The following is a 57,671-nucleotide window of genomic DNA, read 5'->3' on the forward strand; positions in this document are numbered from 1 at the left end:
CACCACAAAAGATGAACATCCGATGTTATTCCACAATTAATCAAAGATATGTCTACGGATACCAAACTAAATCGCTTTGATTTAGTTACTAATGTAGACAAGCAACTTCAAAACAAATTTGAAACGTATTTATCTGAACACTTTCCCGATCATCAATTGTTAGCTGAAGAAAAAGATAATGATACGATTCAGCCATACGAGGGTCATTTATGGATTATGGATCCAATTGATGGTACGGCAAATTTAGTTAAGCAACAAGAAGATTATTGTATTATCATTGCATATTTCGTTGATGGGGAACCTAAACTGTCGTACATATATGATTATCCTCATGATAAATTGTACAAGGCTGTAGCGGGTAATGGGGCATATATTAATGGTTAGCCATTATTGCCACCTCGTGAATTACAATTATGTGATGCAATCATTTCTTTTGGAACACAATATATAAATGATGATACAAGTAAAGCATTATATAATGCGTCATTTAGCGTGAGAAATATTGGATCATGTGGATTAGATTCAGTCAGAGTCATTAAAGGGCAATTTGGCGCACATATGAATACAAACCCTAAACCGTGGGATATAGCAGCACAATTTTTATTTGCAAAAGAATTAAATCTGGAAATGACACAATTAAATGGCGAACCGTTAGACTTTGCTAAGAGTGGTCCTTTCATTATTAGTAACCGTGGTTGTTATAAAGCTATTTTGGCTATTTTCAATCGAGATGGTGGCTATCATATTTAACACTCATAATCGCTAGTTTAAGAAAAGTTAGTTCTTAAGACGTATAGCAAGTTAATCATTTTAATATATAATTATAATATTAATTCATAAAAAAGAATAGGAGTGGTAGGATGCGTAGAACGCATAAACGAATGAGCCTGCCCGTAAAAATAGTTACATGGTTTATAGGGATATTGTTTGTACTAGCAATTGTAGCGACAATTTTTGTGGTGGCTAGTATTTTTATCACGAGTGGTAAGATTCATAATCCATTAAATAGACAACATTCAGAATTGAGATCAAAGAATATAAGTTTATCTAACGGTGACCCATTTACCATTGCATTATTTGGTGTTGACTCAGATGCACAACGTAAAAGTCAAAATGATGGTGAAAGAAGTGACACAATCATGCTTCTTTCTATTAATCCGAAGAAACAAACAACAGAAATCGTCAGTGTGCCCCGAGATACACAAGCTGACATTGTAGGGAAAGGTACAACAGAGAAAATCAATCATGCTTATGCTTATGGTGGGCCGACGATGGCTGTTAAATCATTAGAGAAACTAATGAATGTCCCTATCGATCATTATGCGACGGTTGATATGGATGGCTTACATGATATGATTGATGCTTTAGGTGGCGTCGATGTTACGAGTAATGATACTTTCACTACGAAAGGAACAAACTTTGTAAAAGGACAATCTACACACGTAGATGGTGATACTGCAATGGCCTTTATACGTAGTCGTAAAGAAGAGGGCGCTGGTGGAGATTTCGGTCGTCAAGAACGACAACAATTGATCCTTCAAGCGATGGCTAATAAGATGACAAGTGCGTCAGCATTGACACATTTCCCATCATTAATGAATCAAATCCAGAAAAATGTAAAAACAGATTTAACGTTAAATGACATGAACGATATTAGAAAAAATTATAAAAATGCCAATGCAACAGTGAACCGTCATCAATTAGAAGGGCAAGGTGGCATTCAAGATGATGGCCTTTGGTACTTTATACCAAATGATGACTCAAAACAGAATGCTACAGATGTGTTAAATAATAACTTGTAAGCATAATGAGCGGGACAAAAGTTAAAATAAATGCGTTGTCCCACTCCTTTACTTTTGCCATTCAAGTAAACCTATACTTATAGAGGTAGGCGATCAAACTCAAAAGCGTTTGGTCCTACCTCTTTTTATATACTCTAAAAAATTAAAATATAATAAATCTTTAAAAATTAATTTTGTAATAGTGGAATGTATTATTAATATTTAATTCTTTTAAAATTGCAAAAATTTATGAAACGCTTAACATTTAATGAAATAAGTAATACAATTAATATAATTCTATGTTCAATATATGTGGGGTATTGGAATGGAATGGTTACGTCGTTAAAGTCATTTTACGGAAAATTTTAATATAGATGGGGTGGAGAGTATGCAAGAACATTTAATCGTCACGCTTGATGGCACAGATTATCTTGTAGAACCAGGAACAAGTTTGCTCGAGTTTATAAAATCTCGTGATACTTTCGTACCTTCAATTTGTTATAACGAGTCAATGGGACCAATCCAAACATGTGATACATGTATGGTCGAAATTGACGGCAAAATTGAACGTGCGTGTAGCACTGTTGTAGATCGACCTATGACAGTTAATACTCAAAATAGCGATGTGAAAGCGAGTCAAAAAGAAGCTTTAGATCGTATTTTAGAAAAACACATGTTGTATTGTACAGTATGTGATTATAACAATGGTGACTGTGAAATACATAATGCCATGGATGCATGGGGGTTAGAGGAGCAGTCATACGAATATAAGACGAAGCCATATGAAAAAGACTATGGTCCATTTTATCGATATGACCCAGATCAATGTATTCTCTGTGGTCGATGTGTCGAAGCATGTCAGGATATCGAAGTAAATGAAACCATCTCAATCGACTGGAATCGTGAACATCCTAGAGTTATCTGGGATAATGATGTTCCAATTAATGAGTCATCATGTGTATCATGTGGTCAATGTGCAACTGTTTGTCCTTGTAATGCCATGATGGAAGTTAACATGGAGGGCAATGCTGGTTATATGACAGATACTGAACCAGGTTCATTAGCAGCAATGATTGATTTAACTAAGAAAGCTGAACCAGGTGATGGTCTATTATTCGCAGTATCAGATTCTGAAGCGGAAATGCGTAAAGAACGTATTAAGAAAACGAAAACGGTTTGTACATATTGTGGCGTAGGTTGCTCATTTGATGTATGGACTAAAGATAGAGAAGTGCTTAAAGTTCAACCATCACACGATTCACCAGCAAACAAAATTGCTACATGTGTGAAAGGTAAATTCTCTTGGGGTCATATTAATTCAGACCAACGTTTAACAAAACCACTTGTGAGAAAAGACGGCGAGTTCCATGAAGTTGAATGGGATGAAGCATTGGATGTAATTGAAGCTAATTTCAAACGTATTAAAGATGAATACGGTGGCGATCACCTAGCATTTATCGCATCTTCTAAAGGAACAAATGAAGAGTCATATTTAATGCAAAAACTTTCAAGACAAGTTTTCGGTTCTAACAATGTTGATAACTGTTCAAGATATTGTCAAGCTCCAGCTACAAAAGGCCTATTTAGAACAGTTGGTCATGGTGGGGACTCAGGCTCAATTGAAGATCTAGAAAAAGCAGCAATGACAGTTTTAATCGGTACCAATACTGCTGAAGCACACCCAGTTATTGCTTCAAGAATGAAACGTGCACAAAAATTATTCGGACAAAAAATGCATGTATTCGATATTAGAAAACATGAAATGGCAGAGCGTGCGGATGCCTTCTATCAACCGAAACCTGGTACGGATTTAGTATGGCTTGGTGCGGCTACGAAATACATCATTGATCATGATTTACATGATAAAGATTTCTTAAATGAATGGGTAGATAATTATGATGAATATTACAAATCATTAGAATTATTTACGATGGATTTTGCGGAAGAAGCAACTGGTATTCCAAAAGAACAAATCATTAGTTTTGCTGAAGAGGCTGCAAAAGCTGAATCAATGTCAATTTGTTGGGCAATGGGTGTTACGCAACAAGATATTGGTAGTGATACAAGTACAGCCATTTCTAACTTATTACTTGTCACAGGTAACTACAGAAAACCAGGTTCAGGTGCGTATCCGTTACGTGGTCACAATAACGTACAAGGTGCAAGTGACATGGGCAGTATGCCTGACCAATTCCCAGGCTATCAAAAAGTGGCTGACGATGAAGTTAGAGCGAAATTTGAAAAAGAATATGGTGTTGCATTAAACCCAACACCTGGACGTGACAATCACCAAATGATGGAAGGTATCCATAATGGAGATATTCAATCATTATACTTATACGGTGAAGATACAGGTATTGTAGATTCTAATATTAATTTTGTTCAATCAGCTTTGGAAAAAGTAGACTTCCTAGTAGTTCAAGATGAATTTTTAACATTTACAGCAACTTATGCAGACGTTGTCTTACCAGCAAGTCCATCATTAGAAAAAGATGGTACGTTCACAAATACAGAACGTCGTATTCAACGTATTAACAAAGCATTACAACCATTAGGTGAGTCTAAACCAGACTGGGAAATCTTCCAATTAATTGCGCAACGTATGGGTGCGGATTGGAATTATAAACATCCAAGTGAAATCATGGATGAAATCGCGCGATTAACACCATCTTATTCAGGTGTAAGCTATGATCGATTACAAGGTTTCAACAGTCTTCAATGGCCAGTAGCACCAGACGGTACAGATGAACCAACGTTATATATGAATGGATTTAATTTTGAAAATGGTCGTGCTAAATTATTCCCATTAACATTTGATAATTTCTTTAAAGAAGACGAAGTGTATGACCTACATGTGAATAACGGTCGTTTACTTGAACATTTCCATGAAGGTAATATGACATATCAAACTGAAATGATTAAATATAAAATGCCTAATGCATTTGTTGAAATTTCACCAGAACTAGCAAAAGAACGTGATATTCATGAAGGTGCAGAACTACGATTGATTTCTGAAACTGGGGAAGCAACATTGATTGCCACAATCACCGATCGAGTTAAAGGTAAAGAAATTTATATTCCTTTAAATAATGATGCTATGTCAAATGGTGATTTAGGTGCTATCAATAAATTAACGAACAGTGATGTCGATCAATATACAGACACACCATCATATAAACGAACAAGTTGTCGTATGGAAGTATTGACACGTAAAGGTAAGTCACCATTAAATCCAACTAACTTCCGTGTCGATAAGCAACGTAATCCGCAATATAGTGTCCAAGTACAGAAAAAATGGGAACGTCCTGATTATGTTTTCCCAGGAAATGTGGTGGATAAATAATGGCTGAAAGAATAACAAAAATTAAACGTTTAGAGAAGTCTGAAGCGCAAATTAAACTTGAAAGTATTAATGAAGTCACAGATGCTATTGCTGAAAATAAAGATAGTATTTTAAAAGCAATTCGTATAGTGAAAGCTTTAGATGAGGCGAAAATTCTTGATTTAATGAATGGCGGCATTAGAGGTCGTCAAGTGATCATTAATAAATTTATGACCGAGCTTAATAAAGACTTATACGCAGGTTTAATTACAAATTTAGCACCAATGGTCTTTATGTTAGGTGAGCTCAATGTACAAGAATTAAGCCAATTCTTAAATAAACTGAATAAAGGCTTACATGTTGCAAATCAAGCTAATCCTAATGCTAAAACGAGTATTCGTAGTCTGATGGGTGTCCTTAAAGACGATGATATGAATCGTAGCTTAACATATATGCTTAACTTACTGAAAGGTATGTCAAGAGACGAGAAATAATGTAATTAAAATAATAAGTAGGGAGTGAGACGATGAATTCAGTCTCACTCCTTACTTCGTTTCTTTAAATAAATTTATAAGTACTTTCAACTTAAATTATGGTAAGGTGGACTATATATTAATAAAAAGGGGTGAGAACAATTCATCCAAACGCAATTAAAATTATGACAGTGATTTCTAATGTGTTCATTATTTTAGGAATTATTTTTTTAGTGATGATGCAAATGGTGCTAGCAATTTCAATGTTTGCTGTATCACTGGCAATTAGTTTGGTTATCTTCAATGTGTTATTCAGAGACCGAACTGGCATGAAGATTGTCATCAACATATCGTTTGCGATTGTCTTAATTGTTATTATCATTACTTACTTATATTTATCTTAATTAGCTATATAAAGGATTGTCACTGACATGAAACAATTATCCCATTTACGTTTGCCAATCATATTGTTAGGCACTATCATCATTATTTTCATTGTTTTATTAATTATTAATCACTCGGATTTGTTGAAAAATGATCGTCATTATAGCTTTCAAGAAGCATTACAGAAACAAACAGATGCAAGTGTGTTAAATACAGTTGAAAGCAATGGTCAATTTGTGAATGCGAATAACCAAGACATAGAGAAGGCGATGCGCATATCACGAGATGATAATAACTTTAAATACATGGATATTTCTCAGCAAGTTCCAATGTCGAAACGAGAAGTAAATCAGATGCTAAAAGGATACGGTATTCTTGAAAATCAAGCCGATGCTTTTATAGAGGCGCAAGATAAATATAAAGTGAATATCATCTACTTAATAAGCCATGCACGTGTTGAAACAGCGAATGGTGAATCTAAACTTGCTAGTGGTATCAAAGATGGCAAGACACGCTATTATAATTTTTTTGGTGTGGGTGCCTTCGATGAAAATGCGATACATACAGGTAAAAGCTACGCAAAAGAAGCAGCATGGACGACACCACGCAAAGCCATACTAGGTGGTGCCAAATTTATTCGTGCGAACTATTTTGATAATGACCAAATTACGCTCTATCAAATGCGATGGAATCCTAAGAATCCAGGTCAGCATCAGTATGCGAGCGATATCTTATGGGCAGATCATATCGCAACATTTATGCAATCATATTATGATGAATTTGGTATTAAAAAAGATGATATTCGCAAAAACTTCTATACCTCTTGATTAGGTTAACAATTGCAGGATGTTACATTTCCAACTGCAATGATAAAGCATAGTTATGATAAAATTTAGTAGAATTTAATACTGAGGTGTAAATAAATGAAAATTGCAATAATTGGTGCAGGAATAGGTGGTTTAACCGCTGGTGCACTACTTTCAGAAAAAGGACATGACGTTTCTATCTTTGAAAGACAACCAAGCATTAGTGAAGTTGGCGCAGGGATAGGCATTGGTGATAATGTCATTAAGAAATTAGGAAAACATGACTTAGCTAAAGGCATCAAAAATGCGGGTCTAAACTTATCAGCGATGAATGTCCTTGATGACAAAGGAAACAGTTTATCTACTGTAAAATTAAAAGAAAACACATTAAATGTTACTTTAGCACGACAAACATTAATAGAACTCATAGAGTCTTATGTCAATCCTCAATGTATTTATACTGATCATGATGTCATTAAAGTTGATAATGTTGATCAACAAGTGCTAGTTCACTTCTCTAACCATGCAAGTCAGCGTTTTGATTTATGTATAGGTGCAGATGGCATTCATTCTGTTGTTAGACAAGCCGTTCATCCGAATGCCAAGTTACTTTATCAAGGGTATACGTGTTTTCGTGGCTTAGTGGATGATGCGAATCTACAAAATACAGATACAGCTAATGAATATTGGGGAAAACGTGGTCGCGTAGGTATTGTCCCACTTATCAATAATCAAGCGTATTGGTTTATCACAATTAATGCGTCTGAAAAGGATTCAAAATATCAATCATTTGAAAAACCACATCTTCAAGCATATTTCAATAATTATCCAGAACCCGTACGCCATATTTTAGATAAACAGAGCGAAACAGGTATTCTGAAACATGATTTATATGATATGAAACCAATCAAATCATTTGTAAACCAACGCATACTATTGTTAGGAGATGCAGCACATGCAACAACACCTAATATGGGGCAAGGTGCAGGGCAAGCAATGGAGGATGCAATTGTATTAGCCAATTGCTTAGCTGAATACGATTTGGACAAAGCGTTAAAACGCTATGATAAGTTAAGGGTTAAACATACTACTAAAGTCATTAAACGTTCAAGAAAGATTGGTAAAATAGCTCAAAAAGATAACACATTAGCCATCTCATTACGCAATAGTGTAATGAAGCGAACACCTAAACGTTTATTAAGTAGACAAACTAAATTCTTATACAAAGCGAAAAGTAAATAAAAAATAAGACGGATACTGAAGTCATTATACATGCTTAAGTGAGTACGAATACACTTAGCCATGACCTTTCAGTTTCCGTCTTTTTTCATATTTTAGATTACTTATTAACTATAAATTGAGGTGTGTCGCCACTTAATTTTTTGATTGTATCATTTGCAACGATTTTAGACATCATATCTCTAGCTTCGAATGTTGCATTACCAATGTGTGGTGTGATAACGACATTATCAAGTGATTTTAATCCGTCCGTAATGTCAGGTTCAAATTCATAAACATCTAATGCAGCGCCCTCGATTTCTTTTTCTTCTAAAGCTTTTACTAAAGCTTCTTCGTTTACAATAGGGCCACGACCTGCATTAATTAAATAGGCTGTTGACTTCATTCGTTTGAATTGCTCAGTATCAATCATATGATGTAAATCTGGATTATAGGCAGCATTAATCGTGATGAAGTCTGCATTTTCAAGTAATGTATTTAAATCTACGTATTTCGCGCCAATTTCGCGTTCTTTTTCTTTCTTTTGATGTGGACCAGTATATAAGATATCCATATCAAAAGCTTTCGCGCGTTTAGCTACTGCACTACCAATTTCTCCTAGACCAATAATACCAATTGTTTTACCTGATACTTCACGACCTCTGAAGAATAAAGGTGCCCAACCGTCAAAACCTTTAGTACGAGATAATTTATCACCTTCTACTATACGACGTGCAACGGCTAAAACAAGGCCAAATGTTAATTCAGCAGTTGATGCAGTTGATGCTTTAGGTGTATTTGTAACATCAATATCTTTTTCACGTGCGTATTTAATATCGATGTTATTAAATCCAGCACCATAGTTTGCAATGATTTTTAAGTTCGTTGCGCTATCAATTACTTCTTGATCCACATTCGTTGAAAGGATACTTATCAGTGCAGTAGCATCTTTGACGCCTTCTTTTAGCGTTTCCTTGTCAATGATGCCCTCACCCTCATACATTTCAACTTCAAAGTGTTCTTTAAGTAAATTTAATCCTACTTCAGGAATTGCGCCAGCGATATAAACTTTTTCCATGATACTCACTCCTTAACATTGTTTTCTCCTTAAGTATAATAAAAGAAGAAAACGTATACAAATGTAATTCATTTCATTTTATTGAATTATTTTGAGGCCAATTACAGAGAAAAGTATTAAGAAAATGAAGAATATACGGCTAAAATGTGTTGATTCTCTATAAAATATCATTCCTACAATAGCGCCTCCAGCAGTACCAATACCTGTCCAGATAGCGTAAGCAGTTCCCATTGGAATGGTTGCCATTGCCAGTTTTAAAGTACTAAAACTAAAAATGAATGTCACTGCCATCAAAATAATATAAATTTTTTGTTTTGAACGTGCAAATTGATTTAACCAAATGACACCAAGTACCTCTAGTAATCCCGCAATGAGTAAATATAGCCATGACATATTACATACCTCCTTGAGGCGTGTCGTTCGTTGATAATTTGAGGCCTATAATTCCTATTAATAATAGTAGTAACAAGCCCAGTTTCGTAATCGTAAATGGTTGACCAAAGAAAAGCATGTCAGCAATCACTGTACCAGCAGCTCCTATGCCTACAAACACCGCATAAACGGTACCAACAGGTAGATGTCGAGAAGCGGAAATCATTAAATAGAAGCTTAATCCAATAAAGATTAAAGTGAATAGCCAAGTAACGAAATTATGCGCATTACTTAATCCTATTACCCAAACCACTTCAATCAGACCAGCAAAAATGACTTTAAGCCATTGCATAACCTAACACTCCTTACCTATAAAAGACTAATATGCTCATTCTCTCAAATCGTTGATTTAAATTCAATTTGAGAAACTTAAAAAAGCGTATGCTGTTAATGTTTAATTAACGAGGCATACGCTTTTAACTGATCATTATATATAGAAATTATGATAAGTGGATATAGTTATAAGCACTTGCTTGGCTTGCTGAAATGGTACGCGTATCTTTGACAAATGGTCCGCCAGAATAATTCATTTCTGAAACAGTTATAGAACCATCACTATTTACGCTCTCCACGTAAGCAACATGGCCATAAGTACCTTCAGATGTTTGTAGAATTGCGCCTTTTTCAGGTGTTTGATTTACCGTATAGCCAGCTGCTGAAGCTGCACTAGCCCAATTATTCGCATTTCCCCAAGTACTCCCAATGTTGCCACCAACTCTGTCATAAACATACCACGTACATTGGCCAGCTGTATATAAATTACCTGATGTTGAAGAAGTTGTTTGTGTTGATGACGTCGTCGTTGTTGAAGAACTACTAGATGACGTACTTCCGTCAGTTATTGAAGATGAAGTAGTGCTTTGATTATAGTTAAATGATTGTTGGTTAAATTGAGGTTGTTGATAACCGCCACCGAATTGATTGTGTTGTGGTGCTGGATTGTGATTATATTCCGCAGCATCCGCATGGTTAGCATTTAATCCTAATGCTGATACACCAATGCCTGCTGTTAAAGTTGAAATTGTAATGATTTTTTTCATAGTAAAAAGTCCTCCCAAAATATGATATTCAACAATAGGTTTAGTTAGCGATATGTTGAATAGACTTCGATTTGATTTTTTAGTCGCTCCCAACGACAAATCATACTTTAACAGATTCCAAACGCGTTATGTGCATTGTTACGTTTTCGTAAATGAAATACAAAAACCTTGAACAACTCCGTAATAAAGGGGTGCTCAAGGTTACGTAATGTAATAATGCTTGGAATATGCATGTATACTACATTATTCTTATATTTTGATAATGTTAATATATGATTTATGTTACAGGCATTTGTAACATTAGTTGTTACGCTATTTATTTAAAGAAACGAATTGATAATGGAACAACATACGCTTTTCCACTAAAATATTTCACACAAGCAACGATGTGGAATACGAAATATAAAATAGAAAGCACAAATAGCAAGATAGAAAGAATAAAGATTAATATTGTTACGATAATGATAACCGCTTCATTATTAACGGCATATATGAAGAATAAGGGAACAATACAAATTCCAATGACAGCACTCCAAATGAAATATGAAATGAGCATGTTAAAGTAATTTTTTCCAGCTTTATCAACTAATTGTGATTCATTACGTTTAATAGCCCAAATAATAATCGGACCAATAATAGAAGTGAAAAAGCCTAATAAGAAGACTAACATTGCCATTAAACGCGCATCTTGCTCATTATCCCTCTGAATCGGAGAGTTGTGTGATTGATTTTCATATTCTGACATAATAATACTCCTTTCAACTTATAATCATGTATCACTATTAATATAACAAAGTTACTTTAAAATGATTAGTTAATTTTAAAATTAATTTAAATTAATTTAGTGTGTTTAATTTTTAAAAAATAGGATATAGTTTAGCGTTGTATAAAATTAAGTACTAATTTTTTTAGTAATGATTCATATGAATGATTTGGCAGTAGCTGACTGAATAAAAATGATGATGGCTTTAGTTTATTTTTATTCTAGCCAACTTTGCCCGGGAGCGGGACTTGGAAACAGACAGTTATTTTGGACTGTCTTTTCAAGGTTATATAGAAATCTAGTGAAGCGATGTAGATTTCTAACCTGCTCCCTTTATTTTTAATCAAAATGAGAGACAATAAGATAGTTTGAAAGGAAGTTATAATTATGAAAATAGCAATAGTAGGATCAGGTAATGGTGCAGTAACAGCGGCAGTAGATATGGTAAATCAAGGCCATGATGTGAAATTATACTGTCGAAATTCATCTATTAAAAAGTTTGATCATGCATTAGAAAAGGGTGGCTTTGATTTTAACAATGAAGGTGACGAATCATTTGTACCGTTTACTGAAATCAGTGATGACATTGAATATGTCTTGAAAGACGCTGAACTTGTTCAAGTGATTATTCCTTCATCTTATATTGAATACTATGCGGAAATAATGGCTGAGCACGTGACGAATGATCAACTGATCTTCTTTAATATTGCAGCAGCGATGGCTTCAATCCGTTTTATTAATGTACTTGAAGATAGACATATCGAGGTTCAGCCTAAGTTTGCTGAAGCAAATACGCTAACGTACGGTACGCGTGTAGACTTTGAAGCAGCACGAGTAGATTTATCACTCAATGTACGTAAGGTGTTCTTCTCTACTTATAATAAGAAAGAACTTAGTGACAGCTTTGAAAAAGTGAGTCAAGTTTATCCATACCTCGTTAAAGAAGAAAACTTATGGAAGACAAATTTAGAAAACGGAAATCCAGAAGTACATCCTGGGCCAACATTATTAAATGTAGGTCGAATCGATTATGCAGATTCATTTGCCTTGTATAAGGAAGGAATCACGAAACACACTGTCAGATTATTACATGCGATTGAATTAGAACGTTTAACGTTAGGTCGTAAATTAGGGTTTGAACTTTTAACAGCGAAAGAGGCACGTATACAAAGAGGATATTTAGAGCGTAAAGATGAAGATGAACCATTAAATCGACTCTTTAATACGAGTCCTGTTTTCTCTCAAATTCCTGGACCTAATTCAGTTCAAAATCGTTACTTAACAGAAGATATCGCATATGGCTTAGTGCTATGGTCAAGTCTAGGACGAGCAATCGATGTTGAGACACCCAATATCGATGCAGTTATCATGATTGCGTCTACAATTTTAGAACGTGACTTTTTCGAAGAAGGTCTTAAAGTTGAAGAACTTGGTTTAGAAAAACTCGGTTTAGAATAATGAAAAGTTGAATAAACGATGTATACATGCATATTTAATATTTAAGTAATCATTCAAATAAACATCTAGCTGTGAAAAGAGGTCATTAATCTAATAGAAACGAGGAATGTGTATGAAAAGACAGCCATCGTTCTGGGAAGCAATATCTACAATCGTCGTTATGGTTCTTGTCGTAACAATCGGATTTATAAAATTTAATATTCCAATTCAAGTGCTATTACTTATATCTTCTGCCTATGCTGCTTTTATTGCTTGGCGTGTAGGATTAAAGTGGGAAGATTTGGAAGAAGGTATTACTCGAAGGCTAACAACGGCTATGCCTGCAATATTTATTATCTTAGCTGTAGGCATTATTGTTGGTAGTTGGATGTATTCTGGAACTGTACCAGCTTTAATTTATTACGGTTTGAAATTTTTAAATCCACATTATTTTTTAGTTTCTGCATTTATCATTTCAGCAATTTGTAGTTTAGCCACAGGGACAGCATGGGGCTCTGCGTCTACTGCGGGTATTGCTTTGATATCTATTGCACATCAGCTGAATATCGACTTAGGTATGGTAGCAGGTGCTATTATTGCAGGTGCAGTTTTTGGTGATAAAATGTCACCATTATCAGATACGACCAACTTGGCTGCCTTAGTCACTAAGGTGAATATCTTTTCTCACATTAGGGCAATGATGTGGACGACCATACCAGCATCAATGATAGGGTTAATCGTATGGTTCTTTGCGGGAATAAATTCAAAAGGTGCAGTCAATACAAAGCAAATACATCAATTATTAAATGAACTTGATGGTATATATCATATTAATATATGGGTGTGGATACCGTTGTTAGTTATCATTATTTGCTTAGTGTGTCGAGTATCCACAGTACCCTCTATGTTAGCATCTAGTTTGAGTGCTGTTATTGTAGGTACATTAAATCATCACTTTAATATGGTTGATGGATTTAAAGCTATGTTTAACGGTTTTACACCTGCAATGACTGGTCATACCAACCTCTCTAACAATGCGACGTCGTTATTAGAACAAGGTGGCATGATGAGTATGACAGAAATACTTGTTACAATTTTCTGTGGCTATGCTTTCGCAGGTATTGTAGAGACATCAGGATGTTTAGATGTCATGTTAAATACAGTATCTAAAGGTGTAAAATCAGTGGGTACGTTAATTTTAATAACAGTGGTATGTTGCTTAATGTTAGTTTTTGCTGCTGGTGTAGCATCTATAGTCATTATCATGGTGGGTGTCTTAATGAAAGATATGTTTGTCGAAATGGATTTGGATAAAACTAATTTATCAAGAACATTAGAAGATTCTAGTACGATGGTATTGCCGTTAATACCTTGGGGAACTTCAGGAATTTATTACACACAACAATTGGGTGTATCCGTAGATCAATTCTTTATTTGGACAGTGCCGTGTTACTTATGTGCAATTCTAGCTATTGTTTATGGATTTTCAGGACTTGGTATTCGTAAATTAAACAACAAAAGTTATGTAAAAAATTCGTAAAAATATGTTTAATCATTTGTCAAAAGGATATATTCAAGTATGTTAAAACATTACATAGATATTTTTGTAGCGATGATATCTAATGCATTAAAGTTTTAACTGTAAATATCCTCAAAATATTTCATAGTAGTGGGTTCAATTTTTGTAGCGAGAATTGGATCCATGAACGATGACAAACGAATTTATTATTAGCACCATTATAGTAAAAGATATAACAAAGCAAGAAAGAATGAATTTGTTGGACATACATTAAGATTGGAAAGTATGAAGTGTTACTTTCCAATCTTTTTTAATACGCTCAATTATATATCCAACAGGTCACAATATTATTAAACTTGTGCACATTAAAAAGGTCAGTAAATGTATTTTAAGAAATTCATTTACTGACCTTAATTTATTCGTTTCACATAAAATTAGTGAATGTAGTTGTATGCAGCAGCTTGGCTAGCTGAGATAGTACGTGAAGTAACAACACCAGCACCGTGACCGTAGTTCATTTCTGATACAGTAACTGAACCGTCACTACCAACGCTTTCAACATATGCTACGTGACCGTAAGCACCTTGAGAAGTTTGTAAAATAGCACCAGCTGATGGTGAATTGTTTACAGTGTAACCTGATGCAGCTGCAGCGCTTGCCCAGTTATTAGCATTGCCCCAAGTAGAACCGATTTTACCGCCTACTCTATCAAATACATAGTATGTACATTGACCAGCAGTGTATAAGTTACTACCTGAACTTGAAGCTCTTGAAATTGACACACCATTTGATTGTGATGATGGCGCAGTAGTTGTAGTTACTTTAATGTTACGATCTGAAGTTGAGTAGCTTGCACCTAAACCACCAGTTTGTTGTGTGTTTGAACTATATGATTGTGTGTTATTACCGTAGTAATTGTAGTTATAGTTGTTATAGTTATTGTAATTATTGTAGTTATAAGAATAGTTGTAGTTTGAATAATTTGATTGACTAGAGTGATTTACTTGATTTGGGCTCCAGTTACCTTTCCAAGTGTAATGATAGTTACCTTGTTGGTCGATAGTGTAAGAGTAGCTGTATGAAGTTGGATCATTTGGATTGTAGCCTTGTTCAGCTGCATGTGCCTCATGACCATGTCCAGCGATAGCGATTGTTGCAACTCCTGCAGTAGCGATTGTAGCTGTAGCGATTTTTTTCATTGTAAAATTTCCTCCTGAGAATTAAATTAATATTTTATATTTAATAGTCATTTGATGACCCTTAAGTCCAGTTTTTAATAAGTTTCTTAACGACAAGACATACTTTATCAGAAAAAAATCATTTTGTGTGCGTTGTTATCATTTTGTAATTTTTTGCTAATAAATAGTGTTGAGATAAATACAATAAGTAATTTTTTGTAATATTAAAAAACGCTGTTATAGCAACGTTTTAAAAAATATATGAAAAAGATACTCATTTCTCTGTAACATTTTTGTAAAGTAACAGCAAAAATAAATTTGATATAAAATTAATAGAATTCATTATTTTTGTATTGTTTTTACAATAAGTATCTGAATCATCTTTTAATTTAATTGTATTATTACTCTCTTGCAGGCGTGTTAAAGGAATTTATAATGTTTGATATTATAAAAATCATTTAGGATATAAAAATCGTTATATAAGATAATAAAATGATATAATTGGTTAAAAGTTTGCTACTGATAATACCGAAATAAAACATACAATTATATATGAAGATAGACATTCGATTAAATGCGTTAAATTAGAGAAACGTTAATGATGCAGCAATAGTTATTAGAGTTATGGGGGATAATTTATTATTTCTGTTTATGTCATGTCTTTATATATTATAAAGTGAGAGGACGTACGTATGATTGATAACTTTTCGGTAAAACTTTTAAAAGATATAAAGATAAGTAAGCAAAAGGAATCGAATATTAAATTAATCTATTGGCTGAAAGGGTCAGGACGAGTAAATTTAAATTTAGAGAGATTTCAGATGCAAGAAAGAGATTTATTATTTGTGATGCTTAATGATATTTACTCGATTGAAAGCGAAGATGGTGCGATCGTCGCAAACATTGAAATAGCATTCAAAGATTATTTGAAGTTTGCTGATGATTATATTAAGTCAAATGGCTATAAATTTTCTTCTATAGAAAGAAGACAAATAGAACCATTTATTCTAAATATACTGGAATTTGAAAGTAGACAACCGCACAAATTACAAATCAAAGATAAGCTTGTTAAACATTTATGTGTAGAATTAGGATATTTGCAAAGAAAACAACGTGTTCATTACAAATTAGAAAATGCTTTAGTTGATAAGGTACATGAGTATGTTATTGAACATCACAGTACTAAGATTAGTCGTCAGGACATGGCGAATGCACTTAATATGTCAGCTAAAGAATTAAGTAAAGTTATCAAATATCACACACCTTATCGTAATATAACGCAATATATAAATGATGTTAGATTAAAATTATGTTTAATAGACATCTTAATAAGTAATCATTTGATTCAAGACATTGCGTTCAAGCATGGGTTCAATCATCTCCCGCATTTTATCGCTTTATTTAATAAAAGGTATGGTAACACACCTGGTCAAATTCGAACTAAAAATCAGTCACATCAATACCAATCATTGAATCAATCAGAAATACCGTTTGATGAAACAACCCAGTTATTAATTGCTGAAGCCAAAGCGCATTACAGTTAAAATAACCTATCAGAAGTAATCAATCACTGTTATGATTGTGTATTTATTAGTACGACCTACTGATTCACAAAATATAAAGATGATGTTGTTTTATTGAAAGAGTCATGTAAATGTCTATCTTTGAAAAGGTTGGGTAGGAATAGTGGTATATCATTGCTATGTTCAAAGTAATCTTAATCATTTTATACGGTTAAGCGATTTGCCGTAGATGCTTTCGATAGCCCAATCTAAAGATTGTGTCATGAGGTGATAGGTATGATGGATAAGCATAAGTTAGAAACATTATTGTTTTATCTGGTTTTTATGAAGGCGGTAGGTGAGGTGCTAAAGTACAGCTACCAATTAAAGTTTGAACAATTAAAAACATTAAATGAAGTCATTAATTATTATCATGTTCATCATCAAGGTATTTATATAGATGAATTAATTACGTATCAATCTATTTCAAAAAGACAACTAAGACATCATTTAGAGCACTTATACCATTTGGGATGGATTATTAAATTGCGTGATAATAATGATCAAAGACGCTTATTATTTCTCCCATCAACAAACTGTCAGGATAAACTCAATACGATGTTTTCTGAAATTAATGAAATGGTAAAATTGAAAAACTTTGCATGTATAATAGAAAGTACCCATTACAATTCATTGAAATATGTCATCACTATTTTTGATGCACGATATAAAGTCCAAATGTTAGCGAAGGAATTTAATCTGAGTTTAGATGAACTGATTTTACTAGGAGCGTTCATTTCGAATCGGCAAGTCATTTCATTAAAAGAGATTCAATCTATGTCTTATCGATACTTAATATGTATAAACGCAGTTATTAATGAACTTTATCATAAAGGGTATTTAGAGAAATATCGTAATTCAATAGATGAACGTATTGTAAACGTAAAATTTATTGAATCACGAGCATATGAAACCTATCAAATATTTGTTAAATGTTACAATAAATTCCAAGAGGAAATGAGATTGATTTAATAAACATAATAGGTAAGGAGAATGAATGCATGATTTTAGATAATGTGAATCCCGATGATTTGTTCCCAACAGAGTCTAAAGGGCCTTCTGTACTAGGGATAATTGAGTATAACGTTCAAGGACAAAGTGAGTTTGAAGGTGCGTTTATTGCTACCTCTGAAAGATTAATTATGAATGTAGATATGAATGGACAATTCTATTATAGAAATATTCCATACAATGAAATAGAAGCAATTGAATTTGATGGTAAAGACTTAGTGTTTACTTTTAACATTGGGAAAGTACCAATGAAACAAATTCAAACAAAAGAGATTCAACCGTTTGTTGATTATGTGAATGCTAAAATTAAATAACGATAAAATGGCAGTATTAGAGAATTAAGGGATAGAACAACAGTTATTAACCATTTTTTCAGTTAGTTTAAGTCTTTAATGTATAGAAAGAACGAAATAAAAATTAATATAACAAAGCGACATTGCAAATATATCGTAGCTGACTGAACTGAGACAACGATTTAAAGAAGCTGTGTTCAGCGCGAATCATCCTTGTTAGGAGTGGGACAATGAATTCAAAAAGAATTCTGTCGCACTCCTTTTTTATATTCTATTAAATAGCAATTAAGACAAATTGATTATGTGTAATTTAATTGATGGAACGTGTTATTGATATATAATATCATTTTAATTTCATAAAAATATTGAAATATTATACTTAAATGTTATAAAATAAATTTTATAGCATAAGAAATGTTTGGTAAGTAATAAATAGTAGACATGAACCTTGTAGCAACAAGACGTACATCAGAGGAGTGGTTTAGGATATGAGACAAATTAAAGACATCAATGATTTAGTTAACGCAACATTTCAAGTTAAAAAGTTCTTCAAAGACACTAAAAAGAAATATAATTTAAATTATGAAGAGGTTTATATTTTAAATTATATTGCAAGAAGTAAAACAAATGAAATAACTTCGAAGGAAATTGCAACGTATTCAGAGTTTAAACCTTATTACTTAACTAAAGCATTACAAAAGTTAAAAGATTTACAGTTACTTTCAAAAAAGCGTAGCATACAAGATGAAAGAATAGTTATTGTTTATGTAACAGATGAACAACGAGACAAGATTAATAAACTGATTGCTGAATTAGAAAAGTACATCAAGTAATTCATGTTTATTCATGAGAAGACTTAAGCATTGAGATATTCAATCTCTCTGACTTAAGTCTTTTTATATTGCTATCTGAACGTGGTTAACTTTCATTTTAAAATGTTGAGTGATAAACTAGGTTTAAATAACAATGACAATGAACAGGTGATATAATTGATCAATTCAGTTCTGATTAACACAGATATTCAAAGAAAATGGATACAAAAGTTTCAATCGATTGAAGAAACTTTTAAAAAAAGAGCAGCAGAAAATGATAAACAATCGAGATTCCCATTTGAAAATATTGAATGGTTAGTGCAAGAAGGATATAGCATACTTACGTTACCCGTTGAATATGGTGGTGAAGGCGCGACTATTGAAGATATGGTTGTGTTACAAACATATTTAGGAGCAATTGATGGTGCAACGGCGTTATCAATCGGTTGGCATTTAAGTGTCATAGGACAAATATATGAACAATCAATGTGGAATCAAGATATGCTGGATCGTTTTGCTAAAGAAATTAAAAAGGGTGCTTTAGTCAATAGAGCAGTAAGTGAAGCGGATACAGGTAGCCCTACTCGTGGTGGCAGACCTGCAACGCATGCAGTTAAGCAAGATGAAGGCTACCTATTAAATGGTGTTAAAACGTTCACATCAATGAGCAAAGCGTTGACACACTATATTGTCGCAGCTTATGTCGATGACTTGCAAGAAGTAGGATTTTTCTTAGTGCCTAGAGCCACTAATGGCTTAGAAATTGCCGATAATTGGAATATGGTAGGTATGAGAGCAACAGAAAGTCACGACTTAGTATTGAATGATGTGTGGGTACCAAATGACTTTTTTGTTGAGTCAAAACGAAAACCGCAACCAAATGGATGGATATTACACATTCCTAGCACTTATTTAGGCATTGCTCAGGCGGCACGAGATTATGCAATCAATTTCGCAACAACGTATGGCCCAAATAGTATAGAAGGTACAATTAGTCATTTGCCAACTGTACAACAAAATATTGGTAAAATGGAGTCGCTATTATTATCAGCTCGACATTTCTTATGGAGTACTGCTAAAGGCTATAATCATCCAGAAAATCAACCTAAGTTATGGAATGAAACATCTGCGAGTAAAGTACTAGTAATGAATCAAGGGTTAGAAGTAGTTGATTTAGCGATGAGAATCGTTGGCGCGAAGAGTCTTGAAATGGAACGACCATTGCAACGTTATTACCGTGATATGAGAGCTGGATTACACAATCCACCTATGGAGGATGCCGCTTATACTAACATAGCTAAATCTGTGTGCAATTTATTTTAAATAGTGTAAACAAGGTAAGGATAAGTGGACGGGCAAAAATAATATGATGACGTAGTAGCTTATTGAATAGAGAAGATGCTTAAATCAAGCTTTTCTCAGTAGTGATGAGCTTTGCGGGGGAGTGGAACAATAATTTCAAAAAATTGTGTTCCACTCTTTTTTGATTTTACAAATAATTTAAAATTTTATTGTAAAACATCGCATTGTAGGATATAATTTTGTTGAAATTGATAATCGTTTTCAACAGGAGGATGTTATGAAGAAATTAATTTTACCATTACTTGTTCTAATCATCGTTTTAGCTGCATGTGGTAATAACGGTGGTTCGGGTAAATCTGATTCAAAAGAAGAAACAAAATCATATAAATTAGATAGTGGAAAGACGATAGATATTCCTAAAGATCCTAAACGTATTGCTGTCGTTGCACCTACATTTGCAGGTGGTTTACATAAATTAGGCGCGAACATTGTTGCGGTTAACAATCAAGTTGATCAAAGCCCAATTTTAAAAGAGAAATTTAAAGATACAACAAAAATTGGTAAAGCTGACGTTGAAAAAGTGGCTAAGCAAAAACCAGATTTAATTATTGTTTACTCTACTGATAAAAATATCAAAAAATATGAAAAAATCGCACCAACGATTGTTGTTGATTATGGCAAACACAAATACCTTGAACAACAAGAAATGTTAGGTAAGATTATGGGTAAAGAAGACGAAGTTAAAAAATGGGAAGAAAAATGGAAGAAACAAACTGAAAAAGATGGCAAAGAAATCAAAGATGCAATTGGTAAAGACGCAACAGTTTCTATCTTAGATGAATTTGACAAGAAAGTTTACACTTACGGCGACAACTGGGGTCGTGGTGGAGAAGTATTATATCAAGCATTTGGTTTGAATATGCCTAAAGGCCAACAAGATTTAGTTAAAAAAGAAGGTTGGGCTGAAGTCAGTCAAGAAAAAATTGAAGACGTAGCTGGTGACTATATCGTCTCAACTGGAGAAGGTAAATCTAAACCAAGTTATGAGACAACAAACATCTGGAAAAACTTGCCATCAGTTAAAAATGGTAACGTGATTGAAGTTAAGGCTGAAACATATTGGTATAATGACCCTTACACACTTGACTTTATGCGAAAAGATTTAAAAGACAAATTAATTGAAGCTAGTAAATAATAGAATATAGAGACGACGATCAATTTTTTATGATATTTTAAAAGCCTGGGACAAAAATAATATAATGAAGCTATTTTGCAAATTCGCAGTAGCTGACTGAACTGAGAAGGCGCTTTAATCAAGCTTTTCTCAGTTCTAGTCATCCTTGCGGGGGTGGGACGATGAATTTAAAAGAATTCTGTCCCGCTCCCTATAAATATATATTGGCAGTCGTTGACTAACATAACAGTGCACTTGCAACAAGCTTCTTTTAATTTTAGTCAACCTTGTCGGTGGGGCTTAGCAATTAGCATTTCATCAAGAAAGTCTACAAGCTAAGCATGTTGAGAGCGGAACAACAAAATAAGTTTTTGGGAAAATATCATTTCTGTCCCGCTTTGTTTTCTATTTACATAATAATGGGAGGAATCACTTTGACTAAAGTATATTTTAACCACGATGGTGGTGTAGATGATTTAATATCTTTGTTTTTATTGTTACAAATGGAAGATATTGATTTAGTTGGTGTAAGTACAATAGGAGCAGATTGTTATTTAGAACCGTCTGTTAGTGCTTCATGTAAAATTATTAATCGATTTTCTAATGCATCATTACAAGTTGCGCCATCATATGAACGTGGTGCCAATCCTTTTCCGAAAGAGTGGAGAATGCATGCATTCTTTATGGATGCATTGCCGATATTGAATGAACAAACGACGAATCAACAATCTGACATGAGCAACCTAGAAGCGTATGAGGATATTATACGCGTATTGAGCGAGTCAACAGAAAAGATAACATTATTGTTTACGGGACCATTAACAGATTTGGCTAAAGCACTTACGATTGATCCAAGCATTCAGAAGAATATTGCTAAATTAGTGTGGATGGGAGGGACTTTTCTTGAAAAAGGTAATGTGGAAGAGCCAGAACATGATGGTACAGCTGAATGGAACGCATTTTGGGATCCAGATGCGGTAAAAGTAGTATTTGATAGTGACATTGCTATAGATATGGTGGCTTTAGAAAGCACGAATCAAGTGCCATTAACATTAGATATTCGACAAATGTGGGCAAACGAACGTCATTATTCGGGCGTTGATTTTCTAGGTGTTAGTTATGCGGCAGTCCCACCTTTAACACATTTTATAACTAATTCAACTTACTTTTTATGGGATGTCCTAACCACTGCTTATGTTGGTAATCCTGAATTGGTTCAATCAATAACAAAGCATGTTGATGTTGAACATCAAGGACCAAGTCAAGGGCGTACATATGTGACAGAAAAAGGTCGTCCTGTCCAAGTTGTTACGAGTGTAAATCATGATGACTTCTTTAAATATATTACGCAGTTAGCTAAAAAAGTAGATTCTCCTTCATAAATGTAAACTTTTTATTTTATAAAGTTTACATTAGTGGTATAATCATCTTCGTAGAAGGAGGATACAACATGAATACAAGAAATTTAGTTTACACAGCTTTAATGACAGCGATTATTTGTGTTTTAGGATTGGTTCCGGGAATTCCGCTTCCGATTATGCCAGTACCTATCGTATTACAAAATATTGGTATATTTTTAGCAGGTATTATATTAGGTAAAAAATATGGGACACTCAGTGTCATTGTCTTTTTACTATTAGCAGCTGCAGGTTTACCAGTTCTTTCAGGTGGACGTGGAGGAATTGGCGTATTTGCAGGACCATCAGCAGGATTCTTATTCTTATATCCGGTTGTTGCGTTTGGTATTGGTTTTGTAAGAGATCAATATTTTAATAAAATCAATTTTGCCGTATTATTTGTTACTACATTAATAATTGGTGTGTTATTTTTAGATATCGTCGGTACAATTATTATGGGCTTCATTATACATATTCCAGTAAGTAAAGCCTTCTTATTGTCATTTACTTTTATGCCAGGAGATATCATTAAAGCCATCATTGCAAGTTTAATTGGCGTAACACTTTTAAATCATTCACGCTTCAAAAGTTTGATACAATAAGACTAACAAATGAACGAGGCAGGTGGATGTAGTGATGTCGAATATATCAATCCGAAACATTGCTCAAGAGGGGCATCTATATCATGAAGATGAACGAATAATGATTTACTTAACACCTTCACAACCCTTGAAATATGATACAAATAAGTGGGTGTATAAAGAAATGCCAACTATAGAACAGTGGCATAAAGATATGACTACACAGTATGAATTGCATGAGAAACAGCATTCGAATCATTTAGCGTTTACTTTTCCAGAGAATGAGAGATTGGAAGAAGTATGGAAAAATGCAATTGAAAAGGAAGGATTTCAACTAGGTTTACTTGAATTCTATATTATAGAAGGTAATGAATTAACACGCTTACCTAGTCGAAAAGATGTTGTGATTGAAGAAGTAAATGAAAGCAATATGGAAGATTATTTGAATATTTATTATTCATTTGCCTTGCCTTATGGTAAACCGTTTGCGATTGAGAGTGTCAATGACACGAGACGGACAATTCAGCATAAAAAAGATAACATATGCCGACTAATAGCATACGTTGACAAAGCACCTGTAGGTACTGTTAATGTGATTGAAACTGAGGAAACCATCGAAATTGATAGTTTTGGTGTTATGGAAAACTTTCGAAGACAGGGTATTGGATCAACTTTACAAGCACATATAGGTAGCATAGCAAACGAACGTCCAGTTATACTCGTAGCTGATGGAAAAGATACAGCCAAAGATATGTACACGAAACAAGGTTATACGTACCAAAGCTTTGTGTATCATATCATCAAAGAAGATGTAAAATAAAAAAACCACTGACGCATTTGGAAGATTAATCCAATGTGTCAGTGGCTTTAATACGTTCTGGATGACTATAAACATTAAAGTTGCCATCTCTAATAAAACCAATTGCAGTTATATTTAAATCATTAGCTAACGTAATCGCTAACGTAGTAGGTGCAGATTTGGATAAAATGACGCCTACACCTATTTTAGCCGCCTTTAATAATATTTCCGATGAAATACGCCCACTAAAAATAAGTACCTTATTTCTGACAGGTATACGTCTTTCAAGACAAAATCCATAAAGTTTATCGAGCGCATTGTGACGGCCGATATCTTGTCTATGTTCAAAAAATTCATCACCATCACTAATGGCAGCATTGTGCAACCCACCTGTTTGTTTAAACAATGTACTTGCAGATTGTAGACCAGTCATCATATTGAGCACTTGTTTCGGCGTTAATGTGATTTTAGACATTGAGGTTTTAGCGATAGCTGCATCATTGTGAAAGTAAAATTCTCTACTTTTTCCACAGCATGATGCAATCATACGTTTAGTTGAATACTCAAAACGGTCGCCTAAATCTTTAGTTAACTCTACATGTGCGAAACCTTTACTATCATCTATTTGCAAAGCGCGTATTTCTTCTTTTTTATAAATAGCTCCCTCAGAAGCTAAAAATCCCACTACAAGTTCTTCCATATGTGTTGGACTACAAATGACTGTAGCAAATTCTGTGCCATTAACAATAATTGTCAGTGGAAATTCTGTAACATAGCTATCTGTTGTATTGATGAGTTGCCCGTCTTCATAGCGGAGGATAGATTGCCCTTGTAATACATCTTTATCCATTTTTATTTCTCCTTTAGGCATATATAACTCTATATTAAAACTTTTGAACATTATTTGAAAAGATTTAAATTACATATAAATAATTGATAGTATATTAAATATATTTAATAATGTGAAGATTAGGTGAAATTTATCATTTTATACCTTTTAAAAGTTATAAATAAGCGTATAATAAGTGGTATAAAAAGAGGAGTTTGTGAAATGAAACTTAAACATTTCATGGCAGTTATTGCTACATTAGTTATTATTTTAGCAGGATGTTCAAATTCTGGTAGCAATGATAGTGGAAATAAATCATCTGACTCAAGCAAAAAAGATAGTGACAACAAACAAGAATTACAAATTTCGGCAGCAGCTAGCTTAGGTGATGTAAGTAAAGCATTAGAGAAAGAATTTAAAAAGGATCACAAAAATGTTGATGTAAGCTTTAACTATGGTGGTTCTGGCGCATTAAGACAACAAATTGAAAAAGGCGCACCAGCTGACGTTTTCATGTCTGCGAACACTAAAGATGTTGATATGCTAAAAGATAAAGACAAAGCACACGATACATACAAATATGCACATAATAAGCTTGTCTTAGTTGGAGATAAAAATAGCGACAAAACATCAGTTAAAGATTTAGAAGATAATGAAAAATTAGCAATTGGTGAAGTTAAAACAGTTCCAGCTGGTAAATATGCGAAACAATATTTAGAAGATCAAGGTTTATATAATGACGTTAAAGATCATTTAGTTTATGCCAAAGACGTTAAACAAGTATTAAATTATGTTGAAAAAGGCAATGCCGAAATGGGCTTTGTTTATGAAACAGATTTATATACTGACAACAAAAAAACAGATAAAGTAAATGAAATTAAAGAAGCAGAACTTAAAAAACCAATCACTTATGAAGCAGGTGCAACTTCAGATAAAAAACTTGCGAAAGAGTGGATGGACTTCTTAAAATCTGACAAAGCGAAAGATATCTTAAAAGAGTATCATTTCGAAGTTTAGGAGGTTGAAGAATGCCTGAATTAACACCTTTTTGGATATCGATTCAAGTAGCCGTCATAAGTACGATTATTGTAACAGTACTAGGTATTTTTATATGTCGATTGCTTTATAAGGGAAAAGGGCATCTTACTAAACTCCTTGAAAGTTTTATATTATTACCCATTGTTCTACCGCCAACGGTGCTAGGGTTTATATTACTCATTATATTTTCTCCTAGAAGTATTGTAGGACAATTTTTTGAAGAGGTACTACATCTTCCAGTAGTATTCACAATGACAGGTGCAGTAATTGCATCTGTCATTGTTAGTTTTCCGTTAATGTATCAACACACGATTCAAGGATTTAGAAGTATTAACCCTAAAATGTTAAATACTGCTCGTACCATGGGGGCAAGTGAAAATAAAATATTCTATCGCTTAATTTTACCGTTATCTAAACGTTCAATCATCGCTGGGATTATGATGAGTTTTGCTCGTGCAATTGGAGAATTTGGTGCAACATTAATGGTTGCAGGTTACATACCAAATAAAACGAACACGTTACCACTTGAGATATACTTTTTAGTGGAACAAGGTAGAGAAAACCAAGCTTGGTTATGGGTGCTTGTGTTAGTCGCATTTTCAATTACTGTAATTGGTATATTGAATTTTGCTAATAAAGATAAATATAGGGAGGTAGATTAGATGTTAGAGTTAAAGCTACAATATCAATTAAAGAAGACGTTGATTGATATTAACATTCATGATACTGTCCCTAAAATTTATGCAATACGAGGACCTTCAGGTATAGGTAAAACGACAGTATTGAATATGATAGCAGGTTTAAGAAAACCGGATAAAGCATATATTAAAATAAATGATAGACTTATCACTGATACTGAACATAAAGTGAACGTGAAAATCCAAGAGCGTCATATTGGTTATTTATTTCAAGATTACCAATTATTTCCGAACATGACAGTGAATAAGAATATCACTTTTATGGCTAAACCATCTGTTCACATAGATGACTTAATGGATCGCCTAAATATTCATCATTTAAGCGCGCAATATCCAGCGACGCTTTCAGGAGGCGAATCTCAACGTGTTGCATTAGCACGTACATTAAGTACGAAGCCAGATTTAATTTTATTAGATGAACCCTTTTCAAGTTTAGATGATGCGACAAGAGACGAGGGAATCAAGTTAATCAAACGTATTTTTAAAGAATGGAAGATACCTATTATCTTTGTTACACATTCTAATTTTGAAGCCGAAGTTTTAGCGGATAAAATCATAAAAATAGGGTAATAAAAGCGCCTCTTTGTAAAAGAGGTGCTTTGTTCGTTATAATGATAGAAATGGATCTTAACTAGAGAGGGCAATAAAAATGACGAGGGAACGTTATTCGAGACAAACTTTGTTTAAAGGAATAGGAGCTAACGGACAAAATAAAATCAGTCAAAAGCATGTACTTATTGTTGGTATGGGCGCATTGGGAACACATGTTGCTGAGGGACTCGTTCGTGCAGGAATAAACACACTTACAATTGTGGATAGAGACTATATTGAATTTAGTAATTTACAGCGTCAAACATTATTTACGGAAGAGGATGCTAATAAAATGCTTCCTAAGGTCGTCGCGGCTGAACGTCATTTAAAAGCATTGCGTCAAGATCTAGCACTCAATACGTTCATTACGCATGTTGATTATTATTTTTTAGATAAACATGCACAGCATGTAGATTTAATCATTGATGCTACGGATAATTTTGAGACAAGACAATTAATCAATGACTTTGCTTATAAAGAGAAAATACCTTGGATTTATGGTGGTGTCGTACAAAGCACTTATATAGAAGCTGCATTTATACCCGGACAGACACCATGTTTCAACTGTTTAATGCCACAACTCCCAGCAATTAATTTAACGTGTGATACAGTCGGTGTTATACAACCTGCAGTCACAATGACAACGAGCTTTCAATTGCGAGATGCCCTTAAATTATTAACTGAACAATCAGTGCCTAGTAAATTAACATACGGGGATATATGGGAAGGACAACATTATACATTTGGCTTTAGTCGTATGTTCAGAAATGAATGTCCAACGTGTGGTTCAAATCCATCATTTCCTTATTTAAATCAACAACATACATTATATGCAACATTATGTGGTAGAGATACAGTACAATATGATAATGATAATATTACCCAGGAAATGGTGCGAGAGTTTCTCAAACAACATCAACTTAATTATAGAGAAAACAAATATATGATAATGTTTGAATATAAAGGGCATCGAATTGTTAATTTTGAAGGTGGACGGATGCTTATACATGGCACAACAAAAACGTCAGATGCCATTCATTTAATTAATCAATTATTCGGATAGGAGTGAATTTAATGCATCAACATGATCATGCGAAAGTAGACAGAACGATTCATTGTGCAGTCTTGACAGTTTCAGATACTAGAGATAAAGAAACAGATAAAGGTGGTCAACTTGTTCAAACTTTAATTCAAGACATTAATGTAGAAGTCGCAAAGTCACATTATGCGATTGTCAAAGATGATAAAGAAGCGATTTATTCTCAAATCAAACAATGGTTGGCAACTGATATTGATGTCATTATTACAACAGGCGGTACTGGTATTGCGCAAAGAGATGTTACGATTGAAGCAGTTAAACCCATCTTTGATAAAGAAATAGAGGGATTTGGAGAATTATTTAGATATTTAAGTTACGCAGAAGATGTGGGCACAAAAGCATTATTATCAAGAGCGGTTGCTGGTACAGTCCAAAATAAATTGATTTTCAGTTTACCTGGATCAACTGGCGCTGTGAAATTAGCTATTGAAAAGTTAATTAAGCCAGAATTAAATCATATGTTGCATGAATTGAATAAATAAAAAAATAGTCATGGATTTAAACTTAAATGATAGGTTTCCCTAATTGAAGTTTTGCATCCATGACTTTATTATTTAAATTGAACATAGTATATGTGCTTAGAATAGCTTATCGACGATAATCACCTGATTTGCCACCTGATTTTGATTCAAGATACGTTTCACCGATGATCATGCCTTTGTCTACTGCCTTCGTCATATCATAAACGGTTAGTGCAGTCGCTGATGCGGCAGTTAATGCCTCCATTTCCACACCAGTCTTTCCTGTTGTGGAGACAATCGCAGTGATATTTAATGTATAAGTCATGTTGTCATTCGTTTGCCAATCAAATTGAACATCAATGCCAGTTAAAGGTAAGGGGTGGCACATAGGTATTATTGTTGATGTGTTCTTGGCGGCCATAATACCAGCAATTTGGGCCGTATTTAATACGTTACCTTTCTTATTAGTATTATCAATTATTTGTTTATAGATTGTTTCATTAACAGTAATGCTAGAATGGGCTTGTGCAGTACGCTTCGTAACAGCTTTATTTGAAACATCAACCATTTTAGCATTACCTTGTTCATTAATATGAGTGAATTTTGACATATTAACCCTCCTGATAGGGATAGTATATCATGATTTTAAATTATAAATTGGAGATGAAATCAATGGCAGTTGAAAAAAGAAATCCTATACCAGTGAAAGAAGCAATACATCGTGTTGTCCAACAAGAGATATATTTGAATCAAATTGAAGTGAATTTAGATGAGAGTTTAGGATATATTTTAGCAGAGGATATTGTTGCGACTTATGATATACCTCGTTTTAATAAATCACCTTATGATGGGTTTGCGATACGCAGTGAAGACTCTGCAGGTGCATATTCAGAAAACCGCAAACAATTTAAAGTAATTGACCATATAGGTGCAGGTTCAGTTTCAAGTAAAACACTTGGTCAAAATGAAGCGGTGCGTATTATGACGGGTGCACAAATTCCAGAAGGCGCCGATGCAGTAGTGATGTTTGAACAAACAGTTGAAGACGGGGATACATTCACGATACGTAAATCATTTGAAGCAAATGAGAATGTATCGCTTAAAGGTGAAGAAACGACAACTGGAGATATTGTTTTGAAAAAGGGACAAGTCATTAACCCCGGTGCAATAGCCGTATTAGCAACGTATGGTTATACTAAAGTGCCAGTTACACGTCGCCCTAGCATTGCTGTCATTGCAACAGGTAGTGAACTATTAGATGTGAACGATGACTTACAACCAGGAAAAATCCGCAACTCAAATGGTCCAATGATTAAAGCATTATCAGAGAAGATTGGCTTAAACGTGGAAGCATACAAAATCCAACAAGATGATTTAGAAAGTAGTATTGCTGTAGTTAAAGATGCTATGTCTAAACACGATATTGTTATAACAACTGGCGGTGTTTCTGTTGGAGACTTTGACTACCTACCAGAAATTTATAAAGCAGTTAATGCTAAAGTATTATTTAACAAAGTTGCAATGCGACCTGGTAGTGTAACAACGGTAGCTGTTGCTAATGGACAATATTTATTTGGCTTGTCAGGCAACCCATCTGCTTGCTTTACCGGTTTTGAATTATTTGTGAAACCAGCTGTTCAGCATATGATGGGCGCAACTGCATATTACCCTCAGGTTGTTAAAGCGACATTAATGGAAGATTTTACGAAAGCTAATCCATTTACACGTTTTATTCGAGCAACTGCTAATTTCTCACAAAGCGGTGCGACTGTAGTACCATCAGGGTTTAATAAATCAGGAGCAGTAGTGGCAATTGCACATAGTAATGCAATGATTATGTTGCCAGGGGGAACAAGAGGATTTAAAGCTGGACATACAGTAAATGTTATTTTAACTGAATCTAATGTTTTTGAGACGGAAATGACCTTATGATTTTGCAAATCGTAGGCTTTAAAAATTCAGGAAAAACAACATTGATGCAACATACGATACAATTTTTAAAATCTCATGGTTACACTGTAGCAACAATCAAACATCATGGTCACATTGGCGATGATATCACGCTTCAAGAGGATCATGTAGATCATATGAAACACTTTAATGCTGGAGCAGATCAAAGCATTGTGCAAGGTGAACACTATCAACAAACGGTCACGCGTGCATATAAACAAAATCTTACTCAAATGATTGACCAATCTGTTACAATTGATTGTAATATCATTTTGGTTGAAGGATATAAAGATGAACATTATGATAAAGTAATTGTTTATCGAACAACTGAAGAACTAGAACAGCTAAAGCAATTGACATGTGTTAAATATTGTTACCATGTTCAAGATATACAAGCATTATCACATTATGATAATTGGCTATTACAATGGATAGAGCAAAGGAATTGACACTAAATGAAGCAATTTGAAATCGTTACTGAACCTATACAAACGGAACAGTATCGAACATTTACTATAAATGAACACCAAGGTGCTGTAGTGGTCTTTACAGGGCATGTAAGAGAGTGGACCAAAGGCATTAAAACGGAATACTTAGAATACGAAGCGTATGTTCCTATGGCAGAGAAGAAATTAGCGCAAATTGGTGATGAAATTCAAGAACGTTGGCCAGGGACAATTACCACCATTGTTCACCGAATTGGGCCGCTCCAAATTTCAGATATTGCAGTATTAATTGCAGTATCATCACCACATCGTAAAGATGCATATCGTGCGAATGAGTATGCGATAGAGCGTATTAAAGAAATTGTTCCAATCTGGAAAAAAGAAATATGGGAAGATGGTGCAGAATGGCAGGGCCATCAAAGAGGTAGCCACGACCTTGCAACTAAAGGAGAGGACTAGTGTGAAGGTATTATACTTCGCTGAAATAAAAGAAATTTTGCAAACTGATAGTGAAATACTTGATATTAATGAAACAATTGATGTTGATAATTTTAAACAAAGATTGTTTGAGAGACATCCCTCAATTCAATCTAAAAAATTTCAGGTTGCAGTAAACGAAGAATTTGTACAAGAAGAGGATATCATTCAACCAACAGATACAGTTGCATTGATTCCACCAGTAAGTGGGGGTTAACAGGAAATGAAAGCTATTATTTTAGCAGGTGGTCATTCAGAACGCTTTGGTACGGCTAAAGCGTTTGCTGAAATAGATGGACAATTATTTTATCAACGAATTGTTCAAACATTACAAGAAACAAATATGTTTAATGACATCATTATTAGTACGAATGATCAATTAGCTGATCAATTTAAACATGATCATGTTATTATAGATGACACTAAAAATAAAGATAAAGGGCCACTTGCTGGTATATATACTGTAATGGAGCAATACAATGATGAGGAATTATTCTTTGTCATATCTGTTGATACGCCGATGGTAACTGGTAAGGCCATCAGTGCATTGTATCAGTTTTTAGTTTCTAAACTAATCGAAGATCAAATTGATATTGCTGCATATTCAGAAAATGGACGTGTCATACCAACCATTGCATTTTATCACCCAAATTGTATAGACGTTATGAAAGAAGCTTTAGATTCAGATGATTTTAGCTTACGACACGTATATAATCAAGTGACGACAGAATGTATAGATGTTACAAGCATACAATCACCTGAATATTGGTATAAGAATATTAATTATCAAGAAGATTTAGCCACATTGAAACATCAGATAAATCATTAAGGAGGATCCATGTATGGTTGCACAAATCAAAGATAAATTAGGTCGACCTATTCGCGATTTACGTATTTCTGTAACTGATCGTTGCAATTTTAGATGTGATTATTGTATGCCTAAGGAAATCTTCGGTGATGACTACGTGTTCCTACCTAAAGATGAGTTATTAACGTTTGAAGAGATGGTGAGAATTGCGCGTGTTTATGCAGAGCTTGGCGTGAAAAAATTACGTATAACAGGTGGGGAACCATTGCTTAGACGCAATTTATATCAATTAATTGCTGAGTTGAACAACATTGATGGTATTGAAGATATCGGTATGACGACGAATGGACTCTTGTTGAAAAAGCATGGTCAAAAATTATATGATGCGGGCTTAAGACGTATTAATGTTAGCTTAGATGCTATAGATAATGAAGTGTTCCAAGCCATCAATAATCGTAATATTAAAGCAACTACTATTCTAGATCAAATTGATTATGCAGTATCTATTGGTTTCCATGTTAAGGTAAACGTTGTAATCCAAAAGGGTGTAAACGATGATCAAATCATCCCAATGGTCGATTACTTTAAAGATAAAGATATCGAAATTAGATTTATCGAGTTCATGGATGTTGGTAATGATAATGGTTGGGACTTCAGTAAAGTTGTGACCAAAAATGAAATGCTAGATATGATTGAAGCGCATTTTGATATTGAACCAGTCCCTCCTAAATATTTTGGGGAAGTCGCAAAGTACTATAGACATAAAGATAATGGTGCTCAATTTGGTTTAATCACAAGTGTCTCAGCTTCATTTTGTTCTACATGTACGAGAGCACGTTTATCATCGGATGGTAAATTTTATGGTTGTCTATTTAGTACTGTTGAAGGCTTTGATATTAAATCATTTATTCGTTCAGGTGTGACGGATGATGAATTAAGAGAACAATTAATAAGCTTATGGAACATTCGTGACGATCGATATTCAGATGAACGTACAGAACAAACAGTTAAAAATCGTCAACGTAAGAAAATTAATATGAACTACATTGGTGGTTAAATTAAGAACGGGAGTGGCGCAGAATTTAAAAAGAATTCTGTCTCGCTCCCGTTCTTTTAGAATATAAATTCACTTAACAGATTACATTTAAAGTAAATCATTATTTAATAGAATACCTATGATTAAAGTATAGGAATGTCATAATAGCACTGAGTATATGTATAACAGATTTTGTATTAAACACTAATCAGAAAACAAATAAAATTTGTAATAGATTAAATTGTGTATGTGTTATATAATTTTGTTAAGGAAAATTAATTTTTTAAAGCAATAACTACATCTTAGAATCAACATTGGAGGTCTTTAATTATGGCAACAGAAAAAGTACAACGCTTTATTGCAGCAGAGAGAGAATTAAGCCAATTAAAACATTGGTTAAAATCATCGTATAAAATTTCCATTGAGGAATTTGTAGTTTTATTTAAAGTTTATGAAGGTAAAAAAATTAGCGGTAAAGAATTACGCGATACATTGCATTTTGAAATGTTATGGGATACAAGCAAAATTGACGTGATTATACGTAAAATTTATAAGAAAGAATTGATTTCTAAATTACGCTCTGAAACAGATGAGCGACAAGTTTTTTATTTCTTCAATGCAACACAACAAAAATTATTAGATAAAATGAAATCTGAAATCGAAGCAATTAGTATTGCTAATTAATAGATTATAATAAGCGCTAGGAAATGTTTTAATGATTTCCTAGCGCTTTATATTTATTGATATTGCATTTTGACTTTTCTACCATGAACAAAAAAGTAAAGTACAATGCTAAGTGCAGCTACAATAGCCATAATAATATAAACTTCTGTATAGCTAATGAAACCTGTAAATAAGCCTAATAAAGATGGTCCGAATCCAATGCCGATATCTAAACCAATAAAGTAGGTTGATGTTGCGATACCATATTTACTCGTAGGTGACACTTTAATAGCGATTGCTTGCATTGATGACGATAAATTGCCATAACCAATACCTAGAAAGACACCAGCAAGTAATAACATCCAGCCACTATAACTGAATACTAATAAGACAAAGGTAATGATTAGTGCGATAAATGCTGGATAAACAACAACATTTTCAGTACGTGCATCAATCATACGTCCTGCAATTGGACGTGTAATTAATGAAGCGATGGCATAACAAATAAAGAAATAACTGGATGCTTCTAATAAATGACGTTGCTCTGCAAAGAATTTTAGGAAAGTGAGTATGGAAGCATAGTTTAATGCAATAACCATCATAACAATAGATACAGGTACTGCTTCTTTAGCAATAAAGTTGTGAATGTTGAAACCAGACGCTTGAGCTACTTTAGCATCCGTTTTATTATGAACGGCATCGAAATCAATTTTAATAAATAAAGAAATAATTAAACTAATAAGGCCTAACACGACACATATCGTAAATAATAAATTGATAGAAAATGATTTTAATAATAAGATGCCAAAGAAAGGACCTATAGCTGTTCCAAGTACTAAACTAAGAGAAAATAAGCTAATACCTTCACTCTTACGTTCAACTGGTGTGACATGTGCAGCTATCGTGCCAGTTGCTGTAGTCGCAATAGCTGTTGCAATGCCATTTATTAAACGTACGAACATTAAAAATGTAATTGATCCGGGTATAAAATACAGTAATTGTGTAATAAGAAGTAATAGTAATCCAGTGATTAATATTTTTTTAGGGCCAAATTTATTAACATATTTACCAGTACCAAATCTTCCTATTAAAGAACCGATAATAAACAATCCTACTACGAGTCCGGCTAGACTATCCGATGCATGATAAGTTGTCTTACTATAGTCAGCAATAATGACTAATAAAAGATACATACATAAATACACGAAAAAGTTGATCGAGAAATTAACCGTAAAACTCTTCGTGAAGATGGGTTGTTTTGCATTTATGTTTTGTGTCATTCTGCTTCCTCCTCTGCCAACGCAAGATGAAGCTTATTCATTATTGTTATGACACTTTCAAGATCTTCCTTTGATAATCCAGCATGCTTAATTAGCGCTTGTTGAACTGGTAGAATCTCACGATAAACTTCTTCGTATAGTGCCTGTCCTTTATCAGAGAGACTTAATAATTTCTCACGTTTATCTTGCTTACTTGGTTTTATAACTAACAATTCTTTCTCAGACAAAATTTTAATAATCTTACGTGTCGTAGGTTTCTCAATAAAACGACGTTTAGAGATATGAACTAGTGTCGTCGGGGAAGTACTGGCAATATCTCTTAATATTAACCATTGTCCGTGGTGTAAATCGAATCGGTCGAGTATCGGTTGCGTCCGTTTAATATACGGGCGATATAAACCGATGAAACTATTGAAGAATTCATTTGTTAACATAATATACTCCCTTCAACAAGTTAGCTTTGCTAACTATTTTTGAAACAAAAATTATAATATGACGTATTTAAAAAAATTGCAATACTTTATTAATAAGTTGTATGAATAAAAGAAGTAATCAGATAAGAAGTTTGATAAGATAGATGCAAGTCGAATAATTAAAGGGGAATACGATCAATGGAACTAAGATTTGACCATATTATTCATTATGTTGATAACCTTAAGAACTTTAAGTACCCAGGGGAAATCTTAAAAATTAGCTCGGGTGGTAAACATCATAAATTTGGAACATTTAATCGTTTATCTTATATAAATGAAAATTATATTGAATTAATAGATGTAGAAGACAAAGAGAAACTAACTAAAGAGTCAAAAACAGAAGAGGGTCGCGTTGCATTTGCGACTAAAATTGTTCAAGACCACTTCCAACAAGGTTTTAAGACAATTGCTTTAAGAACCTCAAATATAGAACAATTGAAGCAAACATTAGAAGGTCGTGGTATTGAAACAATTGGACCTATAGATATGCATAGAGAGAATAAAAAAGGTGACAAAGTAAGATGGAAACTACTGTACATTGCAGATCCTGATTACATGGTAAAACCGCCATTCTTTATTGAATGGGCAGAAAAAGAAGTTAAACACAATCAGAAATTAGAACCGCTTTTTCAAAAACAATTCAAAATCGACAAAATTATTATAGATAGTGAAAAGCGTGCAAAAACACTTTCAAAATGGCAAAAATGGTTTGATATGACCATTCTTGAAGAAGACGATCATTACACGGATGTACAATTAACGACAGATCACATTATATACCGTATACAAGATGCGAAAACGTCGGGGTATAATACAGTCGTATTTAAAGATAGCGAAACGACTGCACCGTACTCAATTATTACAAAAGGTGCTAAATATCGCTTTGAACCAGAAGATTAATATAGGTAAATATAAGTACTATGCGCAATCAATACGATGTGCACGATTGTAAGTATTAAAGAGAGTATACTGAGGTATACAGTTATTTTTGACGTTTGTAATAATAAGAAAAAGATAGTGAGTACGAACGACAATCCAACGAACATTACTCTTAAACTAAAATATGAAATAGTTAAAGGTTGAGTCATCGTAACAACAATAGCTATGAAGTTTAAAATAATAAATAGTATTAATATTAAATTTCGCATAATAACCCTCTTTTTAAGAAAAATTAGTATTTTAAGTCTATACAGTATATCAAAAATTTAAATTCATGAAATAATATTTGAATCGGACGGCGAGTTTGTCGACACTCAAATCATGACATTGTATAATTATAATTAATGTAAAGAAAAAGGAGTTTTTATAGCATGGAAAAGATGAATATCACTAACCAAGAGCATGATGCGTTTGTGAAAGCTCATCCTAATGGCGATTTGCTGCAACTAACGAAATGGGCAGAAACAAAACGACTAACAGGATGGTATTCAAAACGTGTGGCAGTGGGCGAAGATGGTGAAATTAAAGGTGTAGGTCAATTACTATTTAAGAAGATACCTAAACTACCATTCACGCTATGTTATGTTTCTCGTGGATTCGTAACAGATTATAGTGATAAAGCTGCCTTGGAACAGTTATTAGCCGAAACTAAAAAAGTAGCTAAAGCAGAAAAAGCCTATGCTATTAAAATTGATCCAGATGTTGAAGTCGATAAAGGTATAGATGCACTTAAAAATTTAAATGCATTAGGATTTAAACATAAAGGGTTTAAAGAAGGTTTATCTAAAGACTACATTCAACCACGAATGACAATGATTACGCCAATCGATAAAACAGATGAAGAAATAATCCAAAGTTTTGATCGACGAAATCGTTCAAAAGTACGTCTTGCTTTAAAACGAGGTACGAAAGTAGAACGTTCAAATCGTGAAGGACTTAAAACTTTTGCGGAATTAATGAAGGTAACAGGAGAACGTGATGGCTTTTTAACAAGAGATATAAGTTATTTCCAAAATATTTATGACTCTCTGCATGAAGATGGAGATGCTGAATTATTCCTTGTTAAGTTGGAACCAAAGCCTGTCTTAGAGGACATTCATAAAGAACTTCAAGAACTGGACAACGAAAAAGCACAATTACAAGACAAATATGAAAGAAAGCAAGATAAAAAGACGCAGAATAAACTCAATGATGTCGAAGCTAAAATTCAGAAGGCATTAGAAAGAAAAGAAGACATGAATGGTTTATTAGCAAAACATCCTGAAGGTGTTTATTTATCAGGTGCTTTATTGATGTTTGCTGGCTCAAAATCATATTATTTATATGGTGCGTCATCAAATGATTATCGAGACGTCTTACCGAACCACCATATGCAATTTGAAATGATGAAATTTGCACGTGCACATGGTGCGACAACTTATGACTTTGGAGGAACGGATAATAACCCAGATAAAGATTCTGAACATTATGGTCTTTGGGCGTTTAAACGTGTATGGGGTACGTATCTAAGTGAAAAAATAGGTGAATTTGATTATGTATTAAATCAACCACTTTATCAATTAATTGAACAAGTTAAACCACGTTTAACTAAAGCTAAAATTAAAATTTCTCGTAAATTAAAAGGTAAATAGTTTATTTATTATTAGAATTTAATCTGAACGATAACACAACTAACATTGTGACGTTCAGATTTTTTTAGGATAATAGGGATGGCTAAAATGGATGATTTTTTAAGATATAAGAATGGGGGAAAACCATAAGTGATTAAGAAAATGCTAACGTTCTCGTTAGGAAATAAATTTGCAATATTCTTGATGGTTGTATTAGTTATTCTAGGAGGTGTATATGCTAGTGCTAAATTAAAACTCGAGTTACTGCCAGATGTTGAAAATCCAGTCATATCTGTACAAACTACAATGCCGGGTGCGACACCTCAAACAACCCAAGATGAGATCAGTTCCAAAATTGATGACCAAGTGCGCTCACTCGCATATGTAAAAAGTGTGAAAACACAGTCAATACAAAATGCCTCTATAGTAACCGTTGAATATGACAATGATACGGATATGGATAAAGCTGAAGAAGTCTTAAAGAAAGAAATAGATAAGTTAGACTTCAAAGACGGTGTAAGTGAACCAGAATTAACACGAAATTCTATGGATGCATTCCCAATCGTAGCGTATTCATTTACCAATAAAAATAATGACCTCAAAGCGACGACAAAAGAAATCAATACACAACTTATCCCTAAATTACAAACCGTTGATGGCGTACAAAATGCGCAACTTAATGGTCAAACTACAAGACAAGTAACATTAAAATTTAAACAAAATAAACTAGATGAAGCTGGATTAACAGCTGATGACGTAGAGAATTACATTAAAACAGCAACACGTGAAACACCTCTAGGATTATTTCAATTTGGTAAAAATGAAAAATCAATCGTCGTTGATGGTCAATTCAAATCCGTCAATGCCCTTAAAAACTTAAAAATCCCATTAACAATAAGCGGTCAAAGCCAGGCAAGTAGTAGTGATGACCAATCCGGTAATGAGATGCGTAGTACTGGAGATAGCGCATCATCGTCAAGCGCTCAATCTCAAATGAACAATCAATCTCAAGCGTCTAGTGGTGAAATGCCAAGCGTACCGTTAAGTGACTTAGCAAATATTACTGTTGGAGATGAACGTGAATCAATTTCTAAGACGAACGGGAAAGATGCGGTCAATGTCCAAATTATGAAAGCACAAGATGCTAATACGGTTCAAGTTGCTAAAGATGCACAAAAGAAAATTGATGACTTTGTGAAAAACAATGATGACATTAAAGCGACTAAGACTATGGATACTGCTAAGCCAATCGAAGATTCACTTTATACTATGGTTGAAAAAGCAGCATTAGGAACTATTGTTGCAATTATTGTTATCTTATTATTCTTGAGAAATATTAGAACAACGGCTATATCAATAGTTTCTATTCCGCTTTCTATTTTAATCGCACTCATTGCATTAAAATTAAGCGATGTATCTTTAAATATTTTGACGCTAGGCGCATTAACAATCGCAATTGGTCGTGTGATAGATGACTCAATCGTTGTTGTTGAAAATATTTATCGACGATTATCAGATCCAAAAGAAGCATTGTCTGGAGACAATTTAGTAATCAGTGCAACGAGAGAAGTTTTTAAACCTATTTTATCTTCTACAATCGTTACGATAATCGTATTCTTACCACTTGCATTTGTATCAGGCTCAGTAGGTGAAATGTTTAGACCTTTCGCTTTAGCAATCGCCTTTAGTTTGTTAGCATCATTACTTGTATCTATTACTGTGGTACCTGCATTAGCTTCTACATTTTTCAAAAAAGGAATTAAGTTAAAGGCGCATTCGAGTAGTCAAAATGAAGAAAATCGTGGCGTCATAAGTAAGGGCTACCGTAAAATCCTTGGCTGGTCTTTAAATCATAAGTGGATTGTTTTAATTATTAGTGTCGTTATCCTAATTGGAAGCATTGCACTAGGTGGCTCAAAATTAGGTACAAGCTATATTTCGACTGGTGATGATAAATTCCTAGCTGTAACTTACACACCTAAACCTGGTGAAACTGAAAAAGCTGTGCTAAATCATGCAAAACAAGCGCAAGCCTATTTGCAATCGAAAGATAAAGTGAAAACTGTGCAATATTCTGTGGGAGGACCTTCACCTGCAGACCCAACTGGTAGCACGAATAGTATGGCGATTATGGTTGAATATGATAAAGACACACCTAACTTTGAAGAAGAACCTGATAAAGTGATTTCACATTTATCTAAGATGAATCAACCTGGTGAATGGAAAAATCAAGACATGGGTACTGGTTCTGGAAATGATTCGGTTGAAGTCACTGTAAAAGGACCTTCAACGAATGCAATCAAAGATACCGTTGCCAAAGTAGAGAAAGAAATGAAATCTGTTAGCGGTATAACTAATGTAAAATCAGATTTATCGCAAACGTATGATCAATATGAAATTAAAGTTGATCAAAATAAAGCAACTGAAAAAGGTATCTCAGCTGGTCAACTAGCATTGAATTTAAATGAGAATTTACCAGAAAAAACGATTACCACTGTTAAAGAAAATGGTAATAAAGTAGACGTCAAAGTTAAACAAAACAAACAGACAGATTGGTCTAAAGATAAATTGAATAATATGGAATTAAAATCACCAACTGGTGAAACAGTTCAACTGAAAGAAATCGCGAACCTTGAGCGTACAACAACACCAAGTAAACTCGTTCAAGAAGACGGAGATTATGCAACAACAGTATCTGGTAAAATCACAGATTCTGACGTTGGTGGCGTTTCAAGTAAAGTCATGAATAAAATTAATAATATAGACAAACCAGATAACGTTAAAATCAACGTTGGTGGTGCAACAGATGATATTAATCAAGCAATAAGTCAATTGGCATTTGCGATGCTAGTAGCTATCGTAATTGTTTATCTCGTATTAGTTATCACATTTAAAGGTGGCTTAGCGCCATTCACAATACTGTTCTCACTACCATTTACAGTTATCGGTGTCGTATTAGCATTACTCATTACGGGTGAAACTATTTCGGTGCCAAGTTTAATAGGTATGTTAATGTTAATAGGTATCGTTGTAACCAATGCCATTGTGTTAATAGATCGTGTGATTACAAATGAGCAAGAAGGTATGTCTATGAAAGAAGCATTGCTAGAAGCGGGAAGTACGCGTATTAGACCAATTCTGATGACAGCCATTGCCACTATTGGCGCATTGTTACCACTATTATTTGGTCAAGACAGCTCAATATTAATATCAAAAGGTATGGCAGCAACTGTCATTGGAGGATTAATTTCGTCTACACTGCTTACTTTAATTGTAGTACCTGTCATCTATGAAATCCTCTTCACTTTAAAAAATAAAATAACACGTAAATAAAACATATAGCCAACTACTGCTAATATGTAAAAAGAAGCCTAAGACATTGATTGATGCCTTAGGCTTCTTTTAATCTTATAAAGAATGGTTTAGTACATTACAAAAATTAAAATGATATAAATTACAAATAAAATAACTGATAGGATATTCAGAATTGAAACAGCTTTAGCATCATGTTTTAAAGCTTTGAATGCAGTTACTTCAACATTACCGACAAGTAGGGCTAATACAACAAAGACCCACCAGTTTTCAGCTGGAAATTGTAGTGTTGTTAAGGCTAATACAAATAGTAATAACACACCCATGATAATGCGTAAAATACGAATAAATATAGAATGCATTTTGAAAATACTTATATAACTAACAATGAGATATAAAACGGGTAATAATAATAAGTAGAGTTTCACCTGTTGTCTTCCTTTCTAATTACAACTTATATTATTTGTCTGAAAATAATATACAATTTATTACAAATTGGCAATTACTTAATGGATTGGAAAGGTGCCCAAGTATGACTATTCTTAGTTTAGATGATTACTACAGAAAGCGCTAGGGCAACAAATTAATCCTAAATTGGTCTAAATCAAGACAATCGTTATTTCTGACGTAATTTAGCACGTATGTCAGCAATTTGTAATTCGATGTCTTCTAATTGCTTAACGAGAGGATCTATCGTTTGATTTAGAGATTCTCGCTTTTCGAGGTCATTTTGTAATCGAACATAATCATATTTTAATTCATCTAATTGTGATTCTAAATCCATTAGTCTTAAACCCCTTTAACATCAAAATTTAATAATCACATTGAATTATAGCATGAAACAAGACACTTCTAAAAATGATGTAAATTATGTTAAAGTATTTAACTGTAATAAAATGTTTTAGTAGAAGGAAGGAACTACCGTGACAGAGCAGTTTATAATGATCATTCTTTTAATCGCGCTAGGATATCTATTGAAACGTATAAACTTTTTGAAAGCAGCAGATAGTCAAGTGTTATCAACGCTAGTACTTAATGTCACACTACCTTCTTTAGTTATTGTTAATCTTAACAGTGCATCATTAGATTTTTCATTTTCAATATTACCTATCATGATGATTGCATATGGTGTGCTTGCTAAGATAACTGTTTTATGGCTATTTAACAGACATAATAACCATATTAAAGGTACAGTAGGGATGATGACTGCATCACTTAACATTGGATTATTTGCTTATCCGCTAGTTGATACAATTTGGCCAAAGAACGGTATGATTTATTTTGGTATGGCTGATATTGGTGGCGCAATTATTATGTTTGGCGTAACTTATTTTGTTGGTAGCTATTTTAGTCAAGGCGGAGATCAGTTCGATTTTAAATATCTAGGTAAGAAACTTATTACATCCGTTCCGCTTGTCACATATATCATTATGTTTACTTTGAATATGCTAAATATTCATTTACCAAAGGTGTCAATTGATTTTTTCACAATTATCTCTAAAGCGAACATGCCACTTTCAATGATTTTATTAGGTGTTATGCTTAACTTCAAGATAGAACGCCATTTCTTACCCATTGCGATTAAATATTTATTAGCACATTATGGTTTAGGCTTAATAGCCGGACTACTCGTTCATTTCTTATTACCTGTTTCAGATGAAATGATTAAGACGACATTGCTTATTGCTTGGCTACTACCTGTAGGTGTAGCGATTATTCCATATTCTATTCAATTTAAATATAAAACGTTACCTTTAGTCGGTATGGTAACGAATATTTCAATCGTTATAAGTATTATCATTCTTTATATTTATCAGGCACTATTTGTATAATAAAGTAATATAAATATGAAAAAAGCAAGCAATTCTTTTTTAGAATTGCTTGCTTTTTATGATTAGCACATAAAACTTAACCTTTACCACCCATGAAGGCAGGGTAGTTCGTCATACCACCATCAACGTAAATTGTAGTTCCATGTATATATTTAGCTAAATCTGAAGCTAAGAATAAAGCAACATTAGCAACATCTTGTGCTTCACCTATTTCTTTAGCTGGAATCATTTCCAATGTTTCTGCGCGTGTATCTGGATCAGAAAATTTTTCCTTAGTATGTTCAGTAACGATTGCACCTGGAGAAATATTATTGATACGAATACCGTGTTGTGCATATTCCATCGACATTGTTTCCATCATTAATTTCAAACCGCCTTTACTAGCAGCATAGTTAACATAGTTAGGCCAAGGTATAGTATCGTGTACACTTGATGTATTGATGATAATACCTTTTTTATCTTCTTTTAAGAACTGATTAACAGCTTCTCTAGATCCTATAAAGGCCCCAGTCAAATTAATGTCTATCACTTTTTGCCATTCTTCAACAGACATTTTATGTGATGGAATTGGTTTTTCAAAGCCAGCATTATTAATCATAATGTCTAACGTACCAAATTCATTAACCGCAGCTTGTACTAATTGTTGTACATCTTCTTCAACGGCTACATCCGCTTGAACTGAAATGGCTTGTCCACCAGCATCATGAATGATATGTTTGACTGCTTCAATTTCGTCTAAATGACGATTTGAGCGATAATTTAAAACGACTTTTGCTTTTGCTTTACCAAAATTCTCAGCAAACGATTTACCAATGCCACTTCCGGCACCAGTTATAATAATAACTTTGCCTTCTAAATCTGAAAACAATCTGACTCCTCCTTAGAATTAATCAAACTATTTAAGATTTCCTAGTATAAATGCGGCAATGACAATTAGAACGATACCAGACCAAATACCAATCATTTGACGTTTGTCTTTTTTCTCGCCTAATAAGAAAATACCGCCTAATGTTGATACGATAACAAGTAATTGTGATAATGAGAAACTTGTTGCAACACCAACTTTAGGTTGTGAATAGAACATGAATAAGTTACCTACGGCCCATACAACACCAGGGATTAAGTTAAGCGCAGTAGATTTAATATTGGTTTCATGTTTCATTGATAGTAAGAAACCACCAATAGCCATACCAATTGATTGGAAGAATAATGCATCCGTACCACTGACACCAAAGATATCGGCAATTACGACATATCCAACATAACCCACTGTTGAAATGATAAGTATTAACATTGCTTTCTTAAATTCTGGATCATTGGATTGACCTTCATTCTTACCACGTAATGAGGTTAATGCGATACCTGTAACTAATAGAATCATTGCGATAATTCCTAACGTGACTTGAACACCGGTACTCCATTCACCAAGAAAAATAGCACTAAATAATGTCGTACCAACTAATTGCATACCAGTTGATATTGGCATTGTTTTAGACACACCGATTAAACTGATTGAACGTAATTGGTTACCTTGTCCAAATGCCCATAACGCACCTGAAATTAAGCCAACGATAATGACTGTTAAATTATCAAATTCTGCTTTACCAATTAAGAGTAATATGAAACCGACAATTAGTGCACCTAATGTCGTACCTCTAATTTGGTTGTAGGGACCGCCACCTACATAGACATTAATTAAAACAACACTCCCCCAAAATAGGGCTGGTAATAATGCGATAAGTATATCTATAAACTGCATTATACTGACACTCTCCTTATTTAATTACTTAAAAGTGCTTCCTTCCTATAACACTCGTGAACATTTTATCTGAAAAATATTCATTTTAAAATGTAAACGCTCAAATACAATCGTATTGAAAATAGAAAAGCATAGGAAAGGAACAGTGATTTCATTTAGAAGTTCGTTCTTTCCTATGCTTTCATATAAGCTTAATGATGTAATTGACTTGGATCAATTTTGTATTTAGTATATTCACTTTCAATTTCAAATCCTAATTCATTAAAACGTTCAACTAAGGCAGCATTTTTACTTCGTATTTTAAAATAAACTTTATTCACTGCATAGTGTTCAAAGGCATAATGTATTGCGTACGATAGTAAATCAAATGCGATCCCTTTTAGACGATAATCAGTATGTGAACTAAAATATCTTATTTCAGCTAGCGAAGATTGACTATCGATTTGTAAATAAAGATAACCTTTAAGTAAGCCTTCACTTACAAATAGGAATAAACGATTATATTCATCTAAAGTATTTACAATTTCTTTTGGTGTTAAAGCATTATGCCTAAATGTCTGCGCATGTAATTTACTAAAAGCACGTTGAAATCCCGGCTGATATTCAATGATGTTCATTTCAGCATCTGGTTCATTAAGTGATTGATAGACGTTTAAGTAATAATCCGTAAAGTTATAATTTGCATGAATCGTCTTCATTAAAGGTTTTGAATTTTGTGTGCAATCATTATAAGAGAAGTTAAATGTTGCATTAGCAGATTGTTCATCTCTTAATGCTGAAAATAAAGAAATAAAATGTGCCTCTGTAAAATCAAAATCTGTTTTAACGAATGGTCCAATAACTTTGTACTTATCTTCTTCATATAATATTCCAGTGATGAGTGCGACAATTGAGTCATCTTCTATTAAACAGAAAACACCTGTCGTATTGATAGATGCATTGAGCAACTGTTCTACATCATCATTAGACGAATGAAGTTTATATATATAAGACGCAATTTTGTCTGATGATGAATTAATAAAAGATATGATTTGGTTCAGGTTGCTTACTTTAATAATGTCCATAGCGTACCTCCATTTCAATATCAATTTGTTAAATTAATTATAAATTTATTTATTAGTAATTGAAAGTTTGGACTATTGTCTATCGTGTTACAATTGTATTATTATCAAAAACATTAACTGAGAGATCTTTTATCGAAAGGAAAGTTCTATGAAATCATTAATTTTAGCTGAGAAGCCATCCGTAGCTAGAGATATTGCTGAAGCTATGAATATAAAAGGGAAACGCAATGGTTATATTGAAAATGAGCGTTATATTGTTACATGGGCGTTAGGACATTTAGTTACTAACGCGCAACCTGAACATTATGATAAAGCATTTAAAGAATGGAAACTTGAAGATTTACCTATTATTCCTAAACAAATGCATACGGTCGTCATTGGTAAGACGAGTAAACAATTTAAAACTGTGAAATCACTTATATTAGATAAGAATGTTAAAGATATTGTCATCGCAACTGATGCTGGAAGAGAAGGGGAACTTGTAGCACGTCTCATATTAGATAAAGTGCATAATAAAAAGCCAATTAAACGTTTGTGGATTAGTTCTGTAACTAAGAAAGCAATACGTGATGGTTTTAAAAATTTGAAAGATGGTCGACAATTCCAACATCTTTATGAAGCAGCATTAGCTAGAAGTGAAGCGGATTGGATTGTAGGTATCAATGCTACACGTGCGCTTACAACAAAATATGATGCGCAATTATCATTAGGTCGCGTTCAAACGCCAACGATACAATTGGTCAATGCTAGACAACAAGCAATTAATCATTTTAAGCCCAAGAAATATTATACGTTGTCTAGTGAAATAGCTGGATTAATCTTCCAATTAGCAACGGATCGTCACCATATGACTAAAGAAGATGTCATGCAAATTGCAAATGAAGTCAAACATGCTGAAGGTAGCGTTGACAGCGTTGATAAGAAACTCAAAAAAAGTTATCCAAAACCACTTTATAATTTAACGGATTTGCAACAAGAAGCATATCAACGATACAAAATGGGACCTAAAGAAACACTTAATACCATTCAAAATTTATATGAGCGTCATAAAGTACTCACATATCCACGTACAGATTCTAATTATTTAACTGATGATATGGTTGATACGATTAAAGAACGATTACAAGCATTACTAGCTACTGATTATAAAGCACAAGTAAGGCCCCTAATAGGACAATCATACTCACGTAAAATGCGTATTTTTAATAATCAAAAAGTGTCAGATCATCACGCGATTATTCCAACTGAAGTACGTCCTGATATGGAACGTTTAAGCAATAGAGAAAGCAAGATATATATGATGGTGGCTGAAAGATTCTTGGAATCGTTAATGTCGCCACATGAATATGAAGCAATTAAAGTAAATGTTAGCGTTGGTAAACATACATTTGTTTTAAATGAAAAGATTACCCGTCAATTAGGCTATAAAGCACTTAAAATGAGTAATAATGATGTGGTTAAGGGTGCTTCTTTTAAAAAGGGTGAAAGTTATTATCTAAACAATATCAAGGTTAATGAACATGAAACAACGCCTCCAGAATACTTTAATGAAGGTTCACTGTTAAAAGCGATGGAGAATCCGCAAAACTATATTCAACTTAAAGAAAAGAAACACGCTAATACATTGAAGCAAACTGGTGGGATTGGCACAGTTGCGACGCGTGCTGATATCATTGAGAAGCTTTTTAATATCAATGCCATTGAATCTAGAGATGGCAAGATTAAAGTTACACCTAAAGGAAAACAAATTCTAGAGCTTGCGCCACAAGAATTAACATCTCCATTGTTGACGGCTGAGTGGGAAGAGAAGTTAATGCAAATTGAAAAAGGTAAGTACAATTCACGACGCTTTATTGATGAAATGAAGTCATTTACGCAAGCTATTGTAAATAATATTAAAAACAGTGAGCGAAAATACAAGCATGACAATTTAACGACAACAGAATGTCCTACCTGTGGGAAGTTTATGATTAAAGTTAAAACTAAAAATGGACAAATGTTAGTGTGCCAAGATCCTGCTTGCAAAACTAAAAAGAACGTACAGCGTAAAACCAATGCACGTTGTCCAAATTGTAAAAAGAAAATGACATTATTTGGTAGGGGAAAGGAAGCAGTATATCGATGTGTTTGTGGTCATACAGAAACGCAAGAACAAATGGATAAAAGGTTCAAAAATAAAACGAGTGGCAAAGTATCTAAAAAAGAAATGAAAAAATATATGAATAAAGAGGAGTCACTTGAGAATAACCCGTTTAAAGATGCACTGAAAAATCTAAAATTATAGTTTAAAATCGAACTTAATTAAGTTAAATATCGAAAAAGTTCGTTTTTAGTATTGTGTTTTTCGACAAGTAATATTAAAATATTAAAGTATTTCAATTAAAGGAGTTTAAAGCCGTGAAAAAATACTTTCAATTCGACGAGTATGATACTAACTATAAGAAAGAGATCATCGGTGGTATCACAACTTTCTTATCAATGGCATACATTTTAGCTGTAAATCCTCAAGTATTAAGTTTAGCAGGTGTTAAAGGCGTATCAGGCGACATGAAAATGGATCAAGGCGCTATTTTTGTAGCAACAGCTTTAGCAGCATTTGTGGGTTCTTTATTTATGGGACTGATTGCGAAATATCCGATCGCACTTGCACCAGGTATGGGACTTAATGCATTCTTCGCATTTACGGTAGTATTAACGATGGGTATTCCTTGGCAAATAGGTTTAACAGGGGTATTATTCTCGGGAATATTCTTTGCAATTCTAACTGCAACCGGTCTTCGAGAGATAATTATTAATGCTATTCCGTATCAAATGAAAATGGCAGTATCTGCTGGGATTGGATTATTTATTACTTTTGTAGGTTTACAAAGTGCTGGTATCATTGTAAAAAATGATTCTACATTAGTTACATTAGGACATTTAACTAAAGGTCCTGTTTTATTGGCAATCTTTGGTATCGCGATAACAATTATTTTATACGCTAGAAAAGTACCAGGCTCAATTTTTATTGGTATGATTATAACTGCTATCGTTGGAATGATAACAGGACTAATACATACACCATCAGGCATAGTAGGTAAAATACCTAGCATTACACCAACATTTGGTGCAGCCTTTGAAGCATTTAAAGATCCAGGCCAATTATTTACGATTCAATTTTTAATTGTTATTTTAACATTCTTCTTTATAGACTTTTTCGATACTGCAGGAACATTGGTGGCTGTAGCAACTCAAGCGGGTATTATGAAGGAAAACAAATTACCTAGAGCAGGTAGAGCGTTATTTGCCGATTCACTCGCAACTATTGTGGGCGCGATCTTTGGTACAACAACTACAACGTCTTACATCGAATCAACGTCAGGTGTAGCGGTTGGAGCAAGAACAGGGTTTGCAAGTATAGTAACTGGATTCTGTTTCTTGTTAGCATTATTCTTCAGTCCGTTAATTGAAATTGTTACAAGTGCAGTAACAACACCTGCATTAGTAGTGGTTGGTATTTTAATGGCTGCGAATTTTGCAGAAATTAACTGGAAGAAATTTGAAGTCGCAGTGCCAGCATTTATAACAATTATTATGATGCCACTATCATATTCAATTGCAACTGGTATTGCTTGTGGATTCATATTCTATCCAATTACAATGATCATTACAAAAAAACATAAAGAAGTACATCCAATTATGTATTTCTTAATGGTACTATTCATTCTATACTTCATCTTTGTACACGGCTAAATCGTCATAAAGGGCTGTAACAAAATAATAAGATAATGCTACTTTGCAAATTAATAGTAGTTGACTGAACTGAAAAGCGCTTAAATTAAGCTTTTTCAGTTCTAGTCATCCTTGCGGGCGGGGGCCCAGCAAAGAGAAACTCATTATTTAATTCTACAAGTTAAGCAAGCTAGGGGCGGACGATGAAATTAAAAGAATCCATCCCACTCCTTTCCTACGATTAGTCAAGCAGTTACAAATAAAATAAGCATTACTTAACTAAACCGTTCAATTTTAATTTTTTTGAATAAGATGTCAAATTGTAGTTGGTTGTACGTTTTGCTAATGTGGGGACATTTAATAATCGTACGATCTTTGATTCATTACCAGATAATGAATCGTTTTTAATAGTCGATTTATACAAGCGATGACGGCAGTCTTTTGAGATTACTCATTAGGCTGCTTTTTTAGTTTATAATAATAGTCGACGACATGATTATCGTAGTTACGTTAACTCTAAATAATACTCATCACTATCCAAAATAATAATTGTCTAGCTTTTTTACTTCCCGTTTATTAATTGTATCCCTATAGTGAGTGTTACTAGATTGATATCGTTTGATATCCATGCCTATATAAAAATAGCTGTGAAGAAATCTACCGTCATAGATCTCTTCACAGCTAATCTAAGATTGTTTTAAATTACCATTTTTTGGATTGATCATCTTTATATTGTGTGTAAACGACTTTAGCATCTTTATTACGAACGTAATTAGGTGCGTTTAAAACAACGAAAATAAAGAAAACCATTAGGAAGAATAGAATCCAATGGACAAACATACCAATAATAGGAATAAATGCGATAAAAGAACCAACAATACCTATAATAGGAATGATAGACATTGGCTTAATAGCATTTTGAGTATCTATTAATAGAATAAGAGCTACTATAAGATATAAAAAGGCATTGACTAATAAGGGTTGCCAACCGAAGCCTAAGATAAAGCTTCCGCCTAGAAATGGTATACCATAGAAAAATTCACAAATTAATAAGACGACGCTAATAATTGCAAGCGCAGTTTTAGTACCTTTCTTCAAAACATTCACCTCCGGATGTAAATAAAAGAAACAAATTCAAATTTCTACTATTAAATAGAAGAAATCAAAATTCATAACAACAATTACCTATATTATAAAGTAAAAACAAAAAAAGGGAAAAAATTTACCTAAAATGGTTGATGTCCTCATCTATTTAAAGTACAATACTTAGGTATGTGTTAGACAAAGTACAAAAAGTTATAGAAAAGCCTTGATTTATCAATGTTTTTCCTGTAACATATCTAATGTTGGACTTGATGAAAGCGATGAAGCGAAAGGTTACTGACACACCCGGCCGCTTTGCCATGGCGTTGTGTGAGATAGTTTTCGTGGAGAAGTCTATCACTTAAATGTAGACGAATAAGGAGGGAAAATTATGGCAAAACAAAAAATCAGAATCAGATTAAAAGCTTACGATCACCGTGTGATTGATCAATCAGCAGAGAAAATTGTTGAAACTGCAAAACGTTCTGGTGCAGAAGTTTCTGGACCGATTCCGTTACCAACTGAAAAATCAGTTTACACAATTATCCGTGCGGTGCATAAGGACAAAGATTCACGTGAACAATTCGAACAACGTACACATAAACGTTTAATCGATATTGTTAACCCAACACCAAAAACAGTTGATGCCCTAATGGGATTAAACTTACCATCTGGTGTAGACATCGAAATTAAATTATAATAGAAAATTTTAGGAGGTGGACTTTCGATGACCAAAGGAATCTTAGGAAGAAAAATTGGGATGACACAAGTATTCGGAGAAAACGGTGAATTAATCCCAGTAACAGTAGTAGAAGCAAGTCAAAACGTAGTATTACAAAAGAAAACTGAAGAAGTAGATGGCTACAATGCTATCCAAGTAGGTTTTGAAGACAAAAAAGCATATAAAAAAGATGCTAAATCAAATAAATATGCAAATAAACCAGCTGAAGGTCACGCTAAGAAAGCGGGCACAGCACCTAAGCGCTTCATTCGTGAATTCAGAAACGTTAATGTTGATGAATACGAAGTAGGTCAAGAAGTCACAGTAGATACTTTTGAAGCTGGAGACATTATTGATGTAACTGGAACTTCAAAAGGTAAAGGTTTCCAAGGTGCAATTAAACGTCATGGCCAAGCACGTGGACCAATGGCTCACGGTTCTCATTTCCACAGAGCACCAGGTTCAGTAGGTATGGCTTCAGATGCATCAAGAGTATTCAAAGGCCAAAAAATGCCTGGACGTATGGGTGGAAACACAGTTACTGTTCAAAACTTAGAAGTAGTTCAAGTTGATACAGATAACAACGTAATTTTAGTAAAAGGTAACGTACCTGGACCTAAAAAAGGTTTCTTAGAAATCCAAACTTCAATCAAAAAAGGTAATAAATAATAAGTAGCGAAAGGAGGAAAAGCATAATGGCTAATTATGATGTTTTAAAAGTAGACGGATCTAAATCAGGTTCTGTTGAATTAAGCGATTCAGTATTCGCTATTGAACCAAATAACAGTGTTCTTTTCGAAGCAATTAATTTACAACGTGCTTCATTACGACAAGGAACTCACGCAGTTAAAAATCGTTCTGCTGTACGTGGTGGCGGACGTAAACCATGGAGACAAAAAGGTACAGGACGTGCACGTCAAGGTACTATTCGTGCCCCACAATGGCGTGGTGGTGGTATCGTATTCGGTCCAACACCAAGAAGTTATGCATACAAAATGCCTAAGAAAATGCGTCGTTTAGCATTACGTTCTGCATTATCTTTCAAAGTGAAAGAAAACAACTTCACTATCGTTGATAATTTTGGTTTTGAAGCTCCAAAAACAAAAGAATTCAAAAACGTATTAACTACACTTGAACAACCTAAAAAAGTGTTAGTAGTTACTGATAGCGAAGATGTAAACGTTGAATTATCTGCACGTAACATCCCTGGCGTACAAGTTAGTACTGCTCAAGGATTAAACGTATTAGATATCACTAGCGCTGACAGTGTTATTATTACTGAATCAGCTGCGAAAAAAGTTGAGGAGGTGCTCGGATAATGGAAGCAAGAGATGTTCTTAAGCGCCCCGTAATCACTGAAAAATCTTCTGAAGCAATGGCTGAAGATAAATACACTTTTGACGTAGATACTCGTGCTAATAAAACACAAGTTAAAATTGCAGTTGAAGAAATTTTCGACGTTAAAGTTGCAAATGTAAACATCATCAACTACAAACCTAAGAAAAAACGTATGGGCCGTTACCAAGGCTATACAAACAAAAGAAGAAAAGCGATTGTTACTTTAAAAGAAGGTTCAATTGACTTATTCAACTAAACAATAAAATAAAAGTTACCATTAAGGAGGTAAGCGACAATGGCTCTTAAAAAATATAAGCCAATTACAAATGGTCGTCGTAATATGACTAGTTTAGATTTCGCTGAAATCACGAAATCAACTCCTGAAAAGTCATTATTACAACCGCTACCGAAAAAAGCGGGTCGTAACAACCAAGGTAAATTGACAGTTCGTCACCATGGTGGAGGACACAAACGTCAATACCGTGTTATCGATTTCAAACGTAACAAAGATGGAATCACTGCAAAAGTTGATTCAATCCAATATGATCCAAACCGTTCAGCTAACATTGCTTTATTAGTATATGCTGATGGTGAAAAACGTTATATTATTGCTCCAAAAGGATTACAAGTAGGCCAAGTAGTTGAAAGTGGTGCAGATGCTGACATTAAAGTTGGTAACGCATTACCTTTACAAAACATTCCTGTTGGTACTGTAATTCACAATATCGAATTAAAACCTGGTAAAGGTGGACAATTAGCTCGTTCAGCGGGTGCAAGTTCACAAGTACTTGGTAAAGAAGGTAAATACGTATTAATCAGATTACGTTCTGGTGAAGTTCGTATGATCTTATCAACTTGCCGTGCTACAATTGGACAAGTCGGTAACTTACAACATGAATTAGTTAATGTTGGTAAAGCTGGACGTTCTAGATGGAAAGGTATCCGTCCAACAGTTCGTGGTTCAGTAATGAACCCTAACGATCACCCACACGGTGGTGGTGAAGGTCGTGCTCCAATCGGTAGACCATCTCCAATGTCACCATGGGGTAAACCAACACTTGGTAAGAAAACTCGTCGTGGTAAAAAATCATCAGACAAACTTATCGTTCGTGGACGTAAGAAAAAATAATAACAACTTATTTGGGTGTGCGGCTTAATTGCTGCACGCACACAATAAGAAGGGAGGCGCCCAAATGGCTCGTAGTATTAAAAAAGGACCTTTCGTCGATGATCATTTAATGAAAAAAGTAGAAGCTCAAGACGGAAGTGAAAAGAAACAAGTAATCAAAACATGGTCTCGTCGTTCTACAATTTTCCCAAATTTCATCGGTCATACTTTTGCAGTATACGATGGTCGTAAACATGTACCTGTTTATGTAACTGAAGATATGGTAGGTCACAAATTAGGTGAATTTGCTCCAACTCGTACATTTAAAGGACATGCTGCAGACGATAAAAAAACTAGAAGATAATAAATAGAAGTAGAGGAGGAAATCCTAATGGAAGCAAAAGCGGTTGCTAGAACAATCAGAATCGCACCTCGTAAAGTAAGATTAGTTCTTGACTTAATTAGAGGTAAAAATGCTGGAGAAGCTATTGCTATTTTAAAATTAACTAACAAAGCTTCATCACCAGTAATTGAAAAAGTATTAATGTCCGCTTTAGCAAATGCTGAACATAACTATGACATGAACACTGATGAATTAGTAGTTAAAGAAGCATATGCAAATGAAGGACCAACTTTAAAACGTTTCCGTCCACGTGCACAAGGTCGTGCAAGTGCTATCAATAAACGTACAAGCCACATTACAATCGTCGTAAGTGACGGTAAAGAAGAAGCTAAAGAAGCTTAATAACTATTTAAGGAGGGAACACTGTGGGTCAAAAAATTAATCCTATCGGACTTCGTGTCGGTATCATCCGTGACTGGGAAGCAAAATGGTATGCTGAAAAAGATTTCGCTTCACTATTACACGAAGATTTAAGAATCCGTAAATTCATTGATAACGAATTAAAAGAAGCATCAGTTTCTCACGTTGAAATCGAACGTGCTGCTAACCGTATTAACATTGCCATTCACACTGGTAAACCAGGTATGGTAATTGGTAAAGGCGGATCAGAAATTGAAAAACTTCGTAATAAATTAAACAACTTAACTGATAAAAAAGTACACATCAACGTTATCGAAATCAAGAAAATTGATATCGATGCTCGTTTAGTTGCTGAGAATATTGCACGTCAATTAGAAAACCGTGCTTCATTCCGTCGTGTACAAAAACAAGCTATTTCAAGAGCTATGAAACTTGGTGCTAAAGGTATCAAAACTCAAGTATCAGGTCGTTTAGGCGGAGCTGACATTGCTCGTGCTGAACAATATTCAGAAGGAACTGTTCCACTTCATACTTTACGTGCTGACATCGATTATGCACATGCTGAAGCAGACACTACTTACGGTAAATTAGGTGTTAAAGTATGGATTTATCGTGGTGAAGTTCTTCCTACTAAGAATACTAGTGAAGGAGGAAAATAATAATGTTACTACCAAAACGTGTTAAATATCGTCGTCAACATCGTCCTAAAACAACTGGTCGTTCTAAAGGCGGTAACTATGTAACATTTGGTGAGTATGGATTACAAGCTACTACAACATCTTGGATCACTTCTCGTCAAATCGAATCTGCTCGTATTGCTATGACACGTTACATGAAACGTGGCGGGAAAGTTTGGATTAAAATCTTCCCTCATACACCATATACTAAAAAACCTTTAGAAGTACGTATGGGTGCTGGTAAAGGTGCCGTTGAAGGCTGGATCGCTGTTGTAAAACCAGGTAGAATTTTATTCGAGGTTGCAGGCGTATCAGAAGAAGTTGCTCGTGAAGCATTACGTTTAGCAAGTCACAAACTTCCAGTAAAAACTAAGTTTGTAAAACGTGAAGAATTGGGTGGTGAAACAAATGAAAGCTAAGGAAATTAGAGACTTAACCACTTCAGAAATCGAAGAACAAATCAAATCTTCAAAAGAAGAGCTTTTTAACCTACGCTTTCAGTTAGCTACAGGTCAATTAGAGGAAACTGCACGTATTCGTACAGTTAGAAAAACGATTGCACGTCTAAAAACTGTTGCTCGTGAAAGAGAAATCGAAGAAAGTAAAGCTAATCAATAAAACATTCGAAAGAGGAGGTTACAAAAGTGAGTGAAAGAAACGATCGTAAAGTTTATGTAGGTAAAGTTGTTTCAGATAAAATGGACAAAACTATCACTGTATTAGTTGAAACTTACAAAACACACAAATTATACGGTAAACGTGTAAAATACTCTAAAAAATACAAAACTCATGATGAAAACAATTCAGCTAAATTAGGAGACATTGTTAAAATTCAAGAAACTCGTCCTTTATCAGCATCAAAACGTTTTCGTTTAGTAGAAATTGTTGAAGAGTCAGTAATTATTTAATACAAGATTAGAGATAAGGGAGGTTTAACTAATGATCCAACAAGAAACTCGTTTAAAAGTAGCAGACAACTCTGGTGCTCGTGAAGTTCTTACAATTAAAGTATTAGGTGGATCTGGTCGCAAAACAGCGAACATCGGCGATGTTATCGTATGTACTGTTAAAAATGCAACACCAGGTGGCGTTGTTAAAAAAGGTGACGTAGTCAAAGCTGTTGTCGTTAGAACTAAATCAGGCGTTCGTCGTAATGATGGTTCTTATATCAAGTTTGATGAAAATGCATGTGTCATTATTCGTGATGACAAAGGCCCACGTGGTACTCGTATCTTTGGTCCTGTTGCTCGTGAATTACGTGAAGGCAACTTCATGAAAATCGTTTCATTAGCACCAGAAGTACTTTAATTTATAAAAACCAAATCATTTAAGGAGGTGCCCACATGCATATCAAAAAAGGTGACAACGTAAAAGTTATCGCAGGTAAAGACAAAGGTAAAGAAGGTAAAGTAATCGCTACTGAACCTAAAAAAGACCGTGTCGTTGTGGAAGGTGTTAACGTAATTAAAAAACACCAAAAACCAACTCAATTAAATCCTGAAGGTGGAATCTTAGAAACAGAGGCAGCAATCCATGTTTCTAA

The 57,671-nt window shown here is 33.9% G+C and carries 64 protein-coding genes and 2 pseudogenes (1 of these 66 running past the window's edge); 49 read left to right on the plus strand and 17 right to left on the minus strand.

Annotated elements, in window-relative coordinates; genetic code table 11:
* Window positions 1-21: 21 nt before the first annotated feature.
* The 7 genes and pseudogenes from KA828_RS00005 to KA828_RS00035 form a co-directional block, all read left to right on the plus strand.
* A pseudogene (locus KA828_RS00005) lies at window positions 22-750 on the plus strand (inositol monophosphatase family protein); the annotation flags it as partial.
* A gap of 110 nt (window positions 751-860) precedes the next feature.
* Window positions 861-1,802, plus strand: coding sequence for an LCP family glycopolymer transferase (locus KA828_RS00010; protein ID WP_193839046.1), 942 nt, complete (start codon window positions 861-863; stop codon window positions 1,800-1,802).
* Window positions 1,803-2,169: 367 nt separating this feature from the next.
* Window positions 2,170-5,124, plus strand: coding sequence for a formate dehydrogenase subunit alpha (fdhF, locus tag KA828_RS00015; protein WP_210125167.1), 2,955 nt, complete (start codon window positions 2,170-2,172; stop codon window positions 5,122-5,124).
* On the plus strand, window positions 5,124-5,597 hold the full coding sequence (locus KA828_RS00020; protein WP_053028601.1) for a helical membrane plugin domain-containing protein: 474 nt from the start codon (window positions 5,124-5,126) through the stop codon (window positions 5,595-5,597). Before fdhF ends, KA828_RS00020 begins: the two co-directional genes overlap by 1 nt.
* Window positions 5,598-5,761: 164 nt before the next feature.
* Window positions 5,762-5,980, plus strand: coding sequence for a hypothetical protein (locus KA828_RS00025; protein WP_053029047.1), 219 nt, complete (start codon window positions 5,762-5,764; stop codon window positions 5,978-5,980).
* Window positions 5,981-6,007: 27 nt separating this feature from the next.
* The gene (locus tag KA828_RS00030; protein WP_193839047.1) at window positions 6,008-6,787 is read left to right on the plus strand and encodes an N-acetylglucosaminidase; all 780 of its coding nucleotides are present in this window, start codon (window positions 6,008-6,010) and stop codon (window positions 6,785-6,787) included.
* A 96-nt stretch (window positions 6,788-6,883) separates the two neighbouring features.
* The gene (locus tag KA828_RS00035) at window positions 6,884-8,008 is read left to right on the plus strand and encodes an FAD-dependent monooxygenase (protein WP_210125168.1); all 1,125 of its coding nucleotides are present in this window, start codon (window positions 6,884-6,886) and stop codon (window positions 8,006-8,008) included.
* Between the two features lie 97 nt (window positions 8,009-8,105).
* Here the strand turns inward: KA828_RS00035 and KA828_RS00040 are convergent, their stop codons facing one another.
* From KA828_RS00040 to KA828_RS00060, 5 genes are all read right to left on the minus strand, one after another.
* Window positions 8,106-9,062, minus strand: a complete 957-nt coding sequence (locus KA828_RS00040; protein ID WP_210125169.1) for a 2-hydroxyacid dehydrogenase family protein — start codon at window positions 9,060-9,062, stop codon at window positions 8,106-8,108.
* 78 nt (window positions 9,063-9,140) lie between these two features.
* The gene (locus KA828_RS00045; RefSeq protein WP_053028597.1) at window positions 9,141-9,455 is read right to left on the minus strand and encodes a DMT family transporter; all 315 of its coding nucleotides are present in this window, start codon (window positions 9,453-9,455) and stop codon (window positions 9,141-9,143) included.
* A gap of 1 nt (window position 9,456) precedes the next feature.
* On the minus strand, window positions 9,457-9,786 hold the full coding sequence (locus KA828_RS00050; protein WP_210125170.1) for a DMT family transporter: 330 nt from the start codon (window positions 9,784-9,786) through the stop codon (window positions 9,457-9,459).
* Between the two features lie 148 nt (window positions 9,787-9,934).
* The gene (locus KA828_RS00055; RefSeq protein WP_053028595.1) at window positions 9,935-10,534 is read right to left on the minus strand and encodes a CHAP domain-containing protein; all 600 of its coding nucleotides are present in this window, start codon (window positions 10,532-10,534) and stop codon (window positions 9,935-9,937) included.
* A gap of 316 nt (window positions 10,535-10,850) precedes the next feature.
* Window positions 10,851-11,279: a magnetosome magnetite crystal formation protein family gene (locus KA828_RS00060; RefSeq protein ID WP_075108034.1), complete on the minus strand. Its 429-nt coding sequence runs from the start codon at window positions 11,277-11,279 to the stop codon at window positions 10,851-10,853.
* Between the two features lie 405 nt (window positions 11,280-11,684).
* Here KA828_RS00060 and KA828_RS00065 point away from each other — a divergent pair, with 405 nt between their 5' ends.
* Together KA828_RS00065 and nhaC are read left to right on the plus strand one after the other, a co-directional pair.
* A complete protein-coding gene (locus KA828_RS00065) occupies window positions 11,685-12,755 on the plus strand; it encodes an NAD/NADP-dependent octopine/nopaline dehydrogenase family protein (RefSeq protein ID WP_075108033.1) in 1,071 nt (356 codons plus the stop codon).
* Window positions 12,756-12,867: 112 nt separating this feature from the next.
* A complete protein-coding gene (gene nhaC, locus KA828_RS00070; RefSeq protein ID WP_210125171.1) occupies window positions 12,868-14,274 on the plus strand; it encodes a Na+/H+ antiporter NhaC in 1,407 nt (468 codons plus the stop codon).
* A 413-nt stretch (window positions 14,275-14,687) separates the two neighbouring features.
* Here the strand turns inward: nhaC and KA828_RS00075 are convergent, their stop codons facing one another.
* The gene (locus KA828_RS00075; protein WP_053028591.1) at window positions 14,688-15,452 is read right to left on the minus strand and encodes a CHAP domain-containing protein; all 765 of its coding nucleotides are present in this window, start codon (window positions 15,450-15,452) and stop codon (window positions 14,688-14,690) included.
* Between the two features lie 800 nt (window positions 15,453-16,252).
* Here KA828_RS00075 and KA828_RS00080 point away from each other — a divergent pair.
* From KA828_RS00080 to KA828_RS00120, 9 genes are all read left to right on the plus strand, one after another.
* Window positions 16,253-16,975 (plus strand): helix-turn-helix transcriptional regulator, encoded by a 723-nt coding sequence (locus KA828_RS00080; RefSeq protein WP_228480668.1) that lies wholly within the window; start codon window positions 16,253-16,255, stop codon window positions 16,973-16,975.
* A 258-nt stretch (window positions 16,976-17,233) separates the two neighbouring features.
* Window positions 17,234-17,965 (plus strand): transcriptional regulator, SarA/Rot family, encoded by a 732-nt coding sequence (locus KA828_RS00085; RefSeq protein ID WP_075108030.1) that lies wholly within the window; start codon window positions 17,234-17,236, stop codon window positions 17,963-17,965.
* 29 nt (window positions 17,966-17,994) lie between these two features.
* Window positions 17,995-18,318 carry a PH domain-containing protein gene (locus KA828_RS00090; protein ID WP_075108029.1) on the plus strand — a complete coding sequence of 108 codons (324 nt, stop codon included), beginning with the start codon at window positions 17,995-17,997 and terminating at the stop codon, window positions 18,316-18,318.
* Window positions 18,319-18,785: 467 nt separating this feature from the next.
* Window positions 18,786-19,130: a transcriptional regulator, SarA/Rot family gene (locus KA828_RS00095; RefSeq protein ID WP_210125172.1), complete on the plus strand. Its 345-nt coding sequence runs from the start codon at window positions 18,786-18,788 to the stop codon at window positions 19,128-19,130.
* A 159-nt stretch (window positions 19,131-19,289) separates the two neighbouring features.
* Window positions 19,290-20,432 (plus strand): acyl-CoA dehydrogenase family protein, encoded by a 1,143-nt coding sequence (locus KA828_RS00100; protein WP_178377472.1) that lies wholly within the window; start codon window positions 19,290-19,292, stop codon window positions 20,430-20,432.
* A 256-nt stretch (window positions 20,433-20,688) separates the two neighbouring features.
* Window positions 20,689-21,606, plus strand: coding sequence for an ABC transporter substrate-binding protein (locus tag KA828_RS00105; protein ID WP_210125173.1), 918 nt, complete (start codon window positions 20,689-20,691; stop codon window positions 21,604-21,606).
* Window positions 21,607-22,004: 398 nt separating this feature from the next.
* A complete protein-coding gene (locus KA828_RS00110; RefSeq protein WP_210125174.1) occupies window positions 22,005-22,967 on the plus strand; it encodes a nucleoside hydrolase in 963 nt (320 codons plus the stop codon).
* 68 nt (window positions 22,968-23,035) lie between these two features.
* On the plus strand, window positions 23,036-23,584 hold the full coding sequence (locus KA828_RS00115) for a biotin transporter BioY (RefSeq protein ID WP_210125175.1): 549 nt from the start codon (window positions 23,036-23,038) through the stop codon (window positions 23,582-23,584).
* A 34-nt stretch (window positions 23,585-23,618) separates the two neighbouring features.
* Window positions 23,619-24,383 carry a GNAT family N-acetyltransferase gene (locus KA828_RS00120; protein ID WP_210125176.1) on the plus strand — a complete coding sequence of 255 codons (765 nt, stop codon included), beginning with the start codon at window positions 23,619-23,621 and terminating at the stop codon, window positions 24,381-24,383.
* A 25-nt stretch (window positions 24,384-24,408) separates the two neighbouring features.
* Here the strand turns inward: KA828_RS00120 and fdhD are convergent, their stop codons facing one another.
* Window positions 24,409-25,212 carry a formate dehydrogenase accessory sulfurtransferase FdhD gene (gene fdhD / locus KA828_RS00125; RefSeq protein ID WP_075108022.1) on the minus strand — a complete coding sequence of 268 codons (804 nt, stop codon included), beginning with the start codon at window positions 25,210-25,212 and terminating at the stop codon, window positions 24,409-24,411.
* A gap of 201 nt (window positions 25,213-25,413) precedes the next feature.
* Here fdhD and modA point away from each other — a divergent pair, with 201 nt between their 5' ends.
* The 5 genes from modA (at window position 25,414) to KA828_RS00150 (ending at window position 29,099) form a co-directional block, all read left to right on the plus strand.
* Window positions 25,414-26,208: a molybdate ABC transporter substrate-binding protein gene (modA, locus tag KA828_RS00130; RefSeq protein WP_053028582.1), complete on the plus strand. Its 795-nt coding sequence runs from the start codon at window positions 25,414-25,416 to the stop codon at window positions 26,206-26,208.
* Window positions 26,209-26,219: 11 nt separating this feature from the next.
* The gene (gene modB, locus KA828_RS00135; protein WP_075108020.1) at window positions 26,220-26,891 is read left to right on the plus strand and encodes a molybdate ABC transporter permease subunit; all 672 of its coding nucleotides are present in this window, start codon (window positions 26,220-26,222) and stop codon (window positions 26,889-26,891) included.
* A complete protein-coding gene (locus tag KA828_RS00140; RefSeq protein WP_075108019.1) occupies window positions 26,892-27,497 on the plus strand; it encodes an ATP-binding cassette domain-containing protein in 606 nt (201 codons plus the stop codon).
* A gap of 79 nt (window positions 27,498-27,576) precedes the next feature.
* Window positions 27,577-28,581, plus strand: a complete 1,005-nt coding sequence (locus tag KA828_RS00145) for a ThiF family adenylyltransferase (protein WP_210125177.1) — start codon at window positions 27,577-27,579, stop codon at window positions 28,579-28,581.
* Between the two features lie 11 nt (window positions 28,582-28,592).
* On the plus strand, window positions 28,593-29,099 hold the full coding sequence (locus KA828_RS00150; protein WP_075108017.1) for a MogA/MoaB family molybdenum cofactor biosynthesis protein: 507 nt from the start codon (window positions 28,593-28,595) through the stop codon (window positions 29,097-29,099).
* Window positions 29,100-29,205: 106 nt separating this feature from the next.
* On the opposite strand, the gene moaC is transcribed toward KA828_RS00150, so the two are convergent.
* Window positions 29,206-29,688: a cyclic pyranopterin monophosphate synthase MoaC gene (gene moaC, locus KA828_RS00155; protein ID WP_075108016.1), complete on the minus strand. Its 483-nt coding sequence runs from the start codon at window positions 29,686-29,688 to the stop codon at window positions 29,206-29,208.
* Between the two features lie 62 nt (window positions 29,689-29,750).
* Here moaC and KA828_RS00160 point away from each other — a divergent pair, with 62 nt between their 5' ends.
* The 7 genes from KA828_RS00160 (at window position 29,751) to KA828_RS00190 (ending at window position 34,479) form a co-directional block, all read left to right on the plus strand.
* Window positions 29,751-31,010 (plus strand): molybdopterin molybdotransferase MoeA, encoded by a 1,260-nt coding sequence (locus KA828_RS00160; protein WP_075108015.1) that lies wholly within the window; start codon window positions 29,751-29,753, stop codon window positions 31,008-31,010.
* On the plus strand, window positions 31,007-31,477 hold the full coding sequence (mobB, locus tag KA828_RS00165; RefSeq protein WP_070855285.1) for a molybdopterin-guanine dinucleotide biosynthesis protein B: 471 nt from the start codon (window positions 31,007-31,009) through the stop codon (window positions 31,475-31,477). Before KA828_RS00160 ends, mobB begins: the two co-directional genes overlap by 4 nt.
* Before the next feature lie 6 nt (window positions 31,478-31,483).
* Window positions 31,484-31,933 carry a molybdenum cofactor biosynthesis protein MoaE gene (locus KA828_RS00170; protein WP_053028574.1) on the plus strand — a complete coding sequence of 150 codons (450 nt, stop codon included), beginning with the start codon at window positions 31,484-31,486 and terminating at the stop codon, window positions 31,931-31,933.
* Between the two features lies 1 nt (window position 31,934).
* Complete coding sequence (moaD, locus tag KA828_RS00175; protein WP_075108014.1) at window positions 31,935-32,168, plus strand: molybdopterin converting factor subunit 1; 234 nt, start codon at window positions 31,935-31,937, stop codon at window positions 32,166-32,168.
* 6 nt (window positions 32,169-32,174) lie between these two features.
* Complete coding sequence (mobA, locus tag KA828_RS00180) at window positions 32,175-32,780, plus strand: molybdenum cofactor guanylyltransferase MobA (protein WP_053028572.1); 606 nt, start codon at window positions 32,175-32,177, stop codon at window positions 32,778-32,780.
* A gap of 13 nt (window positions 32,781-32,793) precedes the next feature.
* Window positions 32,794-33,816, plus strand: a complete 1,023-nt coding sequence (gene moaA, locus KA828_RS00185; protein WP_075108013.1) for a GTP 3',8-cyclase MoaA — start codon at window positions 32,794-32,796, stop codon at window positions 33,814-33,816.
* A 309-nt stretch (window positions 33,817-34,125) separates the two neighbouring features.
* Window positions 34,126-34,479 (plus strand): SarA family transcriptional regulator, encoded by a 354-nt coding sequence (locus KA828_RS00190; RefSeq protein ID WP_053028570.1) that lies wholly within the window; start codon window positions 34,126-34,128, stop codon window positions 34,477-34,479.
* Between the two features lie 53 nt (window positions 34,480-34,532).
* Here KA828_RS00190 and KA828_RS00195 read toward each other — a convergent pair whose 3' ends face one another.
* Entirely contained in the window at window positions 34,533-35,738 is a 1,206-nt protein-coding gene (locus KA828_RS00195; protein WP_210125178.1) for an MFS transporter, read from the minus strand.
* Window positions 35,735-36,172: a MarR family winged helix-turn-helix transcriptional regulator gene (locus KA828_RS00200; RefSeq protein WP_210125179.1), complete on the minus strand. Its 438-nt coding sequence runs from the start codon at window positions 36,170-36,172 to the stop codon at window positions 35,735-35,737. The genes KA828_RS00195 and KA828_RS00200 overlap by 4 nt, the downstream gene beginning before the upstream one ends.
* A 177-nt stretch (window positions 36,173-36,349) precedes the next feature.
* On the opposite strand from KA828_RS00200, the gene KA828_RS00205 reads away from it, so the two are divergent.
* The 3 genes from KA828_RS00205 (at window position 36,350) to KA828_RS00215 (ending at window position 42,093) form a co-directional block, all read left to right on the plus strand.
* Window positions 36,350-37,111, plus strand: a complete 762-nt coding sequence (locus tag KA828_RS00205) for a VOC family protein (RefSeq protein ID WP_075108011.1) — start codon at window positions 36,350-36,352, stop codon at window positions 37,109-37,111.
* 410 nt (window positions 37,112-37,521) lie between these two features.
* Window positions 37,522-38,781 carry a lipid II:glycine glycyltransferase FemX gene (locus KA828_RS00210; RefSeq protein ID WP_075108009.1) on the plus strand — a complete coding sequence of 420 codons (1,260 nt, stop codon included), beginning with the start codon at window positions 37,522-37,524 and terminating at the stop codon, window positions 38,779-38,781.
* Between the two features lie 129 nt (window positions 38,782-38,910).
* Window positions 38,911-42,093, plus strand: coding sequence for an efflux RND transporter permease subunit (locus tag KA828_RS00215; protein WP_210125180.1), 3,183 nt, complete (start codon window positions 38,911-38,913; stop codon window positions 42,091-42,093).
* Window positions 42,094-42,182: 89 nt separating this feature from the next.
* Here KA828_RS00215 and mspA read toward each other — a convergent pair whose 3' ends face one another.
* Together mspA and KA828_RS00225 are read right to left on the minus strand one after the other, a co-directional pair.
* Window positions 42,183-42,500, minus strand: a complete 318-nt coding sequence (mspA, locus tag KA828_RS00220) for a membrane stabilizing protein MspA (RefSeq protein ID WP_053028564.1) — start codon at window positions 42,498-42,500, stop codon at window positions 42,183-42,185.
* 188 nt (window positions 42,501-42,688) lie between these two features.
* The gene (locus KA828_RS00225) at window positions 42,689-42,856 is read right to left on the minus strand and encodes an SE1832 family protein (RefSeq protein WP_178377470.1); all 168 of its coding nucleotides are present in this window, start codon (window positions 42,854-42,856) and stop codon (window positions 42,689-42,691) included.
* Window positions 42,857-42,995: 139 nt separating this feature from the next.
* Here KA828_RS00225 and KA828_RS00230 point away from each other — a divergent pair, with 139 nt between their 5' ends.
* Window positions 42,996-43,904 (plus strand): AEC family transporter, encoded by a 909-nt coding sequence (locus KA828_RS00230; protein ID WP_193839064.1) that lies wholly within the window; start codon window positions 42,996-42,998, stop codon window positions 43,902-43,904.
* 76 nt (window positions 43,905-43,980) lie between these two features.
* On the opposite strand, the gene KA828_RS00235 is transcribed toward KA828_RS00230, so the two are convergent.
* The 3 genes from KA828_RS00235 to KA828_RS00245 form a co-directional block, all read right to left on the minus strand.
* On the minus strand, window positions 43,981-44,772 hold the full coding sequence (locus tag KA828_RS00235; protein ID WP_210125181.1) for a glucose 1-dehydrogenase: 792 nt from the start codon (window positions 44,770-44,772) through the stop codon (window positions 43,981-43,983).
* A gap of 27 nt (window positions 44,773-44,799) precedes the next feature.
* Window positions 44,800-45,663, minus strand: coding sequence for a GRP family sugar transporter (locus KA828_RS00240; protein WP_053028561.1), 864 nt, complete (start codon window positions 45,661-45,663; stop codon window positions 44,800-44,802).
* Between the two features lie 191 nt (window positions 45,664-45,854).
* Entirely contained in the window at window positions 45,855-46,727 is an 873-nt protein-coding gene (locus tag KA828_RS00245) for a GNAT family N-acetyltransferase (RefSeq protein WP_075108006.1), read from the minus strand.
* 148 nt (window positions 46,728-46,875) lie between these two features.
* Between KA828_RS00245 and KA828_RS00250 the strand changes: the two genes are divergently transcribed.
* Window positions 46,876-49,011 (plus strand): DNA topoisomerase III, encoded by a 2,136-nt coding sequence (locus KA828_RS00250; protein ID WP_210125182.1) that lies wholly within the window; start codon window positions 46,876-46,878, stop codon window positions 49,009-49,011.
* Between the two features lie 113 nt (window positions 49,012-49,124).
* Entirely contained in the window at window positions 49,125-50,459 is a 1,335-nt protein-coding gene (locus tag KA828_RS00255) for an NCS2 family permease (protein ID WP_053028558.1), read from the plus strand.
* Between the two features lie 336 nt (window positions 50,460-50,795).
* Here KA828_RS00255 and KA828_RS00260 read toward each other — a convergent pair.
* Together KA828_RS00260 and KA828_RS00265 are read right to left on the minus strand one after the other, a co-directional pair.
* Window positions 50,796-51,076, minus strand: a pseudogene (locus tag KA828_RS00260) (transposase); the annotation flags it as partial.
* Window positions 51,077-51,140: 64 nt separating this feature from the next.
* A complete protein-coding gene (locus KA828_RS00265) occupies window positions 51,141-51,536 on the minus strand; it encodes a hypothetical protein (RefSeq protein WP_053028557.1) in 396 nt (131 codons plus the stop codon).
* Between the two features lie 376 nt (window positions 51,537-51,912).
* Here KA828_RS00265 and rpsJ point away from each other — a divergent pair, with 376 nt between their 5' ends.
* The 13 genes from rpsJ to rplX all read left to right on the plus strand — a co-directional run.
* Entirely contained in the window at window positions 51,913-52,221 is a 309-nt protein-coding gene (gene rpsJ, locus KA828_RS00270) for a 30S ribosomal protein S10 (protein ID WP_033079618.1), read from the plus strand.
* A gap of 27 nt (window positions 52,222-52,248) precedes the next feature.
* Window positions 52,249-52,911, plus strand: coding sequence for a 50S ribosomal protein L3 (rplC, locus tag KA828_RS00275; protein WP_053028556.1), 663 nt, complete (start codon window positions 52,249-52,251; stop codon window positions 52,909-52,911).
* Window positions 52,912-52,937: 26 nt separating this feature from the next.
* Window positions 52,938-53,561: a 50S ribosomal protein L4 gene (gene rplD / locus KA828_RS00280; RefSeq protein ID WP_011275126.1), complete on the plus strand. Its 624-nt coding sequence runs from the start codon at window positions 52,938-52,940 to the stop codon at window positions 53,559-53,561.
* Window positions 53,561-53,836, plus strand: a complete 276-nt coding sequence (gene rplW / locus KA828_RS00285) for a 50S ribosomal protein L23 (RefSeq protein WP_011275127.1) — start codon at window positions 53,561-53,563, stop codon at window positions 53,834-53,836. The genes rplD and rplW overlap by 1 nt, the downstream gene beginning before the upstream one ends.
* Before the next feature lie 39 nt (window positions 53,837-53,875).
* The gene (gene rplB, locus KA828_RS00290) at window positions 53,876-54,709 is read left to right on the plus strand and encodes a 50S ribosomal protein L2 (RefSeq protein WP_011275128.1); all 834 of its coding nucleotides are present in this window, start codon (window positions 53,876-53,878) and stop codon (window positions 54,707-54,709) included.
* A 64-nt stretch (window positions 54,710-54,773) separates the two neighbouring features.
* A complete protein-coding gene (gene rpsS, locus KA828_RS00295) occupies window positions 54,774-55,052 on the plus strand; it encodes a 30S ribosomal protein S19 (RefSeq protein WP_001829710.1) in 279 nt (92 codons plus the stop codon).
* A 27-nt stretch (window positions 55,053-55,079) separates the two neighbouring features.
* On the plus strand, window positions 55,080-55,433 hold the full coding sequence (gene rplV / locus KA828_RS00300) for a 50S ribosomal protein L22 (RefSeq protein WP_001829734.1): 354 nt from the start codon (window positions 55,080-55,082) through the stop codon (window positions 55,431-55,433).
* A 23-nt stretch (window positions 55,434-55,456) separates the two neighbouring features.
* Entirely contained in the window at window positions 55,457-56,110 is a 654-nt protein-coding gene (gene rpsC, locus KA828_RS00305) for a 30S ribosomal protein S3 (RefSeq protein ID WP_011275129.1), read from the plus strand.
* Window positions 56,111-56,112: 2 nt separating this feature from the next.
* Window positions 56,113-56,547, plus strand: coding sequence for a 50S ribosomal protein L16 (gene rplP / locus KA828_RS00310; RefSeq protein ID WP_002432945.1), 435 nt, complete (start codon window positions 56,113-56,115; stop codon window positions 56,545-56,547).
* Window positions 56,537-56,746: a 50S ribosomal protein L29 gene (gene rpmC, locus KA828_RS00315; RefSeq protein WP_011275130.1), complete on the plus strand. Its 210-nt coding sequence runs from the start codon at window positions 56,537-56,539 to the stop codon at window positions 56,744-56,746. Before rplP ends, rpmC begins: the two co-directional genes overlap by 11 nt.
* Before the next feature lie 26 nt (window positions 56,747-56,772).
* Window positions 56,773-57,036 carry a 30S ribosomal protein S17 gene (gene rpsQ / locus KA828_RS00320; protein ID WP_011275131.1) on the plus strand — a complete coding sequence of 88 codons (264 nt, stop codon included), beginning with the start codon at window positions 56,773-56,775 and terminating at the stop codon, window positions 57,034-57,036.
* Between the two features lie 31 nt (window positions 57,037-57,067).
* A complete protein-coding gene (gene rplN / locus KA828_RS00325; protein WP_002466492.1) occupies window positions 57,068-57,436 on the plus strand; it encodes a 50S ribosomal protein L14 in 369 nt (122 codons plus the stop codon).
* A gap of 35 nt (window positions 57,437-57,471) precedes the next feature.
* A protein-coding gene (rplX, locus tag KA828_RS00330; protein ID WP_002448459.1) for a 50S ribosomal protein L24 crosses the window boundary here: on the plus strand, window positions 57,472-57,671 show its 5' portion. Its footprint extends 118 nt past the window's final position; only the first 200 of its 318 coding nucleotides appear in the window; its start codon is at window positions 57,472-57,474; its stop codon lies beyond the right edge, outside the window.

Source organism: Staphylococcus sp. GDY8P85P, assembly GCF_017892405.1.
Taxonomy (GTDB): domain Bacteria; phylum Bacillota; class Bacilli; order Staphylococcales; family Staphylococcaceae; genus Staphylococcus; species Staphylococcus borealis.

What these genes read in the sequence shown, in the direction of transcription:
- KA828_RS00030 (WP_193839047.1), top strand. Translation starts at nt 6,008, where the DNA reads ATGAAACAATTATCCCATTTACGTTTGCCAATCATATTGTTAGGCACT.
- KA828_RS00170 (WP_053028574.1), top strand. Translation starts at nt 31,484, where the DNA reads ATGAAGCAATTTGAAATCGTTACTGAACCTATACAAACGGAACAGTAT.
- rpmC (WP_011275130.1), top strand. Translation starts at nt 56,537, where the DNA reads ATGAAAGCTAAGGAAATTAGAGACTTAACCACTTCAGAAATCGAAGAA.
- fdhF (WP_210125167.1), top strand. Translation starts at nt 2,170, where the DNA reads ATGCAAGAACATTTAATCGTCACGCTTGATGGCACAGATTATCTTGTA.
- rplV (WP_001829734.1), top strand. Translation starts at nt 55,080, where the DNA reads ATGGAAGCAAAAGCGGTTGCTAGAACAATCAGAATCGCACCTCGTAAA.
- KA828_RS00110 (WP_210125174.1), top strand. Translation starts at nt 22,005, where the DNA reads ATGGGAGGAATCACTTTGACTAAAGTATATTTTAACCACGATGGTGGT.
- KA828_RS00095 (WP_210125172.1), top strand. Translation starts at nt 18,786, where the DNA reads ATGAGACAAATTAAAGACATCAATGATTTAGTTAACGCAACATTTCAA.
- KA828_RS00010 (WP_193839046.1), top strand. Translation starts at nt 861, where the DNA reads ATGCGTAGAACGCATAAACGAATGAGCCTGCCCGTAAAAATAGTTACA.
- KA828_RS00055 (WP_053028595.1), bottom strand. Translation starts at nt 10,534, where the DNA reads ATGAAAAAAATCATTACAATTTCAACTTTAACAGCAGGCATTGGTGTA.
- KA828_RS00150 (WP_075108017.1), top strand. Translation starts at nt 28,593, where the DNA reads ATGCATCAACATGATCATGCGAAAGTAGACAGAACGATTCATTGTGCA.
- KA828_RS00145 (WP_210125177.1), top strand. Translation starts at nt 27,577, where the DNA reads ATGACGAGGGAACGTTATTCGAGACAAACTTTGTTTAAAGGAATAGGA.
- mobA (WP_053028572.1), top strand. Translation starts at nt 32,175, where the DNA reads ATGAAAGCTATTATTTTAGCAGGTGGTCATTCAGAACGCTTTGGTACG.
- KA828_RS00065 (WP_075108033.1), top strand. Translation starts at nt 11,685, where the DNA reads ATGAAAATAGCAATAGTAGGATCAGGTAATGGTGCAGTAACAGCGGCA.
- moaA (WP_075108013.1), top strand. Translation starts at nt 32,794, where the DNA reads ATGGTTGCACAAATCAAAGATAAATTAGGTCGACCTATTCGCGATTTA.
- moaC (WP_075108016.1), bottom strand. Translation starts at nt 29,688, where the DNA reads ATGTCAAAATTCACTCATATTAATGAACAAGGTAATGCTAAAATGGTT.
- KA828_RS00225 (WP_178377470.1), bottom strand. Translation starts at nt 42,856, where the DNA reads ATGGATTTAGAATCACAATTAGATGAATTAAAATATGATTATGTTCGA.
- fdhD (WP_075108022.1), bottom strand. Translation starts at nt 25,212, where the DNA reads ATGGATAAAGATGTATTACAAGGGCAATCTATCCTCCGCTATGAAGAC.
- rpsJ (WP_033079618.1), top strand. Translation starts at nt 51,913, where the DNA reads ATGGCAAAACAAAAAATCAGAATCAGATTAAAAGCTTACGATCACCGT.
- KA828_RS00240 (WP_053028561.1), bottom strand. Translation starts at nt 45,663, where the DNA reads ATGCAGTTTATAGATATACTTATCGCATTATTACCAGCCCTATTTTGG.
- KA828_RS00090 (WP_075108029.1), top strand. Translation starts at nt 17,995, where the DNA reads ATGATTTTAGATAATGTGAATCCCGATGATTTGTTCCCAACAGAGTCT.
- rplC (WP_053028556.1), top strand. Translation starts at nt 52,249, where the DNA reads ATGACCAAAGGAATCTTAGGAAGAAAAATTGGGATGACACAAGTATTC.
- KA828_RS00080 (WP_228480668.1), top strand. Translation starts at nt 16,253, where the DNA reads ATGCAAGAAAGAGATTTATTATTTGTGATGCTTAATGATATTTACTCG.
- KA828_RS00045 (WP_053028597.1), bottom strand. Translation starts at nt 9,455, where the DNA reads ATGTCATGGCTATATTTACTCATTGCGGGATTACTAGAGGTACTTGGT.
- KA828_RS00050 (WP_210125170.1), bottom strand. Translation starts at nt 9,786, where the DNA reads ATGCAATGGCTTAAAGTCATTTTTGCTGGTCTGATTGAAGTGGTTTGG.
- KA828_RS00075 (WP_053028591.1), bottom strand. Translation starts at nt 15,452, where the DNA reads ATGAAAAAAATCGCTACAGCTACAATCGCTACTGCAGGAGTTGCAACA.
- KA828_RS00200 (WP_210125179.1), bottom strand. Translation starts at nt 36,172, where the DNA reads ATGTTAACAAATGAATTCTTCAATAGTTTCATCGGTTTATATCGCCCG.
- rplB (WP_011275128.1), top strand. Translation starts at nt 53,876, where the DNA reads ATGGCTCTTAAAAAATATAAGCCAATTACAAATGGTCGTCGTAATATG.
- KA828_RS00245 (WP_075108006.1), bottom strand. Translation starts at nt 46,727, where the DNA reads ATGGACATTATTAAAGTAAGCAACCTGAACCAAATCATATCTTTTATT.
- KA828_RS00190 (WP_053028570.1), top strand. Translation starts at nt 34,126, where the DNA reads ATGGCAACAGAAAAAGTACAACGCTTTATTGCAGCAGAGAGAGAATTA.
- rplW (WP_011275127.1), top strand. Translation starts at nt 53,561, where the DNA reads ATGGAAGCAAGAGATGTTCTTAAGCGCCCCGTAATCACTGAAAAATCT.
- KA828_RS00085 (WP_075108030.1), top strand. Translation starts at nt 17,234, where the DNA reads ATGGATAAGCATAAGTTAGAAACATTATTGTTTTATCTGGTTTTTATG.
- mobB (WP_070855285.1), top strand. Translation starts at nt 31,007, where the DNA reads ATGATTTTGCAAATCGTAGGCTTTAAAAATTCAGGAAAAACAACATTG.
- KA828_RS00105 (WP_210125173.1), top strand. Translation starts at nt 20,689, where the DNA reads ATGAAGAAATTAATTTTACCATTACTTGTTCTAATCATCGTTTTAGCT.
- KA828_RS00060 (WP_075108034.1), bottom strand. Translation starts at nt 11,279, where the DNA reads ATGTCAGAATATGAAAATCAATCACACAACTCTCCGATTCAGAGGGAT.
- modB (WP_075108020.1), top strand. Translation starts at nt 26,220, where the DNA reads ATGCCTGAATTAACACCTTTTTGGATATCGATTCAAGTAGCCGTCATA.
- modA (WP_053028582.1), top strand. Translation starts at nt 25,414, where the DNA reads ATGAAACTTAAACATTTCATGGCAGTTATTGCTACATTAGTTATTATT.
- nhaC (WP_210125171.1), top strand. Translation starts at nt 12,868, where the DNA reads ATGAAAAGACAGCCATCGTTCTGGGAAGCAATATCTACAATCGTCGTT.
- KA828_RS00025 (WP_053029047.1), top strand. Translation starts at nt 5,762, where the DNA reads ATGACAGTGATTTCTAATGTGTTCATTATTTTAGGAATTATTTTTTTA.
- KA828_RS00250 (WP_210125182.1), top strand. Translation starts at nt 46,876, where the DNA reads ATGAAATCATTAATTTTAGCTGAGAAGCCATCCGTAGCTAGAGATATT.
- rplD (WP_011275126.1), top strand. Translation starts at nt 52,938, where the DNA reads ATGGCTAATTATGATGTTTTAAAAGTAGACGGATCTAAATCAGGTTCT.
- KA828_RS00120 (WP_210125176.1), top strand. Translation starts at nt 23,619, where the DNA reads ATGTCGAATATATCAATCCGAAACATTGCTCAAGAGGGGCATCTATAT.
- KA828_RS00020 (WP_053028601.1), top strand. Translation starts at nt 5,124, where the DNA reads ATGGCTGAAAGAATAACAAAAATTAAACGTTTAGAGAAGTCTGAAGCG.
- rpsS (WP_001829710.1), top strand. Translation starts at nt 54,774, where the DNA reads ATGGCTCGTAGTATTAAAAAAGGACCTTTCGTCGATGATCATTTAATG.
- KA828_RS00195 (WP_210125178.1), bottom strand. Translation starts at nt 35,738, where the DNA reads ATGACACAAAACATAAATGCAAAACAACCCATCTTCACGAAGAGTTTT.
- KA828_RS00205 (WP_075108011.1), top strand. Translation starts at nt 36,350, where the DNA reads ATGGAACTAAGATTTGACCATATTATTCATTATGTTGATAACCTTAAG.
- KA828_RS00210 (WP_075108009.1), top strand. Translation starts at nt 37,522, where the DNA reads ATGGAAAAGATGAATATCACTAACCAAGAGCATGATGCGTTTGTGAAA.
- KA828_RS00035 (WP_210125168.1), top strand. Translation starts at nt 6,884, where the DNA reads ATGAAAATTGCAATAATTGGTGCAGGAATAGGTGGTTTAACCGCTGGT.
- KA828_RS00140 (WP_075108019.1), top strand. Translation starts at nt 26,892, where the DNA reads ATGTTAGAGTTAAAGCTACAATATCAATTAAAGAAGACGTTGATTGAT.
- rplP (WP_002432945.1), top strand. Translation starts at nt 56,113, where the DNA reads ATGTTACTACCAAAACGTGTTAAATATCGTCGTCAACATCGTCCTAAA.
- rplN (WP_002466492.1), top strand. Translation starts at nt 57,068, where the DNA reads ATGATCCAACAAGAAACTCGTTTAAAAGTAGCAGACAACTCTGGTGCT.
- KA828_RS00040 (WP_210125169.1), bottom strand. Translation starts at nt 9,062, where the DNA reads ATGGAAAAAGTTTATATCGCTGGCGCAATTCCTGAAGTAGGATTAAAT.
- KA828_RS00115 (WP_210125175.1), top strand. Translation starts at nt 23,036, where the DNA reads ATGAATACAAGAAATTTAGTTTACACAGCTTTAATGACAGCGATTATT.
- KA828_RS00160 (WP_075108015.1), top strand. Translation starts at nt 29,751, where the DNA reads ATGGCAGTTGAAAAAAGAAATCCTATACCAGTGAAAGAAGCAATACAT.